At 69.9% G+C, this 55,250-nt stretch carries 54 protein-coding genes, 6 pseudogenes and 1 riboswitch (2 of these 61 running past the window's edge); of the genes and pseudogenes, 33 read left to right on the top strand and 27 right to left on the bottom strand.

The genetic code is table 11. From position 1 onward, the window contains the following. The 3 genes in view from OG747_RS02625 to OG747_RS02615 are tightly spaced (each overlapping or abutting the next) and all read right to left on the bottom strand, a layout consistent with a single transcriptional unit that may run on beyond the window. A protein-coding gene (locus OG747_RS02625) for an FAD binding domain-containing protein (protein WP_405877375.1) crosses the window boundary here: on the bottom strand, window positions 1-270 show its beginning. The gene continues 582 nt to the left of window position 1, outside the view; the window shows 270 of its 852 coding nt (coding positions 1-270); its start codon is at window positions 268-270; its stop codon lies off the left edge, out of view. Continuing rightward, the gene (locus OG747_RS02620; protein ID WP_405877373.1) at window positions 267-2,648 is read right to left on the bottom strand and encodes a xanthine dehydrogenase family protein molybdopterin-binding subunit; all 2,382 of its coding nucleotides are present in this window, start codon (window positions 2,646-2,648) and stop codon (window positions 267-269) included. The genes OG747_RS02625 and OG747_RS02620 overlap by 4 nt, the downstream gene beginning before the upstream one ends. After that, a complete protein-coding gene (locus tag OG747_RS02615) occupies window positions 2,645-3,115 on the bottom strand; it encodes a (2Fe-2S)-binding protein (protein ID WP_405877371.1) in 471 nt (156 codons plus the stop codon). The genes OG747_RS02620 and OG747_RS02615 overlap by 4 nt, the downstream gene beginning before the upstream one ends. A 339-nt stretch (window positions 3,116-3,454) precedes the next feature. On the opposite strand from OG747_RS02615, the gene OG747_RS02610 reads away from it, so the two are divergent. Continuing rightward, window positions 3,455-5,323 carry a cellulase family glycosylhydrolase gene (locus OG747_RS02610; RefSeq protein ID WP_405877369.1) on the top strand — a complete coding sequence of 623 codons (1,869 nt, stop codon included), beginning with the start codon at window positions 3,455-3,457 and terminating at the stop codon, window positions 5,321-5,323. Here OG747_RS02610 and OG747_RS02605 read toward each other — a convergent pair. Beyond that, a complete protein-coding gene (locus OG747_RS02605; protein ID WP_405877367.1) occupies window positions 5,316-6,572 on the bottom strand; it encodes a YncE family protein in 1,257 nt (418 codons plus the stop codon). The two genes, OG747_RS02610 and OG747_RS02605, sit on opposite strands and share 8 nt — an antisense overlap. A gap of 191 nt (window positions 6,573-6,763) precedes the next feature. On the opposite strand from OG747_RS02605, the gene OG747_RS02600 reads away from it, so the two are divergent. From OG747_RS02600 to OG747_RS02570, 7 genes and pseudogenes are all read left to right on the top strand, one after another. Further along, complete coding sequence (locus OG747_RS02600; protein ID WP_405877365.1) at window positions 6,764-7,453, top strand: TetR/AcrR family transcriptional regulator; 690 nt, start codon at window positions 6,764-6,766, stop codon at window positions 7,451-7,453. 61 nt (window positions 7,454-7,514) lie between these two features. After that, complete coding sequence (locus tag OG747_RS02595; RefSeq protein ID WP_405877363.1) at window positions 7,515-8,222, top strand: response regulator transcription factor; 708 nt, start codon at window positions 7,515-7,517, stop codon at window positions 8,220-8,222. Continuing rightward, window positions 8,219-9,766, top strand: coding sequence for a sensor histidine kinase (locus OG747_RS02590; RefSeq protein ID WP_405877361.1), 1,548 nt, complete (start codon window positions 8,219-8,221; stop codon window positions 9,764-9,766). The genes OG747_RS02595 and OG747_RS02590 overlap by 4 nt, the downstream gene beginning before the upstream one ends. A gap of 47 nt (window positions 9,767-9,813) precedes the next feature. Beyond that, window positions 9,814-10,221 carry a hypothetical protein gene (locus OG747_RS02585; protein ID WP_405877359.1) on the top strand — a complete coding sequence of 136 codons (408 nt, stop codon included), beginning with the start codon at window positions 9,814-9,816 and terminating at the stop codon, window positions 10,219-10,221. Next, a complete protein-coding gene (locus OG747_RS02580) occupies window positions 10,221-10,421 on the top strand; it encodes a hypothetical protein (protein ID WP_405877357.1) in 201 nt (66 codons plus the stop codon). The genes OG747_RS02585 and OG747_RS02580 overlap by 1 nt, the downstream gene beginning before the upstream one ends. Before the next feature lie 442 nt (window positions 10,422-10,863). After that, window positions 10,864-10,989 (top strand): annotated as a pseudogene (locus tag OG747_RS02575) (LuxR C-terminal-related transcriptional regulator); the annotation flags it as partial. 100 nt (window positions 10,990-11,089) lie between these two features. Then, window positions 11,090-12,091 (top strand): polyprenyl synthetase family protein, encoded by a 1,002-nt coding sequence (locus OG747_RS02570; RefSeq protein ID WP_405877355.1) that lies wholly within the window; start codon window positions 11,090-11,092, stop codon window positions 12,089-12,091. 134 nt (window positions 12,092-12,225) lie between these two features. Here the strand turns inward: OG747_RS02570 and OG747_RS02565 are convergent. Next, window positions 12,226-12,600: pseudogene (locus OG747_RS02565) on the bottom strand (tetrahydrofolate dehydrogenase/cyclohydrolase catalytic domain-containing protein); the annotation flags it as partial. Between the two features lie 23 nt (window positions 12,601-12,623). Continuing rightward, window positions 12,624-12,710, bottom strand: a riboswitch (ZMP/ZTP riboswitch). 145 nt (window positions 12,711-12,855) lie between these two features. Here OG747_RS02565 and OG747_RS02560 point away from each other — a divergent pair. Further along, a complete protein-coding gene (locus OG747_RS02560; RefSeq protein WP_405877353.1) occupies window positions 12,856-13,422 on the top strand; it encodes a MarR family winged helix-turn-helix transcriptional regulator in 567 nt (188 codons plus the stop codon). 24 nt (window positions 13,423-13,446) lie between these two features. Here OG747_RS02560 and OG747_RS02555 read toward each other — a convergent pair whose 3' ends face one another. Next, complete coding sequence (locus OG747_RS02555; protein ID WP_405877351.1) at window positions 13,447-13,812, bottom strand: nuclear transport factor 2 family protein; 366 nt, start codon at window positions 13,810-13,812, stop codon at window positions 13,447-13,449. A gap of 172 nt (window positions 13,813-13,984) precedes the next feature. On the opposite strand from OG747_RS02555, the gene OG747_RS02550 reads away from it, so the two are divergent. Then, window positions 13,985-14,281 (top strand): hypothetical protein, encoded by a 297-nt coding sequence (locus tag OG747_RS02550; protein WP_405877349.1) that lies wholly within the window; start codon window positions 13,985-13,987, stop codon window positions 14,279-14,281. A gap of 167 nt (window positions 14,282-14,448) precedes the next feature. Here OG747_RS02550 and OG747_RS02545 read toward each other — a convergent pair whose 3' ends face one another. After that, a complete protein-coding gene (locus OG747_RS02545) occupies window positions 14,449-16,203 on the bottom strand; it encodes an ABC transporter ATP-binding protein (protein WP_405877347.1) in 1,755 nt (584 codons plus the stop codon). Between the two features lie 122 nt (window positions 16,204-16,325). On the opposite strand from OG747_RS02545, the gene OG747_RS02540 reads away from it, so the two are divergent. From OG747_RS02540 to OG747_RS02530, 3 genes are read left to right on the top strand one after another with little or no spacing between them, the layout of a single operon-like run. Continuing rightward, window positions 16,326-16,586, top strand: coding sequence for a hypothetical protein (locus OG747_RS02540; RefSeq protein WP_405877345.1), 261 nt, complete (start codon window positions 16,326-16,328; stop codon window positions 16,584-16,586). A gap of 31 nt (window positions 16,587-16,617) precedes the next feature. Next, on the top strand, window positions 16,618-17,703 hold the full coding sequence (locus OG747_RS02535; RefSeq protein WP_405877343.1) for an S-(hydroxymethyl)mycothiol dehydrogenase: 1,086 nt from the start codon (window positions 16,618-16,620) through the stop codon (window positions 17,701-17,703). Continuing rightward, window positions 17,703-18,332 (top strand): MBL fold metallo-hydrolase, encoded by a 630-nt coding sequence (locus OG747_RS02530; RefSeq protein WP_405877341.1) that lies wholly within the window; start codon window positions 17,703-17,705, stop codon window positions 18,330-18,332. The genes OG747_RS02535 and OG747_RS02530 overlap by 1 nt, the downstream gene beginning before the upstream one ends. A 253-nt stretch (window positions 18,333-18,585) precedes the next feature. Here the strand turns inward: OG747_RS02530 and OG747_RS02525 are convergent, their stop codons facing one another. Next, on the bottom strand, window positions 18,586-19,122 hold the full coding sequence (locus tag OG747_RS02525) for a hypothetical protein (protein WP_405877339.1): 537 nt from the start codon (window positions 19,120-19,122) through the stop codon (window positions 18,586-18,588). 18 nt (window positions 19,123-19,140) lie between these two features. Between OG747_RS02525 and OG747_RS02520 the strand changes: the two genes are divergently transcribed. Then, window positions 19,141-19,929 (top strand): SDR family NAD(P)-dependent oxidoreductase, encoded by a 789-nt coding sequence (locus OG747_RS02520; RefSeq protein WP_405877337.1) that lies wholly within the window; start codon window positions 19,141-19,143, stop codon window positions 19,927-19,929. A 156-nt stretch (window positions 19,930-20,085) separates the two neighbouring features. Beyond that, window positions 20,086-20,781: a L,D-transpeptidase family protein gene (locus OG747_RS02515; protein WP_405885425.1), complete on the top strand. Its 696-nt coding sequence runs from the start codon at window positions 20,086-20,088 to the stop codon at window positions 20,779-20,781. A 19-nt stretch (window positions 20,782-20,800) separates the two neighbouring features. Here OG747_RS02515 and OG747_RS02510 read toward each other — a convergent pair whose 3' ends face one another. Beyond that, entirely contained in the window at window positions 20,801-22,003 is a 1,203-nt protein-coding gene (locus OG747_RS02510; protein WP_405877335.1) for a Gfo/Idh/MocA family protein, read from the bottom strand. Between the two features lie 176 nt (window positions 22,004-22,179). On the opposite strand from OG747_RS02510, the gene OG747_RS02505 reads away from it, so the two are divergent. Beyond that, window positions 22,180-22,368, top strand: a complete 189-nt coding sequence (locus tag OG747_RS02505) for a hypothetical protein (RefSeq protein ID WP_405877333.1) — start codon at window positions 22,180-22,182, stop codon at window positions 22,366-22,368. Window positions 22,369-22,380: 12 nt separating this feature from the next. On the opposite strand, the gene OG747_RS02500 is transcribed toward OG747_RS02505, so the two are convergent. Both OG747_RS02500 and OG747_RS02495 read right to left on the bottom strand, forming a co-directional pair. Next, window positions 22,381-23,769 (bottom strand): S1 family peptidase, encoded by a 1,389-nt coding sequence (locus tag OG747_RS02500; protein ID WP_405877331.1) that lies wholly within the window; start codon window positions 23,767-23,769, stop codon window positions 22,381-22,383. 115 nt (window positions 23,770-23,884) lie between these two features. Next, window positions 23,885-24,715: an SAM-dependent methyltransferase gene (locus OG747_RS02495; protein WP_405877329.1), complete on the bottom strand. Its 831-nt coding sequence runs from the start codon at window positions 24,713-24,715 to the stop codon at window positions 23,885-23,887. A gap of 137 nt (window positions 24,716-24,852) precedes the next feature. Between OG747_RS02495 and OG747_RS02490 the strand changes: the two genes are divergently transcribed. Then, window positions 24,853-25,611 (top strand): type 1 glutamine amidotransferase domain-containing protein, encoded by a 759-nt coding sequence (locus tag OG747_RS02490; protein ID WP_405877327.1) that lies wholly within the window; start codon window positions 24,853-24,855, stop codon window positions 25,609-25,611. Here OG747_RS02490 and OG747_RS02485 read toward each other — a convergent pair. Further along, on the bottom strand, window positions 25,608-26,954 hold the full coding sequence (locus tag OG747_RS02485) for an NAD(P)/FAD-dependent oxidoreductase (RefSeq protein ID WP_405877325.1): 1,347 nt from the start codon (window positions 26,952-26,954) through the stop codon (window positions 25,608-25,610). The genes OG747_RS02490 and OG747_RS02485 overlap by 4 nt on opposite strands. Before the next feature lie 254 nt (window positions 26,955-27,208). Here OG747_RS02485 and OG747_RS02480 point away from each other — a divergent pair, with 254 nt between their 5' ends. The 5 genes and pseudogenes from OG747_RS02480 to OG747_RS02460 all read left to right on the top strand — a co-directional run. Further along, window positions 27,209-27,850, top strand: a complete 642-nt coding sequence (locus OG747_RS02480) for an HAD family acid phosphatase (RefSeq protein WP_405877323.1) — start codon at window positions 27,209-27,211, stop codon at window positions 27,848-27,850. A gap of 46 nt (window positions 27,851-27,896) precedes the next feature. Next, window positions 27,897-28,283: a PPOX class F420-dependent oxidoreductase gene (locus tag OG747_RS02475; protein ID WP_405877321.1), complete on the top strand. Its 387-nt coding sequence runs from the start codon at window positions 27,897-27,899 to the stop codon at window positions 28,281-28,283. A gap of 1,179 nt (window positions 28,284-29,462) precedes the next feature. Next, window positions 29,463-29,987, top strand: a complete 525-nt coding sequence (locus OG747_RS02470) for a hypothetical protein (RefSeq protein ID WP_405877319.1) — start codon at window positions 29,463-29,465, stop codon at window positions 29,985-29,987. Between the two features lie 326 nt (window positions 29,988-30,313). After that, window positions 30,314-30,457: pseudogene (locus OG747_RS02465) on the top strand (pectate lyase); the annotation flags it as partial. A 2-nt stretch (window positions 30,458-30,459) separates the two neighbouring features. Continuing rightward, window positions 30,460-30,594: pseudogene (locus OG747_RS02460) on the top strand (RNA-guided endonuclease TnpB family protein); the annotation flags it as partial. Window positions 30,595-30,732: 138 nt separating this feature from the next. Here the strand turns inward: OG747_RS02460 and OG747_RS02455 are convergent. Further along, entirely contained in the window at window positions 30,733-31,188 is a 456-nt protein-coding gene (locus OG747_RS02455) for a Zn-ribbon domain-containing OB-fold protein (protein ID WP_405885424.1), read from the bottom strand. A 123-nt stretch (window positions 31,189-31,311) separates the two neighbouring features. Beyond that, window positions 31,312-31,989, bottom strand: coding sequence for a TetR family transcriptional regulator (locus OG747_RS02450; protein ID WP_405885423.1), 678 nt, complete (start codon window positions 31,987-31,989; stop codon window positions 31,312-31,314). Window positions 31,990-32,595: 606 nt separating this feature from the next. Here OG747_RS02450 and OG747_RS02445 point away from each other — a divergent pair. Next, a complete protein-coding gene (locus tag OG747_RS02445) occupies window positions 32,596-33,522 on the top strand; it encodes an LAETG motif-containing sortase-dependent surface protein (protein WP_405877317.1) in 927 nt (308 codons plus the stop codon). A 589-nt stretch (window positions 33,523-34,111) separates the two neighbouring features. On the opposite strand, the gene OG747_RS02440 is transcribed toward OG747_RS02445, so the two are convergent. After that, on the bottom strand, window positions 34,112-34,492 hold the full coding sequence (locus tag OG747_RS02440; RefSeq protein WP_405877315.1) for a luciferase family protein: 381 nt from the start codon (window positions 34,490-34,492) through the stop codon (window positions 34,112-34,114). A 522-nt stretch (window positions 34,493-35,014) separates the two neighbouring features. Next, window positions 35,015-35,257 (bottom strand): annotated as a pseudogene (locus OG747_RS02435) (GNAT family N-acetyltransferase); the annotation flags it as partial. Between OG747_RS02435 and OG747_RS02430 the strand changes: the two are divergent. Together OG747_RS02430 and OG747_RS02425 are read left to right on the top strand one after the other, a co-directional pair. Next, a complete protein-coding gene (locus tag OG747_RS02430; RefSeq protein ID WP_405877313.1) occupies window positions 35,240-35,776 on the top strand; it encodes an SDR family NAD(P)-dependent oxidoreductase in 537 nt (178 codons plus the stop codon). The pseudogene OG747_RS02435 and the gene OG747_RS02430 sit on opposite strands and share 18 nt — an antisense overlap. 184 nt (window positions 35,777-35,960) lie before the next feature. After that, on the top strand, window positions 35,961-37,463 hold the full coding sequence (locus OG747_RS02425; protein WP_405885422.1) for an amino acid permease: 1,503 nt from the start codon (window positions 35,961-35,963) through the stop codon (window positions 37,461-37,463). A gap of 83 nt (window positions 37,464-37,546) precedes the next feature. Here the strand turns inward: OG747_RS02425 and OG747_RS02420 are convergent, their stop codons facing one another. Next, window positions 37,547-38,227 (bottom strand): DUF6445 family protein, encoded by a 681-nt coding sequence (locus OG747_RS02420; protein ID WP_405877311.1) that lies wholly within the window; start codon window positions 38,225-38,227, stop codon window positions 37,547-37,549. A 195-nt stretch (window positions 38,228-38,422) separates the two neighbouring features. On the opposite strand from OG747_RS02420, the gene rpmF reads away from it, so the two are divergent. The 3 genes from rpmF to OG747_RS02405 all read left to right on the top strand — a co-directional run bounded on the left by rpmF (window position 38,423) and on the right by OG747_RS02405 (window position 40,020). Further along, the gene (gene rpmF / locus OG747_RS02415) at window positions 38,423-38,593 is read left to right on the top strand and encodes a 50S ribosomal protein L32 (protein ID WP_405885421.1); all 171 of its coding nucleotides are present in this window, start codon (window positions 38,423-38,425) and stop codon (window positions 38,591-38,593) included. Window position 38,594: 1 nt separating this feature from the next. Beyond that, the gene (locus tag OG747_RS02410; protein ID WP_405877309.1) at window positions 38,595-39,557 is read left to right on the top strand and encodes an ATP-binding protein; all 963 of its coding nucleotides are present in this window, start codon (window positions 38,595-38,597) and stop codon (window positions 39,555-39,557) included. 70 nt (window positions 39,558-39,627) lie between these two features. After that, window positions 39,628-40,020, top strand: coding sequence for an SCO5389 family protein (locus OG747_RS02405; RefSeq protein WP_405877307.1), 393 nt, complete (start codon window positions 39,628-39,630; stop codon window positions 40,018-40,020). A 24-nt stretch (window positions 40,021-40,044) separates the two neighbouring features. On the opposite strand, the gene OG747_RS02400 is transcribed toward OG747_RS02405, so the two are convergent. Both OG747_RS02400 and OG747_RS02395 read right to left on the bottom strand, forming a co-directional pair. Next, on the bottom strand, window positions 40,045-42,477 hold the full coding sequence (locus tag OG747_RS02400) for a SpoIIE family protein phosphatase (protein ID WP_405885420.1): 2,433 nt from the start codon (window positions 42,475-42,477) through the stop codon (window positions 40,045-40,047). Between the two features lie 77 nt (window positions 42,478-42,554). Then, on the bottom strand, window positions 42,555-43,589 hold the full coding sequence (locus OG747_RS02395) for an aldo/keto reductase (protein ID WP_405885419.1): 1,035 nt from the start codon (window positions 43,587-43,589) through the stop codon (window positions 42,555-42,557). Window positions 43,590-44,042: 453 nt separating this feature from the next. On the opposite strand from OG747_RS02395, the gene OG747_RS02390 reads away from it, so the two are divergent. Further along, on the top strand, window positions 44,043-44,801 hold the full coding sequence (locus tag OG747_RS02390) for a peptidoglycan-binding protein (RefSeq protein ID WP_405877305.1): 759 nt from the start codon (window positions 44,043-44,045) through the stop codon (window positions 44,799-44,801). A gap of 31 nt (window positions 44,802-44,832) precedes the next feature. Here OG747_RS02390 and OG747_RS02385 read toward each other — a convergent pair whose 3' ends face one another. Both OG747_RS02385 and OG747_RS02380 read right to left on the bottom strand, forming a co-directional pair. Beyond that, window positions 44,833-45,684, bottom strand: coding sequence for an alpha/beta fold hydrolase (locus tag OG747_RS02385; protein ID WP_405877304.1), 852 nt, complete (start codon window positions 45,682-45,684; stop codon window positions 44,833-44,835). Between the two features lie 262 nt (window positions 45,685-45,946). Next, complete coding sequence (locus tag OG747_RS02380; RefSeq protein WP_405877302.1) at window positions 45,947-46,141, bottom strand: hypothetical protein; 195 nt, start codon at window positions 46,139-46,141, stop codon at window positions 45,947-45,949. Window positions 46,142-46,218: 77 nt separating this feature from the next. Between OG747_RS02380 and OG747_RS02375 the strand changes: the two genes are divergently transcribed. Continuing rightward, window positions 46,219-46,458, top strand: a complete 240-nt coding sequence (locus OG747_RS02375) for a 2'-5' RNA ligase family protein (RefSeq protein ID WP_405877300.1) — start codon at window positions 46,219-46,221, stop codon at window positions 46,456-46,458. Window positions 46,459-46,581: 123 nt separating this feature from the next. Here OG747_RS02375 and OG747_RS02370 read toward each other — a convergent pair whose 3' ends face one another. Then, a complete protein-coding gene (locus OG747_RS02370; protein ID WP_405877298.1) occupies window positions 46,582-47,049 on the bottom strand; it encodes a MarR family winged helix-turn-helix transcriptional regulator in 468 nt (155 codons plus the stop codon). 290 nt (window positions 47,050-47,339) lie between these two features. Between OG747_RS02370 and OG747_RS02365 the strand changes: the two genes are divergently transcribed. After that, window positions 47,340-48,524 (top strand): MalY/PatB family protein, encoded by a 1,185-nt coding sequence (locus OG747_RS02365; RefSeq protein ID WP_405877296.1) that lies wholly within the window; start codon window positions 47,340-47,342, stop codon window positions 48,522-48,524. Window positions 48,525-48,794: 270 nt separating this feature from the next. Beyond that, a complete protein-coding gene (locus tag OG747_RS02360; RefSeq protein ID WP_405877294.1) occupies window positions 48,795-49,298 on the top strand; it encodes a substrate-binding domain-containing protein in 504 nt (167 codons plus the stop codon). Between the two features lie 24 nt (window positions 49,299-49,322). Here OG747_RS02360 and OG747_RS02355 read toward each other — a convergent pair whose 3' ends face one another. Further along, window positions 49,323-50,609, bottom strand: a complete 1,287-nt coding sequence (locus OG747_RS02355) for a serine hydrolase domain-containing protein (protein WP_405877292.1) — start codon at window positions 50,607-50,609, stop codon at window positions 49,323-49,325. 137 nt (window positions 50,610-50,746) lie between these two features. Continuing rightward, a pseudogene (locus OG747_RS02350) lies at window positions 50,747-50,965 on the bottom strand (ABC transporter ATP-binding protein); the annotation flags it as partial. Between the two features lie 257 nt (window positions 50,966-51,222). Here OG747_RS02350 and OG747_RS02345 point away from each other — a divergent pair. Next, on the top strand, window positions 51,223-51,657 hold the full coding sequence (locus tag OG747_RS02345; RefSeq protein ID WP_405877290.1) for a VOC family protein: 435 nt from the start codon (window positions 51,223-51,225) through the stop codon (window positions 51,655-51,657). Between the two features lie 301 nt (window positions 51,658-51,958). Here the strand turns inward: OG747_RS02345 and OG747_RS02340 are convergent, their stop codons facing one another. The 3 genes from OG747_RS02340 to OG747_RS02330 all read right to left on the bottom strand — a co-directional run. After that, window positions 51,959-52,231, bottom strand: a complete 273-nt coding sequence (locus OG747_RS02340; RefSeq protein ID WP_405877288.1) for a hypothetical protein — start codon at window positions 52,229-52,231, stop codon at window positions 51,959-51,961. Between the two features lie 94 nt (window positions 52,232-52,325). Next, the gene (locus OG747_RS02335) at window positions 52,326-54,278 is read right to left on the bottom strand and encodes a phosphatase PAP2 family protein (protein ID WP_405877286.1); all 1,953 of its coding nucleotides are present in this window, start codon (window positions 54,276-54,278) and stop codon (window positions 52,326-52,328) included. Window positions 54,279-54,549: 271 nt separating this feature from the next. Then, on the bottom strand, window positions 54,550-55,250 hold the 3' portion of the coding sequence (locus tag OG747_RS02330; protein WP_405877284.1) for an N-acetylglucosamine kinase. The gene runs 199 nt beyond the window's last position; 701 of the gene's 900 nt are visible here — the last part of the coding sequence; its start codon lies beyond the right edge, outside the window; the stop codon is at window positions 54,550-54,552.

Here is a 55,250-nt window from a genome sequence, read left to right as displayed (position 1 = left end):
GTGCCGGCGCACCAGCGGGTCGCGGATGACGTCGTGGTGCGAGGTCATCGCGCCGATGACCAGTGTGCCCCGGTCCTCGCGGATGCCGCGCAGTTCCGGGATCCGGCCGACGTCGACGAGCAGTTCGGGGAAGGCGAGCCGCAGCCGGAGCAGCGGCAGCAGGCTCTGCCCGCCGGCCAGCACCTTCGCGTCCTCGCCCGCCTCCGCGAGCGTACGGACGGCTTCGTCGACGCTCGCGGGCCGCGCGTAGTCGAATGCGGGGGGAATCATGCCGACGCCTCCTTCGCCGAGTGGGCGGACCGCAGGGCTTCCCAGACCCGCTGCGGCGTGCAGGGCATCGCCACCTCGGTCACCCCGAGCGGGCGCAGCGCGTCCACGATCGCGTTGACGACGGCGGGCGTGGAGGCGATGGCCCCCGACTCGCCGACCCCCTTGGTACCCAGCGGATTCGAGGTCGCGGGCGTCTCGGTCCGGTCCGTCACGAACTCGGGCAGGTCGGCCGCCGAGGGCACGAGGTAGTCGGCCATGGTGCCGGAGACGAGGTTGCCCTCGTCGTCGTACACGGCCTCCTCGTACAGCGCCTGCGCGATACCCTGCGCGACCCCGCCGTGCACCTGCCCCTCGACGATCATCGGGTTGATGACCCGGCCCACGTCGTCGACGCAGACGTACGAGCGGATGGTGGTCCGGCCGGTCTCGGTGTCGACCTCGACCGCGCACAGGTGGGTGCCGTGCGGGTAGGAGAAGTTGTCCGGGTCGAGGAGGTGCTCGGCGTTGATGGTGGGCTCCATGCCGTCGGGCAGGTCGTGCGAGGAGAACGTCTCGAAGGCGATCTCCTGGATGGTCCTGCGTGCCTCGGGTGAGCCCTTCACGGAGAACACGCCCTGCCTGAACTCCAGGTCGTGCTCGCTCGCTTCGAGCAGATGCGCGGCCACCTTGCGCGCCTTCTCCACCACCTTCTGTGCGGCGTGGTGCACCGCCGCGCCGCCCACGGCGAGCGAGCGCGAGCCGTAGGTGTCCATGCCCTGTGGTGCCGTCCTGGTGTCGCCGTGCAGGACCTCGACGTCTTCGAAGGGCACCCCCAGCACATCGGCGGCGATCTGGCTCCAGCAGGTCACATGCCCCTGCCCGTGCGGGCTGGTGCCGGTGACCACCTCGACCTTGCCGGTGGGCAGCATCCGGATGCTCGCCGCCTCCCAGCCCCCGGCCGCATACCGCAGATCCCGCAGCACCCGGCTGGGCGCGAGCCCGCACATCTCGGTGTACGTGGACACGCCGATGCCGAGGCGTACCGAGTCGCCGCGCTGATTGCGGTCCGCCTGCTCGGCACGGAGTTTGTCGTACCCGAAGAGTGCGAGCGCCTTGTCCGTGGCGGCCTCGTAGTTGCCGCTGTCGTACGTCAGACCGGCAACGGACGTGTAGGGGAACTCCTCGTGCCGGATCCAGTTGCGGCGCCTCAACTCGATGGGATCCAGGCCGAGTTCGACGGCCAGCTCATCCATGATCCGTTCGATGGCGTAGGTGGCCTCGGGGCGCCCGGCGCCGCGATAGGCGTCGGTCGGCGTCCTGGTCGTGAACACACCGGTGCAGGTGAATTCGTACGCGTCCATCTTGTAGATCCCCGGGTACATGAACGCGCCCAGGATCGGGGTGCCCGGGGTGACGAGCATCAGATAGGCGCCCATGTCGGCGAGGAGGTCGACCTTGAGGCCGAGCAGCCTGCCCTCGCTCGTGGCGGCGATCTCGATGTCCTGGATCATGCCGCGGCCGTGGTGGGTCGCGAGATAGCCCTCGGACCGGGACTCGGTCCACTTCACGGGCCGCCCGAGCCGCCGGGCGACGGCGAGGGCGAGGGCCTCCTCGCCGTACACCTGGAGTTTGGAGCCGAAGCCGCCGCCCACGTCGGGGGCGATCACGCGGAGCTTGTGCTCGGGGATCCCGGTGACGACGGCGAGCATGATCCGCAGGATGTGCGGGATCTGGGTGGCCGAGTAGAGCGTGTACTCGCCGGAGGCGGCGAGCGGGGTGACCACGACGGCGCGCGGCTCCATCGCGTTGGCGATCAGCCGTTGCTGGAGGTAGCGGCGCCTGAGGACGACGTCCGCGCGCTCCCGCACGGCCCTGTAGTCCTCGCCGGTGGCCAGCGGCCAGACGTAGCAGCGGTTGGTGCCCTTGTCGGCGTGGACCAGCGGGGCGTCCTCGGCGAGGGCGGCCTCCAGGTCGAGCACCGGGGGCAGCGGTGTGTAGTCGACCTCGATCGCTTCCAGCGCGTCCGCGGCGGCGTACCGGTCGCGGGCCACGACCACGGCCACCGGGTCGCCCGCGTAGCGCACCTCGTCGACCGCGACCGGCGGGTGGTCGGGCAGGACGATGTCCTCGGTGACCGGCCAGGCGCAGGGGAGTGAGCCGAGGCCCTCGGCGAGGTCGCTGCCGCTGAACGCGGCGACCACACCGGGGCGTTCGCGTACGGGGGCGACGTCGATCCGGTCGATCCGGGCGTGCGCCATGGGGCTGCGCAGGATGGCCAGGTGGAGCAGCCCGTTGACGTTGATGTTGTCGGTCCAGTTGGTCTGGCCGGTGACCAGACGGGCGTCCTCCTTGCGGGGCCGGGAGCGGCCGACCTCGCGTTCGGTGATCTGGTCCGTCACGGCGAGACCTCCTGCCCGGAGGCGGAGAGGACCGCGCGCACGATGTTCTGGTAGCCGGTGCACCGGCAGAGGTTGCCCTCCAGGGCCTCCCGCACGTCCTGCGGAGCCGGGGCAGGGTTCTCACGGAGCAGATCCCGGGCCGCCATGATCATCCCGGGGGTGCAGTATCCGCACTGGAGCGCGTGCCGCTCGTGGAACGCCTTCTGGAGTGCGTGCCACTCACCGTCGTGGGCCAGTCCCTGGATGGTGGTCACTTCGCTCCCGTCCGCCTGGACGGCGAGGACCGAGCAGCTCTTGACGGTCTCCCCGTCCAGGTCGACCGTGCAGGCCCCGCAGTTCGACGTGTCGCAGCCGATCGGGGTGCCGGTCAGACCCAGGCGGTCTCGCAGGTAGTGGACCAGGAGGAGGCGGGGTTCGACCTCGTCCTCGTACGTGGTGCCGTCCACCTTCACCGATATGCGGGTCATGTGCCCTCCCAGAGAGCCAGGTGAGGGGTATCAGCCATTTTACGTGATGCGCGTCACTCTAGGGCCGAGTGGGGAGGGCGGCGAGTGCTGCGGCAGGGATTTGTTGAGCGTTAATCCGTTGCTGTCGGGCGGCCGCCTGCTGCACTACGGGGGACGCGTCGGGTACCCAGGTGCACGAGCCGCTGCACCGCTTCCGCCCGGAGACTCGACCCGAAGGAGTACCTGCCGAACGTGACCCGGCGAGGGGGAGGGCAAGGCCGAAGTGGGCGGAAAAAGCTGAAACTTACTCAGGAGTCAGAAGTATTGACGCCTTCTTGCGCAGCCGCGACTGTTGTGAACATGTCGAAGTTGCGTGCGCGTCTGCTCGGCGTCCTCGTACTCCTCACCGGCTTCCTCTCGGCGGCGGGCGTCCAGCCCGCCGCCGCGGACGGACCCCCCGACTCCCTGTGGTTCGACGCGCCGGCGGCGGCCACCCTCACGGTCGCAGGCGGCCGCTTCACCGACGGCCTCGGCCGCGAGGTCGTCCTGCGCGGCTACAACGTCTCCGGCGAGACGAAACTCGAAGAGAACAGCGGCCTGCCCTTCGCCTCGGTCGCCGACGCCAAGAAGTCCGCGACGGCCCTGCGCGCCCTCGGCGGCGGCAACTCCGTACGCTTCCTGCTCTCCTGGGCCCACGCCGAACCCGTACGCGGCCAGGTCGACACCACCTATCTCGCCGCGGTCACCGACCAGATGCAGGCCTTCCTGGACGCCGGAATCCGCGTCTATCCCGACTTCCACCAGGACCTCTACTCCCGGTACCTCTTCAACTCGGGCAGCTGGTACACCGGTGACGGAGCCCCCAAGTGGGCGGTGGACGCCGGGAATTACCCCAGCGAGTCCTGCGGGATCTGCATCTTCTGGGGTCAGAACATCACCCAGAACGGGGCCGTGAAGCAGGCGCAGTACGACTTCTGGCACAACACCTACGGCCTCCAGGACGCCTTCCTCACCACGGCCCAGGCCACCATGGCCTACGTCAAGGCGCACCTCACCGCCGACCGGTTCGCGGGCGTGGTCGGATTCGACCCGTTCAACGAGCCGTTCGCGGGCACCTACGACTCCGGGCAGACCAGCCGCACCTGGGAGCGGGACCTGCTCTGGCCGTTCTATGTGAAGTTCCGGGCCCGGATGGACGCGGCCGGCTGGCAGGACAAGCCCGCCTTCGTCGAAGCGAACCTCTTCTGGAACTCCAACATCGACTCCCAGAAGCAGGAGGGCGGCCTGCTGGACGCGGGCACGCTCGGCCCGCGCTATGTCTTCAACACCCACTTCTACGACCAGAAGGCCATCTCGGGCATCCTCATGTGGGGGAATGCCGGGGACGGTCAGTACGCCACCGACTTCGGGACGGTCCGCGACCGCGCCTCGGCCGCCGGGACGACGGCGATCGTCAGCGAGTTCGGCCATCCGCTGTCGGGAACGGTCTCCGGCAAGGCCCCGACCGTCGACAAGGCGATGTACCAGGCCCTCGACTCCCGCCTGCCGGGCGCGACCTGGTGGACAAAACCGGCGTCCTCCGGCCCGGTCCTCTCCGGCACCCAGTGGCAGTGGGACATCTACAACGGCCGCCATCACGAGCTGATGAACGGCAACGCCGACAAGGTTCTCACCTCCGGCGACGCCTGGAACGACGAGGACCTCTCCGCCGTACGCCTCGACGACTCCGGCACGGCCGTCCTGCGCCAGGACGCCCGCCTCCTCGACCGGATCTACCCGAGCGCGACCTCGGGCAGCACCGTCGCCTTCACCTATGAGGACCGCTCCCGGGACGGTTCCACCACCCTGACCTGGAACCCCATTCCGTCGTCCCTGCCGCACGTCTCCCAGCTGGTGGGAGACGGCCAGTACGGGCTGCTCCTCTGGCGCTCGGGCGGCGGCAGCGCTCCCACGGAACTCCATCTCCCGGCGTCCTTCCCGACGGCGTCCACGACGGTGGTCTCCGACCTCGGGGCGACGATCTCCCCGCCCGCCTACACCACGACCACCCCGATCGCCGTGGCCCCCGAGCCGGGAGGCACCGGCAGTCGCCGACTGCTGCTCACCGCACCGGACTCGGGGACCCTGCACTACGCGCTGGTCACGAACGGGGCGACGGCCCCGTCCGCCGATCTGCTGAGCGCGGCCCGCTCCGAACTGACCTCATGGGCCGCGACGGCGGTCAACTAGCCGAGGGGCCGGTCCAGTTCGCCTCCACATGGCCGAGGCGAACACGCTGGGGGTGGTCGCCGACCGGCACCGACACCGTCTTCTCCCCCGTGGCGAAGTCGATGGCGGTGACCTGGTCGGCGCCGCTCTCGGAGATGATGCAGTCCTTGCCGTCACCGCTGACGGTCGCCCAGTACGGCTTGGAGGCGGTGACGAGCGGGCCTTCCTGGAGAGTGTCCCGGTCGACGACGGTCGCGTAGTCGTCCATCGTTCCTGCGACGCACAGCTTGGTGCCGGACGGGTTCATCGAAATGCCGTGGTGGCGCGAGTCGTTGACCCAGGTGGTGCGGTCCGTACTGGTCGCGGGGTTCATCGGCAGGGTCTTCACCCGGGTGATCCGGTCGGAGGCCACGTCGTACTCCAGGAAGCCGTTGAAGAACGACACCTGGAAGTACAGCTTGGACTCGTCCGGGCTGAAGACGGCGGGCCGGACCGCGTCCGAGAAGTCGGTGAGGCCGATCGCGTCCAGCCGCTGCCGCATGTCGATCACCTTGACCTGCTTGTAGGTGGTCGCGTCGACGACCGTGATGTGCCGGTCGCCCTTCGTCCAGTCCAGCCACGGGTCGTCGAGCGCGGTGTTCACATCGCCGATCGCCATGTTCCAGATGTACTTGCCGTCGCGCGTGAAGATGTTCTCGTGCGGCTTGTCGCCGGTGCCGAACGAGCCCAGCTGCTTGCCGGTGTTGATGTCGAGCACGTGCACGGTGTTCGCGGTCGAGGCGGAGACCGCGACGCGCGTGCCGTCGGGGGAGACGGCCATGTGGTCGGAGCGGTAACCGGACACCGGGAAACGCCAGTTGATCTTGTCGGTGGCGAGGTCGATCGAGACGACGTCGGCGAAGCTGGGGCGCGAGACGACCACCGACTTGCCGTCCGGCGTGGAGTACATGTCGTCGACGAGCTGGTCGTGGCCCTCACCGACGCCGTTGCGGATGGCGAGGAAGTAGATCCACTTGATCGGGTCGGCGTTGATCTCCGCCATCCGCGCGTCCTTGTCCGGGACGACGTTGATCCGGCCGATCTTCGCGAAGTCACCGGTGGACTTGATGACGTCCGCGGTGCCGTCCCAGTTGTTGCCCACGAACATCACCTCGCGCAGATCGGTCGCGGAGACCTGCGCGGAGGCCGCGGTCGCCGAACCGCCGAGGGTGAAGGTGAGGACGAGGGCGGCGGCGAGCGTACAGAGGTGCCTGGGTCTGAGGGCAGACATGGTGGGTCCTTGTCGTAGGCGGGGGGTGCGGGTGCGGGGGAATGGCAAACAAGCGGGAAACTCTGAACACGAGTGCTTTCAGAGTTACTTACTGGAAAGTAAGGAAGGGGTGCCCCTCTCCACAAGGGGCCGTACACGACAAAATCGTCGGAGGGGCGAACGGTTCGTCCGACCGACGAGGGGAGGAAAGCGTGGCGGGCAGGCTCAGACAGCCCACCGGCCGTTACGGAGGCAGGACCGCCGCTGAACGGCAGGCCGAACGACGCTCACGCTTCCTGGCCGCCGCACTCCAGCTCTTCGGCGACAGCCCAGGGTTCAGGTCTACGACCGTCGCCGCCCTGAGTGAGGCCGCTGGCCTGTCGACGCGTCAGTTCTACGAGGAGTTCAGCACCCTGGAAGACGTCCTGGCCGCCCTGCACCTCCAGGTCAACGACTGGGCCGAGGAGTCCGCCCTTGCCGCGCTCGCCGACGCGCAGGGCCTGCCGCTCGCCGAGCGCGCCACCGCGATCTTCCGCGCCTACGCGGCGAACGTGACGGGCGACCCGCGCCGCATCCGCATCACCTTCGTCGAAATCATCGGCGTCAGCCCTCGCCTGGAGGAACAGCGGCTCGCCCGCCGTGCCCGCTGGGTCGACTTCATCTGCGCCGAGGCGAACGCGGCCGCGGCCCGCGGCGAGGCGGCGCCCCGCGACTACCGGATCGCCGCCACCGCCTTCATCGGCAGCGTCAACGGCCTCCTCCACGACTGGCGCGCCGGCTGGGTGGACGCCACCCTCGACGAGGTCGTCGAGGAACTGGTCCGGCAACTGCTCGGCATCCTGCGACCGGCGGAGTGGTGCCCAGAGCCGCGAGGGGGGTCGTCGAGGCAGGGCCGCGCCTGAGGCACCATGGGCGGCGGCGGGCCCGGCGGTGCGGTCCGGTTCACGGTGCGGAGGGACAGTGGTGACGAGCGGGGAGCGGGGCCGGGTCCTGGTCGTGGACGACGACGCGGCGATACGCCGCTCGCTGGAGCGCGGCCTCAGGCTCGGGGGATTCACCGTCGACCTGGCCGACGGGGGCCGCTCCGCCCTGGCGGCGGCCCGCACGAGACCGCCGGATGTGATCGTGCTGGACATCTCGATGCCGGACCTCAGCGGCATCGAGGTGTGCAGGACGCTGCGCGACGAGGACAACGACGTACCCGTGCTGATGCTCTCCGCACTCGACGAGACCGCCGACCGGATCGCGGGCCTGCAGGCCGGTGGCGACGACTACCTCGTCAAGCCGTTCGCCCTGCAGGAGCTGGTCCTGCGCCTGCGGGCACTGCTGCGGCGCAGACCGCCCCGGGACACCGACACCGTACGGGTCGGCGGGCTCGTGATGGATCCCACCGCCCGCCGGGTGAGCCTCGACGAGCGGCCGGTGCAGCTGACCCGGCGCGAGTTCGAGCTCCTCCAGGTCCTCGCCCGCAACGCCGGCCTCGTGCTCAGCCGCGACCAACTCCTCGACCGCGTCTGGGGATACGACTTCGAGGTGCGCACCGACGCGGTGGACACCTTCGTCAGCTATCTGCGCCGCAAACTGGAGGCGTCGGGCCGCTCCCGGATCATCCACACCGTACGAGGCGTGGGTTTCGTGCTGCGCGACGACGACGCGGGGCAGCGGCGGTGAGGCTGTCGACGCGCATCGCGCTCGCCGTCGGGGCCGCCGTGCCCGTACTGGTCCTGGCCACCGGCTGGCTGCTGCTGCGACTGGTGGCGACGGACCTGCACCACCAGCAGGACACCCATCTGCGCGAGCGCGCCGCGGCCGTCGCCAAGGACGCCCGCGGGCTGCTCCGGGCGAGCGCCGCCGACCGGTCGGCAGCGGTGGAACAGGCCCGCGAGCGGCGGCTGTTCATCTCGGCCCTCGATGTCGGTGTCCGGCTGATCGGCCCCGACCAGACCTTCACCGGAGGCCCGCAGCCGGCCCCGGGCGTCTCGCTGCCCGCGAGCGCGCCGGTCCCGGTCACCCTCCGGGCCGACGGCAGGAGCTGGCGGATTCTGTCGACGCGGGTGACCGGGGAGCGCCCCGGAGTGCGCGGCACGCTGTGGCTGTTCGCGTCCGACACCGCCGCCGACACCCAGCTGCGTCTGGTCCGCCGGCGTGCGGTCACCGTCGCCCTGCTGGCCGCACCGCTGTCCGGGTTGCTCGCCTGGGCCGTCGCCACCCGGGCCGGCCGACCGCTGCGCCGCCTGCAGCACCGGGCGAGCGGCCTGGACCCGCGCTTCAGCCCCGCCCGCCTGGACCACACCCCGACGGGGATCGCCGAGGTCGACGACCTCGCGCACACCCTGGGTACCGTCCTGGCCCGCTACGACGAACAGGCCGCCAGGACCGCGGAGGCCCTCGCCACCGCGCGCTCCTTCGCCTCGGCAGCCTCTCATGAACTGCGCACCCCGATGATGAGCATGCAGACCAACCTGGAGATCCTCACCGAGCATCCGCAGCTCGCCGGGCCCGACCGCGACGAAGTGCTCCACGACCTGCGCCGCGAGCACGCCCGGCTGCTCGGACTCCTGGTCATGCTGCGCGACCTCGGCCGAGGGGACCTCGTCGAGGCGGACGCCTTCGGCCCGGTGGACCTGGCCGACCTCGTCGAGGCCGGCATGGCGGAACAGCGGCGTCGCCATCCGCACGCACGAATGACCGGCCACTGTGCGCCGGGCCTGCGCGTGCACGGCTGGGAGCCGGGCCTGCGGAGCGTGGTGGACAACCTCCTCGTCAACGCCCTGGTGCACGGCCACGCCGACGGACTGCCCGCGCAGGTGGACGTGACCTTGCGCGCGAGCGGCGCCGACGCTCTCCTCGTCGTCGACGACCGTGGCCCGGGCATCCCTCCCGCACTGCGCACCGAGGTCTTCGAACGCTTCAGGCGCCGCCCGGACAGCCCCGGCTCCGGTCTCGGACTCACCCTGGTCGCCCAGCAGATCGCCCTGCACCGGGGCCGGATCCGGGTACTGGACCGACCGGCGGGGCCGGGCACCCGTATCGAGGTCACCCTGCCGCTGAGCAGTGGCACGGCGGACGAAGGGGCCACGCTGCCGCTCCAGCGCAACTGGGTGATCACGACCGCCGACCTGCCTGATCCGCCTGATCGGCCCGCCGGGTTCGACCGGTCCGGTGGGCCCGACCAGCCGGGTGGGCCACAAGGTTTCCACAAAGATGGCTCCTAGCTTCCCGGGCGTGAGGGCAACCGCCCGTGAACACGGAGGAGTTCGTCATGCCAAGCACCAGGAAGACCGTGGTCTCGGTCGTCTCGCTGATCGCCGTCGGTTCGCTGCTCGGCGCCGCAGGCGCCGCCACGGCCGACGCGGCGAGTCCCGCACCGTCGGGCACGCCCACCGGCGACGGCGCGGCGGCGCTCTGCCGACGCGCACCGAAGATCGACCGGCGGATCGACCGGATACTCGAGCGGCTGCGCGCGGACGCGTCACACCGTGGCTCCCTCGCCCACCTCGAACAGCGGGTGGCGAACGCCAAGTCGGCGGGGCACACACAGATCGAGACGTACCTGAACGACCGGCTCGCCTTCCGGCGTTCCCTCGTCCCCACCCTGGAGGCACGGCAGAAGGACCTGGCCGACGTCGAGAAGTGGTGCCGGACCCACGACAACGGAACGGAGAACTGATGGATGCCCGCGCCCGCCACACCGTGCCGGCCGTTCTGGCGGCTCTGACCGTCGCATCGCTCCTGGCCGGATGCGGCCACGCCGGGAACGCGCACCATCCGGCGCCCGCCTCCTCCACGGACCTCGGCCATCTCCAGAAACTCGTCGGCGACGCCGACTCGGCGGCCGGGACGGCGGAGTCGGACATGGCACGGGAGTGACGGCCGGTCCGGGGGTCCTGGAACCCGGCGGCGAATCCAGGAGATTCGCCGCCGGGTCCGGGACCGTGCGCCGTTCCCCGTCCCCACGGGTTCGGCGCGGTGGGGCCGCCTCCGCTCGAAGGCGGCCCCTGCCGACAGCCCACGGCCGGGGGAAGCCGTGGGCCTGCACGGCCCAGCGGCCCAGCGGCGAAGCCGTGAGCACGGGGCTCTCCGGGCACCTCCCATCCTGTCCGGCAGGGCCTGCCGCGTCGTCCTGCGCGTGCCGGACATCTCGGCTACTCGGAATGCATGACATGGGCTCGGACATGTCCTCCGCTGGTAGGACAGTCCTGGTGGTGCCCACGGTCGGCAGGGCGGGATTCACGGCCGGGGTCCCACGGGCCGGCCGGCCGAGGCGGTGTCGAGGAATCCGGTGACGGCCTCGCGGTAGAGCCGCGGCTGCCTGCACGTCGGCGAAGCCACCGTGAAGATCCATGTGAGCCGCGTCCTCGACAAGCTGGGCCTGCGCGACCGCGTCCACGCGGTGGTGTTCGCCTTCGGCCATGGACTGGTGCAGCCAGGAGGCTAGGGGGCATGGAACCGGCCACGGCTGAAAGATGCTCTGGCTGCCTTCCGTCCGCAGTGATCGAATCGGTGATCGATTCAATCGTGGTGATGGGGGGCGGCACATGCATGCCATGTCGTACGTGGATCTTCATCGGCGGTTCTCGGCCGATATCGACGCGGAGATGGACGCCGCGCTGGACAGGCTCGCGCCGGACGCCGACGCGGTGCGGGCCGCGGTCGCGGAACTCGTACGGAGCAGGGAGTTCAAGTACCCGCTGTCGGTGCTGCCGCTGATCGTGCACGCCATGGAGACGGGTGCGCCCGAACCCGCTGTTCCGCTCGCTGTCGTGCATGAGCTGTGGTGGACCTCGGCGTGCTACCTCGACGACCTGGCCGATGGGCAGTGCGCTTTCATCGCCGGCGGCCTCAGTGAGAGGGAGGCGCTGCTGGCCGCGGTCGTCAGTGGGAGTCCACTGCCTCTTCTCATGGTGCAGTCGGGGGCCGTCCCGGAATCGGTACGCGGCGCCCTGTCGGCCGAGATCGTGAAGTGCTGGATCGTCGCGACCGAAGGCCAGCTGAGCGACCTGCGCGCGGACGTGGGCGCCGCCTCGCGCGACGCGGTGGTCAGGGCCTACCGAGGAAAATCCGGCGCCCCTTTCAGCATGGTCACCGTGATGGCCGCGGAATTGGCGGGTGCCGCGAAGGAGAGAGTGGAGCTCTGGCGCGAGTTCGGGAATGTCTTCGGCATCCTGTGGCAGATGTTCAACGACCAGGAAGACATCCTGTCCGGCCGCAACGAGGACCTCCTGAACGGCACGGTGACGTATCTCCTGGCCTGCGCGCTTGAGGAGTCGGCCGCCCCGTCCAGGGAGCTTCTCCCGGGCCTGCACGCCGCCGCCAGGGATTCTCGTGGCGCCCGGGCGGAACTCGTCGACGTACTTCTCGCGCCCGCCGTTCTTGGCCGGTACGACGACGACATCGACAGGTTCCGTGAGGAGGCCCTCCGTATTCTGGATGAACTGGGCGGCAGTGAACCCTACTTGTCGGTGATGCGGAATCTGGTGGACGAGTCGTCCAGGATGCTCTTGCATGCCGGCCTCGCCCCGAAGGTCAAGGCCGGCTGATCGAAAGGAGCGTCGTCAGGGCGAGAGCGGCATTGAGGAGGAGGAACCCGCCGCCTGAGTTGACGCTCGGCCCCGGTCACCGTCTGCTCCAGCCGGACCGCGATGGTCATCGGGTCGACGCCACCCGGCATCAGCGTCACCCCGTCGACGTCCTTCTGGGGCGCGATGGCCTCGAACGCCGCACGCTCGTCGATGTGCGGCCCGACGGGGTGCTGCAGCAGGATGCCGTGCACGGTCGGGTCGCCCGACAGCGCCTTGAGTGTGTCGACCAGTTCGGCCGTCGTGGTGCCGGCGGGCAGGGCGACGTGCCGCGACTCGATACCGGCCTTGCGGCTGCGGTTCTGCTTCATCCGGACGTACGTGACGGAGGCGGGATCCTCGCCGACCAGTACCGTCGCGAGACACGGCGCCATCCCCGTGCGCGCGGTGAGATCGGCCGCGCGCTTGGCGGTCTCCTCGACGAGGCGGCGCGCGAGACCCGCACCGTCCATGAGCTGGGCCCTGGACATGAGCTACTCCTGGGCGTCGCTGACACAATCGCCCAGGCGCGCGGCAAAGACCCGTTCGTCAGGCCGCTCCCCGGTGGTACTCCACCCCAGCGCCAGTCACGGCCCGCCGACCAGGGTGGCTCCTCAACTCCCTTGACGTGGCGATGAGTTCGTCGAGCGGTACGACCGTACGGAGGGTGCTTGCGATGTTCGTCATGGCAAGGAAAGCAGTAATCGGAAAAACCATCCAAGAGAAAACTATTTCCGGAGGTGTACATGAAGGAGCAGTCGTCGGCAGGGGACTCCGTCGACCGGCACGTCGCGGTCTGGTCGACGGAGCTCGACTGGATGGACCCGGTCAAGGAGGAGATCTTCGTCCGGCTCGCGATCCTGGCCCGGCTCGCGACCCAGGCCCGCCGGGACACCCTCGACTGCGGCGGGCTCCAGCACTGGCAGTTCAAGGTGCTGCTGATGCTGCGCAGACTGGGCCCGCCGTACGCGGCGAGTCCCTCGCAACTCGCCGACATGCTCGGCCTGACCCGCGGCGCCCTGTCGGCACGGCTCGGTCCGCTGGAGGAGGCGGGGCTGATCACCCGTACGCACGACTCGGCCGACCGCCGACGCGTGGAGGTACGGCTCACCGAGGCCGGATATGCCGCCTTCGAACAGCACGCGGTGTCGGAGGACAAGGGTGAGAACGCGCTGCTCGCAGTACTGAGCGCAGCAGAGAAGCGGACGCTCGCAGACCTGCTGCGGAAACTGGTCGTGGCCGCCGAGGCCGGTTCGGGCGCGAGCGCCCCATCCCGGCCTTCGCCGAGAAGGTCCAGGTCAGGCGAGAGGTGATCTGGACCTTCGGCCAGTTCCTTCCTACTCGTCCCATGCCTGCAGCAGCGTGTGCTCGACGATCTTGCCGTCGCGCAGTGAGATCATCGAGCTGGCGAGTACCCGCACGCCGTCCGGGTACTGGCAGGACTCGGTGAACGCGACGTGGTCGCCCTGGACGACGCACTCTTCCAGCTTGTGGGTCATGTCCCGGCTGTAGACGTCGTTGAGCATTTCGGCGATCTCGCGGCGACCGTGTTTGATCATCGGATGACTCGGCTGTGTGTTGCGGTCGACGATGGTCATTTCCGCGTCGTCCGCGTAGAGCGACAGAAGATCCGCCGCATTGTGTCCTTCTATGCCCCGGCGCAGCGCTTCGGTGTCGAAGGCGGGGCCTGCCATGGTGCCCATGTCGACCTCCTCGGAAGGCCGCGGTCCGGTAAGGAGCGGACCGCGAAGGGCTTCCTCTCCGAGACTCCTCCGCAGCACGGCCCACGGCAAGCCCAGCCGGTCCGCTGCGCCTCTCGGGTGAGGAGTGGGGGACGGCCGTGACCGCGCGCGGTCCGGGGCCGTTGCTGAAAGCATGATCTCAACACGACGTATGGTCGCCGCCGTTGGTCTCGCCGTCGGCGTCACGGGCCTCGCCGCGCCGATGGCCTCGGCGGCCGCCGCCGAGGCCCCGGACGCGGGGAAGCTGAACCCGATCAGCCAGCTCGACGCGCTCGCCGTGAGCGACATTCCCGCGGAGCACCAGGCCGACATCCCGCGGATCTCCAGCCAGCTGAGCGGGCTCAACCGCCTCAACGACCTCAACCAGTTGCACCAGGTCACCGACCTGGTCGCCCCCGTCACCGGGCTCCTCCCGGGCCTCCAGGCCTAGCCGACGGCTGGTCCGCCCCGCCCCCCGCCCCCGCTCCTGCCTCCGGCGCCCCGTGCCGGGCGCAGGAGCGTGCCTTTGGGAGTCGGGCACCCCCGGAGGCCGGGTACTCATGGGCGCCGGGGTGCAGGAAACTTCACACGGGGAACGCGTGCGGTGGTGCGGTTTCCTCAGCCCGCCGTCGCGAGGAACTGCGTCGCTGCCAGTTCCGCGTACAGCGGGTCCCCGGCCACCAGTTCCCGGTGGGTGCCCACGGCACGCACCAGGCCCGCGTCCATGACGACGATGCGGTCGGCCATCGTGACGGTGGACAGCCGATGCGCGACCACGAGGACCGTGGTCGTACGGGCGACATCCGCGACCGTATCGCGCAGCGCCGCCTCGTTCACCGCGTCGAGCTGCGAGGTCGCCTCGTCGAGGAGCAGCAGGCGGGGGCGGCGCAGCAGGGCGCGGGCGATCGCGACGCGCTGACGTTCGCCGCCGGACAGCTTGGTGCCGCGGTGTCCGACGAGCGTGTCGAGGCCGCGCGGCAGGCGGCCGACCAGCCCGTCGAGCCGCGTCGTCTTCAGGACACGTGTGACGTCGGCGTCGTCGGCCTCCGGGTTCCCCAGCAGCAGGTTGTCGCGCAGGGAGCCGGAGAGGACCGGGGCGTCCTGCTCCACATAGCCGATCGCGGACCGCAGCTGAGGCAGATCCCACTCCTCCAGCGGACGGCCGTCGACCGTGATGACGCCCGCCTCGGGGTCGTAGAACCGCTCGATCAGCGAGAACACGGTGGTCTTGCCCGCGCCGGAGGGGCCGACGAACGCGGTCATGCCGCGGGCCGGGACGGTGAAGGTCACCCCGTGGTGGACGTACGGCAGGTCGTCGTCGTACCGGAAGCGGACGTCGTCGAAGGCGAGTGCGGCCGGTGCGGAGCCGGGGGTCGGCAGCGGCGCGGGCAGGGCGGCAGGTTCGGCGGGCAGCCGCATCGCCTCCTGGATGCGGGCGAGCGCCGCGGCGCCGGTCTGGTACTGGGTGATCGCGCCGACGACCTGCTGGATCGGCGACATCAGATAGAAGACATAGAGGAGGAAGGCGACCAGCGTGCCCACGTTGATGGCACCGGTCGCGACCCGCGCGCCGCCCACCGCGAGGACCGTGATGAAGGCGATCTGCATCGCGAGGCCGGCTGTGTTGCCCGCGGCCGCCGACCACTTGGCGGCTCGTACGCTCTGCCGCCAGGACTCCTCGGCCGCCGCGTGGATGGTCTCCTCCTCGCGGTGCTCGGCACCGGACGCCTTGACCGTGCGCAGCGCGCCGAGGATCCGCTCCAGCGAGGCGCCCATCACGCCGACCGCGTCCTGTGCCTGCTTGCTCGCCCGGTTGATACGCGGCACGATCACGCCTAGCACCGTCCCCGCGCACAGGATCACTCCCAGGGTGACACCGAGCAGCACCACGTCGACCAGGCCCATCATCACCACCGTCGCCACCAGGGTGAGGCCGCCGGTGCCGAGGCCCACCAGCGAATCGGTGGTGACCTCGCGCAACAGCGTCGTGTCGGAGGTGATGCGGGCCATCAGGTCGCCAGGCTCGCTGCGGTCCACAGCCGGTATGCGCAGCCGCAGCAGATACGACGACAGGGCGCGCCGCGCGCCGAGTACCACCGACTCGGCGGTGCGCCGCAGTACGTACGAACCCAGCCCTCCGACCGCCGCGTTGGTGACCACCAGCGCCGCCATGCCGAGCAGCGCCCGCCCGATGGGACGGTCGTGCGACAGGTCGTCGATGAGTCCCCGCGCCACCAGCGGCAGCACCAGGCCGGTGGCACCGGTGGTCAGCGCCAGCAGCGCGCCCGCCAGCAGCGCCCATCGATGCGGTCGTACGTACCCGAGAAGCAGCCGCCAGGTGGGCTGGACGGCGGGCGGCTCTGCGATGCTCACGGCGCTCCTAGCGGGAGTTCGGTGCGGAGCGTTCAGGCTACGTCGGCGCGGGCACGCGACGGGAACCGGTCACCCGCCGCACGGCACCCGCGTCCGGCGTCCGCGGCTTCGGGCTCGCCGCGATGCAGGCGCTCGCGGCGGGCGTCCCGCTGATGGTGCGTGATCTGTCCGTCCTGCGCGAGGTCTTCGGGTCCGCCGCCCGTTTCGCGGACACGCCGGAGGCCTTGGCCGCCGCGCTCGGCCACGCGCTCACCTCGGACGATCCGATACGCGCCACGGTTGGCCGGAAGCCGGCCGCCCGGCACACCTGGACCGAGGCGGCCGGGCGCCACCTGGCCTTCTACCGGTCGGTTACCGGCGGGTCACACCGTAGGGTCGGTTGACGAACGTCGATCTACGGAAGGGTTCACCACCATGGCGCAGGAAGTACGTGGCGTGATCGCCCCGGGCAAGAACGAACCGGTGCGCGTCGAGACCGTCGTCGTGCCGGATCCGGGGCCGGGAGAGGCCGTGGTGAAGATCCAGGCGTGCGGGGTCTGCCACACCGACCTGCACTACAAGCAGGGCGGCATCAACGACGACTTCCCGTTCCTGCTCGGCCATGAGGCGGCCGGAATCGTGGAGTCGGTCGGCGAGGGCGTCACGGCGGTCGCACCCGGCGACTTCGTGATCCTCAACTGGCGTGCGGTGTGCGGGCAGTGCCGGGCGTGTCTGCGCGGGCGCCCCTGGTACTGCTTCAACACGCACAACGCGAAGCAGAAGATGACGCTCAAGGACGGCACCGAGCTGTCCCCGGCCCTGGGTATCGGCGCCTTCGCGGAGAAGACCCTGGTCGCCGCCGGACAGTGCACCAAGGTCGACCCGGCCGTCTCCCCGGCGGTCGCCGGACTGCTCGGCTGCGGTGTGATGGCGGGCATCGGCGCCGCCATCAACACCGGGAACGTCGGCCGCGGCGACTCCGTCGCCGTCATCGGCTGCGGCGGAGTCGGCAACGCGGCGATCGCCGGGGCCCGGCTGGCCGGCGCCGCGAAGATCATCGCCGTCGACATCGACGACCGGAAGCTCACCACCGCGTCGAAGATCGGCGCGACCCACACCGTCAACTCCGCCTCGACCGACCCCGTCGCGGCGATCCAGGAGCTGACCGGCGGTTTCGGCGCCGACGTCGTCATCGAGGCGGTCGGCCGCCCGGAGACGTACAAGCAGGCCTTCTACGCCCGCGACCTGGCGGGCACCGTCGTCCTGGTCGGCGTACCGACCCCGGAGATGAAGCTCGAACTGCCGCTCCTCGACGTCTTCGGACGCGGCGGCGCCCTCAAGTCGTCCTGGTACGGCGACTGCCTGCCGTCCCGGGACTTCCCGATGCTGATCGACCTGCATCTCCAGGGGCGACTGGACCTGGACGCCTTCGTGACGGAGACGATCTCCCTGGACGAGATCGAGCCCGCCTTCGAGCGGATGCACCACGGCGACGTGCTGCGTTCGGTGGTGGTGCTGTGATGAGCGCGCGGATCGACCATCTCGTCACCTCGGGCACGTTCTCGCTCGACGGCGGCACCTGGGACGTCGAGAACAACGTGTGGATCGTCGGTGACGACCACGAGGCGATCGTCATCGACGCCGCGCACGACGCCGACGCCATCGCCGAGGCGGTCGGCGACCGGCGGCTGCTGGCCATCGTGTGCACCCACGCCCACAACGACCACATCGACGCCGCGCCCGCCCTGGCGGCGCGCACCGGTGCCAAGATCTGGCTCCACCCCGACGACCTGCCGCTGTGGAAGATGACCCACCCGGACCGGCTCCCCGACACCTGGCTGCAGGACGGGCAGGTGATCGAGGCGGCCGGTGTCGACCTGACCGTCCTGCACACGCCCGGCCATGCCCCGGGCGCGGTCTGCCTCTACGACCCGGGCCTGGGCACCGTCTTCACCGGCGACACGCTCTTCCAGGGCGGTCCGGGAGCCACCGGCCGCTCCTACTCGCACTTCCCGACGATCGTCGAGTCGATCCGCGAGCGCCTGCTCACCCTTCCGGCCGACACGGTCGTCCGTACGGGACACGGCGACTCGACCACGATCGGTGCCGAGGCCCCGCACCTCGAGGAGTGGATCAAGCGCGGCCACTGAGCCGACGCGCCGCGAAACGACGACACGGATCAGCGATACCTGACAGAAGATGTCCGACTTCCGGGGCACGCTCGGAGGAACGCCGACGCGGAGGCAGCGCCGGACCCGCCTGTACCGGTACGGAGGTCGGACATGTCAGGGCCGCCGGCAGGCACGCCGCTGAAAGACGAGGTCGCACTCGTCGCCGGAGCGACGCGCGGAGATGCCCTTCTACGTCGGCCGTGCCGTGGCAGCGACGGGCTGTCGCCGAGGATCAGGAGGGGACGTGCAACGGGCTCTGCCAGCGGGCCGAATGACCGGGAGGGAGCGCCAGGTCACTGCGGACCGCCGTGTAGTACGCCTCGCGACAGGCGCGCTGCTGTTCGAGCATGGACTGCCACAACTCCGGTGCGTGGGTCCGCTCGCGCAGGAAGCGCTGCATTTCCACGGTGACGACGGCCCAGGCGCGGGCCTTCTCCACCACTTCCGGGGCGCCGAGGAGCAGCAACGCCTCCCAGGCCGGATCCCGGGCGTCGAGCGCCTCCGCCAGCTGAGGCGCCGCCTCCTCGGGCGAGAGCGGGTGCGGATGAGGGTCGTTGCCGAGATGGGCCGCGATCCGGTAGGTCAGTATGACCGTTTTCTTCAGACAGCGCGCATAGTCGGAGTACGCCGTGAGTCGCCGCTCCTCCCAGCGGGCCGCCCGCTCCCGACGGAAGCGGGCCTGATCGCCCCGCACGATCGCCAGATACGAGCCCAGGGCACCGATGACCACGCCGATCAGTGCCGGGAGTTGTTGTATGAACGCGGACATAGGCGCACGGTATCTGCCATGAGACGCTTCGAGGGACACGGAGTTCTGATCACGGGCGCGGCCCGCGGCATCGGCGCGGCCACCGCCCGCCGACTGGCCGAGGAGGGCGCCCGGGTGCTCGTCACCGATGTGGACCCGGCCGAGGCGGAGAAGACGGCCGCCTCGATCCGCGAACGCGGAGCGCGGGCGGAGGCGTTCGGCTGCGACGTGGGGGACCGGGCGATGGTGGAGGCGGCCGTCGCCCGCGCCGTGGACGCCTTCGGCTCGCTGGACGTCCTGGTCAACAACGCGTACGGGTGCACCCCCGACGCCCCGCTCTTCGAGGACGAGGCGGACGAGGTGTGGGCCCGCGACCTCGACCTCACCCTGACCGGGGCGTATCGCTGCTGCCGTGCGGCCCTTCCGTACCTGGTGGCCTCGGGCCGCGGCGCCATCGTCAGCATCGGCTCGGTGAACGGCATCCAGGACTTCGGCAACCACGCCTACAGCGCGGCCAAGGCGGGTCTCATGTCCCTCACCCGCACCCTCGCGGGGCACGCCGCCACCCGTGGTGTGCGCGTCAACCTGGTCGCGCCCGGCACGGTCCGCACCACGGGATGGGAGGGCCGCGAGGGGGATCTCGCGTCGGCGTCGGAGGTGTACCCGCTGGGACGGGTCGGCGAGCCGGACGACATCGCGGCCGCCGTCGCCTTCCTCGCCTCCCGGGACGCCGCGTGGATCACCGGGACCACGCTGTGCGTGGACGGGGGCCTCACGGCGGTCAACACCGGTTTCCGGAACGCGGTCCGACGCAGTGGGGGAGCTTGACGGTCGCTGTAGAACTCCAAGCAGCGCAGGACTGGCCGGCCGGTGAAGTCCTTTGTCACCGTTTCGTCGCGGCTCGAACAGCCGTACAACGCATACCCCCCTACGCGGGTCTACCAGGCAGACAACGACGACAGCACGCACACGGAAGGGCCCGCCATGGGGGACATACGCAGACGGGGAGCCGTCGCACTGGGGATCACCGGACTCGTCGCACCGCTGACGCTCGCGCTGGGCACGGCGCCCGCGCAGGCCGCGAGCTGCACGACACAGACCGGCCCGTACCAGAAGCAGGTGGAGAAGTTCCTCGGCCGGCCGGTCGACGGCAGGCAGTCCACCGCCGACTGCAAGGCGATCCAGGCCTTCCAGACCAAGCACGGCATCACCCCGAACGCGGGCTACGCCGGATCCGTCACCTGGGGCGTGATGGACCTCATGAACAAGCAGAAAGCCGTCGGCACCAACCCCGACAAGGACGGCAAGTGCCCGGTCAACAAGGGCCGCATCGCCTGCGTCAACCTGACCCTCCAGCTCAGCTGGATCCAGGACGGCGGCAGGCTCGTCTACGGGCCGGTGCCGGTGCGCACCGGACGCGACGGCTACGAGACCCGCACCGGTCTGAAGAAGATCTACTGGCGCGACATCGACCATGTCTCGACCGTCTACAACGTGCCGATGCCCTACAGCCAGTTCTTCGACGGCGGCCAGGCCTTCCACTCGGTCGGCGTGAGCATGTGGAACCCGCCCGGCTCGCACGGCTGCGTCAACATGACCACGGCCACCGCCAAGAAGTACTGGTCGTTGCTGAAGACCGGCGACGACGTCTTCGTGTACGGCCGCAAGCCGGGCACCTGATCCCCTCGCGGGCCGGACGTCACGCCTCGGGGGAGTCCCCGAAGTCCGGGATCGCCAGCCTGACCCCACCCTGCCGCGCGGACGCGTCCGCGACGATGCCCGGCAGGGTGTAGCGGGCAGCGACCCACGCGTTCACCGACGGAAGCGTCCGCGTGTTGACCGCGGTCACGAAGTCGTCCACCAGGAAGTGGTGGCTGCCCTCGTGGCCGTTGTGCAGGTGATCGAACTCCCGCGGCAGCCGCGCCCGGTCGTGCACGGGCGCCGACCCGGAGGTGAAGGCGGCCCGCAGCGCGGGCGCGATGTGCTGGAGCGACGGATCGTCAGGAGGGAGCGTCGGCTTGGGCTCCAGCAGCTCCGTGATGTCCTTCACCCCCTTCTTGTCCTGCCAGAAGCTCACCGTGGCGAGCTGCTCCATGCTGGCCTCGGTCCCGAAGAACCGGAAACGCGACTCCCGGATGTGCGAGGGATAGCCGACCCGCCGGAACTCGTTCGTACGGAACGAGCCGCCGCCCGCCACCTCGAACAGCGCCGTGGCGTTGGAGAAGTCGTTGTCGAACTGGCTGACCTCCTTGTCGAACACCCCGTCCCCGCGCTCGTCGCGCACCCCGATCGCCGACACGCTCACCGCATGCGTCCGCCAGGCCCCGAGCACCCCGCCCACCGAATGCGTCGGGTAGAGGAGCGGGGGATAGCTGGCGGTCGCCTTCCAGTTCTCGCCGCCGCTGTACCGGTACGCCTCGTAGAACCCGAGATCCATGTCGTGGACGTAGTCGCCCTCGGCGTAGAACAGCCGCCCGAACGCGCCCTCGTCGATCTGGTTGCGGGCATGGACCGTCGCGGGGTTGTACTGACTGGTCTCACCCATCATGTACGTCAGCCCGGTCGCCCGGACCGCGTCGATGATCGCCGAGATCTCCTCCGTGCTGATCGCCATGGGCACCGCCGAGTAGACGTGTTTGTCGGCCTTCAGCCCCTTCAACACCAGGGGGCCGTGCGTCCAGCGCTGGGTGAAGATCGCGACCGCGTCCACGTCCTTCGACTCCAGCATCGCCTCGTACGACGGGAAGATGCCCGACAGTCCCTCCGAGGCTGCCAGTCGCTCGGCCCGCTCGGGCAGGAGATCGGTGACGTGGACCTCGCCGACGCCCGGGTGAGCGAGGAACAGCTTGGCGAACTGCCCGGAGAACTGCCCGGCGCCGACGATGCCGAGGGAGAACGTCATGGATGCGTGTCCTTCACTGGTCGGGGCTTGTCCTGAGATCCTTTACTTTTGATGTGAAATGACCCCGACGTCAACACATGTGCTCGTCCATGGACCGCACCAGGAGTGATCAGCTTCACGGTCCGTAATGTCGTATGGCGTACCTTTACTCACATCGCCTTCACGGCAAGCCCCGTATGCTTCACGCCATGTCCACCACTCCTGAAACTGACTCCGCGCGCTCCGCCGCCGAGGTCAACGAGGAGATCCGGGCCCTGTGGTTCCGGGCCGGCGGGACGCTGAGCATGGAGGAGCGGCGGGAGTACCAGCGGCTTGTCCTGGAGTGGTCGGCGGCCGCCCCGCAGTCGCCCACGCAGGCGGCGTAACCCTCCGCCACCTCAGCCCCAGCTCTGCGAGTACTGCCTCCGGTAGCGGTTGCGATCCTGTTCCGTACGGATGTAGCGCGTGGCGACCAGGGCGATGATGCTTCCGGCGATGACCAGCAGACCCGGGCCGATGTTCTTGGGGTCCGTGAGGCGGGCGACGATCGACTCGGATGCGCCCGACGCGACCGTCTGGACCGCGCCCGGCGCGGCAGAGCCCGGCGCGATGGCCGAGCCCTGCGAGGCCACGGGCGCGGGGGAGGCGGCCTGGGCGGTGGCGGAGCCGGCCGCGCCCGCGGACTGCGCACCCGGTCCGGTCAGTTTCACGCCGAGCGCCGTGAGCGCCTTGGTGATCGGCTGGAAGAACGTCGTACCGCCGGCGGTGCAGTCTCCGTTGCCCCCCGACGTCACACCGAGCGCGATGCCCTCCGAGAACAGCGGTCCACCGCTGTCGCCCGGTTCGGCGCACACGTTGGTCTCGATCAGACCGGTCACGGTGCCCTCGGGATAGTTGACCGTCGCGTTGAGCCCCTTCACCTGACCGTCGTGGAGTCCACTGGTGCTGCCGCTGCGGAAGACCCGCTGGCCGACGGTCGGATCGGCGACCCCGATGATCTGGACTCCCTTGCCGCCCCCGATGGAGACGACGTTGTTCCCGGTGTCGTTCTCGCCGTTGTTGTACTGGATGAGGGAGAAGTCGTTGCCCGGGAACGCCGTGGTGACCGTCTGCCCCAGCTGCTTGGTGCCCTGGTTGTCGCCGAACCAGACGGAGCCGGCCGGCCCGCAGTGCCCGGCCGTCAGGATGAACTCGTTGCGCCCGTTGGTCACATTGAAGCCCGCCGAACAGCGCCCGCCGGTCGAGAACATCGGCAGGGCGGCGTTCAGCCGTGTGGTGAAGGTGCCCTGGGTCCGCTCCATGCGGACCGAACTGCCCATGCTCGCGGCGAGCTTCTTCATCCGGGACCAGTCGGAGGCGGAGACGGTGCTGTCGGCCTGCACCACCACCTCGTTGTTGACGTAGTCCATGGCCCAGGCGGTGCCCGCCACCCGTGGCGCCGACTTCAGTGCCTTCGTCACGGACTTGAGCTCCTGCATGCTGTGGCCCACGACCTTGGGTCGGGCGCCCGCCTTCTTCACCTCGGCCGCCGCGGCCGAGTCGGTCACCGCGACGACGGGGCGGCCGTCTGCGGCGATCCAACTGCCCGCCGTACGCGAGGTACCGAGGGTCGACACCAGGCCGGCCGCCTTGTAGGCGGCGGCCTGGGTTGCGCTTTCCGGGGCACGCGACGCGGCCGACGGCTCGCTCGCCATGGCGTGCGTGACCATCAACCCTCCGCAGAGGACCCCGCCGACGGCCGCGAGTCGCGCCCCTCGTCGGACGATCCGTCGTCGTGCGTGCCTCATGCATGGGCTCCCGAAGCCGTATGGTGCGGCGTCACCGCCGCCGGGCCCCGGTCGTGAGCCCTCCTTCCATACGTGCGCCCGTGCTCCCATGTTCACCGTCGGGCCGTTCTCCGGTTCAGGATTTGCGTCCCACCCCGCCGAGCATGGCCACTTCGGGCGGTTCGGCCTCGTTCGCGGGCTCGGGGCGCCAGCGCGAACACGACACGACACCCGGCTCCAGGAGTTCGAGGCCGTCGAAGAAACGGAGGACTGCCTCGGGGCTGCGCTGGGTGAGCCGTGGAGTGCCGTGCTGGTTCCAGTAGGCGACAGCGGCGTCCACGTCCGGCATCGCCGGGCTGGTGATCGTGTGCGAGAGCACCAGATGACTCCCGGCGGGCAGCGCGTCCAGCAGCCGGCGCACGATGTCGTACGCCTCCTCGTCGTCGCCGATGAAGATGACGACGCCCAGCAGCATCAGCCCGACCGGACAGCTCAGGTCCAGCGTCCGTGAGGCATGTTCGAGAATGGCGTCCACATTGCGGAGATCCTCGTCGAGGTGGTCGGTCCGGCCCTCAGGGGTGCTGGTGAGCAGGGCGCGGGCGTGCGCGAGGACCAGCGGGTCGTTGTCGACGTACACGATCCGGGCGTCCGGGGCGAGCCGCTGCGCCACCTCGTGCGTGTTGTCCGCGGTCGGCAGACCGGTCCCGATGTCGAGGAACTGGCGGATTCCGCACTCGGTGACCAGATGGCGCACGGCGCGTCCCAGGAACAGCCGGTCCGCCCGCGCGTAGTCGCCGATGCCCGGGTGCAGTTGGCGGATCCGGTCCCCGGCCGCACGGTCGACCTCGTAGTGGTCGGCGCCGCCGAGCCAGTAGTTCCAGATCCGGGCCGTGTGCGGACGCGTCGTGACGATGCGGCTGAGCACCTCCTCGGCAGGGAGTTCCGAGGCGGCCGGGTACTCGGGCACGGAATCAGCTCCTGAGCGTTTCCTGTGATGACGCGGCAATGGGCAATGTAGATCCCAACAGGCCGTCAGAAAAGGGAAGTTGTCACTCTTTTACGGGCCGCATCAACAGCACCACCGTCACCTGCCATCATGGGCGCATGCGCGTGCTGATGCCGGTCCCCGACCGCGACTTCGACGTCACCGAAGTGGCCGTGCCCTGGCGGATCCTCACCGACGCGGGGCACGAGGTCGTGCTCGCCACCGAGCGGGCGGGCACCCGGCCGGCGGCGGACCCGCGGCTGCTGACGGGCGTGCTCTTCGGACAGCTGGGCGCCGAGGAGGAACCCCGGCGCTGCTACCGGCAGCTCACCGAGTCACCGGAGTTCACCGCCACCGTGTCCTGGGCGGACATGAGCGTCGAGGCGTACGACGGCCTGCTGCTGCCCGGCGGACACGCACCCGGTATGCGGCAGTACCTCGGATCGGCCACCCTCCAACGGCAGATCGCCCGCTTCTGGGCCCTGGAACGGCCCGTCGGCGCGATCTGCCACGGCGTCCTCGTGCTCGCCCGCGCCCGCGACCTCACCAGCGGCCGCAGCGTCCTGGCCGGCCGGCGCACCACCTGCCTGCCCAAGTACATGGAACGCACGGCCTACCTCACCACCGCCTGGCGCCTCGGCCGCTACTACCGCACCTATCCGGCGTACGTCGAGGACGAGGTCAGGGCGGCCCTCGCCGACCCGGACACGCAGTTCGCGCGCGGCCCCCGCACCCTCACCCGGCGCGGCACCGCCACCGACGACACCCACGCGTTCGTCGTCGAGGACGGCCGCTACCTCTCCGCCCGCTGGCCGGGCGACGCCTACCTCTTCGGCCGCCGCTACCTCGCCCTCCTGGGCAGCACCGCCGAGAGCTAACCGCGCGTGCGGGCGGCGACTTCCTCCGGGGACAGGTACGCCTCGGTGTGCTCGAATTCCCGCAGGGTCCCCTTGCGGCCGGCGAGGAAGCCGGTGCGCACGAAGTCGTCGCCCGCCACCGCGTTCAGGAACCAGTTGGCGCTCGTACGGAACCGGGCGGCACCCGTGCGCAGCGCGTACAGGTGGTACCCACGGGCCGCGACCTGTGCGGGCACCCCCTTGAGCCCGATGCCGAGCGGCTTGGACACCGCGTCATGGCCGCCGAGGTCGACGACCAGGCCGAGGTCCTTGTGCTTGTACGGCGTCATGGGCTGCCCGCGCAGCAGCGCCGCCAGGTTCTTCGCCGCGTGCCGGCCCTGCCGGGCGGCGTGCTGGGCGGTCGGCATACAGTACGAACCGTCGGCCTTGGCCAGGTTGGGCACGGCGGCCGCGTCGCCCAGCGCGAACACCCCGTCCAGGCCCGGCACCTTGAAGTCCGTCTCGGTGAGGATCCGGCCGCGTACGGTCTCCGCGCCCAGTGAATCGACCAGCGGGCTCGCCGCGACACCGGCCGTCCACACCAGCGTCCGGGAGGGCAGCACCCGGCCGTCCGTGAGGGTGACCTTGTCCTCCGTGACCGAGGCGACGGACGTCTCGAGGGAGATATACACCCCGCGCCGGCTCAGCAGCCGCAGCGCGCTCGCCCCCAACTTGTCGCCGAGCTCCGGGAGCAGCTTGGGGGCCACGTCCACCAGGTGCCACTTGATGAGATGGGGATCGAGGCGCGGGTGGTAGCGCTTCGACGCGGCGGAGGTGAGGCGCTGCAGACAGGCCGCCGTCTCGGTGCCCGCGTAACCGCCGCCGACCACCACGAACTGCAGCCGGGCCGCCCGCTCGTCCTCGTCCGACGTGGCCGCCGCCAGGTCGAGTTGGGCGATCACATGGTCACGCAGATACACGGCCTGGGCGAGCGTCTTCATCCCGCGCGCCTCGTCGAGCAGGCCGGGGATGTCGAAGGTGCGGGTCACGCTGCCCGGGGTGAGGACCAAGTAGTCGTAGGACAGGTCGACGAGTTCGCCGGTGATCTTCCGTACGACGCACATCTTGGACGCGGGATCCACGCCGACCACTCCGCCCGGCACCAGCGTGGTGCGGCGCAGGATCCGGCGCAGCGAGGGTGCCACGGACTGCGGGGTGACGACACCGGCGGCGACGTGCGGCAGCAGCGGCAGATAGAGCTGGTAGTCGGTGGGGCTGACCAGGGTGATCCTGGCGTCGCCCGGCTGGAGTGCGCGTTCGAGCCCGCGCGCGCACTCGACGCCGGCGAAACCGCCGCCGACGATCACGATGTTCGGTGCATCCATCCCAGGTGCCTCTCTCCGTGTGCCGACATCGCGGCCCGCCCGCCCGCGTGCCCAGGCTCACATGGGACGCCCCGGTCTGCCACCGCGCCTCAGAGACGAGGACGAAGCCCAGGGGGATCCTCTACCGATCAGTAACTTCATCTTCCCCTTTCGTACATCCGTACCCGCGAGTATCCGTACCGCGGCGATGGTCGAGGCACTCTCGCCGCTCTGGCATGAAAAAACATAAAAAACATCAAAAAAAGGGGACGGACATGACAGGACGTGGTGTGGGGCGCCGGATCGGCGCGGTCTCGGCGGTCGTGGCGCTGGGCTTCGGAGGGACGGTCACTGTCGCGGGGTCCGCCGTCGCGGCTCCGGCCCAGGCGACGGTGAGCGCGACGACGGCGGCGACGGCCGCCGTCGACTACGCCACTTGGCAGAGTGACGTCCAGGCCGTCATCGACCAGGCACGGCCGTATGTCGAGCAGCGCACCGCGAACGCCGCGGGGCAGAAGCTGGCTCTCGTCTTCGACATCGACAACACCACGCTGGAGACGGACTTCCACCCCTGGTACGAGCTGCCCACCCCGGCGGTCAAGCCCTCGCTCGACCTCGCCCGCTACGCGCACTCCCGCGGTGTCGACATCTTCTTCATCAGCGCACGCCCGGGCATCCTCTCCGCCGAGACGAAGTGGAACCTGACGACCGTGGGCTACCCGGTCTCCGGCCTCTACACGCGGGATCTGCCCGACCTGTTCGACCAGGTCAGCGCGTACAAGACCAGCAAGCGCGCGGAGATCGAGTCGCTCGGCTACACGATCATCGCCAACGTCGGCAACAACGACTCCGACCTCGTCGGCGGCCACGCCGAGCGCACCTTCAAGCTGCCGGACTACGACGGTCAGCTGTCCTGAAAACAGCCGGCCTGAACTCCCGGCGCCGACTGTCTAGACTCCCGGCATGGACGAGACCAAGCTGGACGCGCTCGGTGCGGGCAAGTACCTGCTCATCACGAGCTACCGCAAGAACGGCACGGGCGTCGCGACGCCCGTGTGGGTGGTCCGGGACGGCGAGGCGCTCGGCGCCTGGACCAGCGCGGACTCCTGGAAGGTGAAGCGGATCCGCAACCGGGCCGACGTCCTGGTGGGCCCGTGCGACGCGCGCGGCAAACCGACCGGTGACCAGGTCCCCGCTACGGCGGAGGTCCTCGACCCGGCCGCGACCGCGCACTACCGTGAGCTGATCGCCCGCAAGTACGGCATCCTCGGCCGCCTCACCCTCTTCGGCAGCCGCCTGCGGCGCGGCGAGGCCGGCACGGTCGGGATTCGCATCTCCCTGACTGGGTGAGGAAGGGGTGAGGGTCCGGCATCGGCCGGCCCCTCACCCCTTCCCGTGCGTCTCACCCGTAGAACGGACCCGGAGTGCTCCAGGTCGTCGTCCCGAAGACATTGGGGTCGTCGATGCCGATGTTGATGTCGGAGACCTTGAGGCCGAACTGGGTCGGGGTCATGCCCTCGGGGCAACTCACCTGTACGGGCGGGAAGTTCATATAGAACTTCGGGCCCTCGTCCGAGTCGTGGTTCCGGTGCCAGTACAGGATGTAGTTGCTGTCCGGATAGAAGTAGTTGTCCAGGAGCCGCTGTTGCGTGGTGCGGACGACGAAACTCGTACTGTGGCCGAAGGTTCCGTCCGCCCGCAGACAGCCGAACGTGCGCGCGGTGTCGGCGTACGCGGCGAACCGGCCGCCCGAGCTGCCGAGTCCGGCCAGATAGCCGAACGGCCCCCGCGAGTAAGGCGAGGGTCAGGCGGCCCAGCACTCCGGGCACATGTGTCTTCTCCATGAGAGATTCCCCCTCGTGCACGTGGTGCGCACGCACATGAACAGTGCCAGGCGCACGCTAACGCCCCTCACGTCGCTCATCCGGTAAACGCCCCAACGCTCACAAGCGGAACGTGCGACGCGATAACCGGGCGGTCCCAAGGGGACGTCGTACGACACCTGGTGGCCCGGCGAGCTCTCCGGCCCGGGGGTGACAGGGTCCGGGGATGCGGCTGGGACGAGCCCGACGGCGACAGCGACAGCAACAGCGACGACGGCGAGCGGTCGCGGGCCGAGCGCGCAGGACGGTTCCTCGGACCGCGAGTTGACCCAGTCCGGAGCGACGGGACCCGTGGCCATCACGGCGACCAAGGGAGTGCCGGCCCTCGCCGGTGGCATCCTCGCGCTGCGAAAGCGCGGTCGCGGCACCCGCTGAGCCGAACCGGAGTGGGGTCGGCCGGTCGCAGGAGCGGGCGGCCCAACACCGCCGCGGACCCCGGGCGCAACCGTCGTCGACGTCCGGCCGCACCGAGGCGAACAACCAAGCCCAGGCCATGACTTCACATGAAGCTGTCAGGTCATGGACAAACCTTCAACCAAACGTCTCCCGGTCCGGTCAAAGGGTCTACCCGCATAGAAACTCCGGTGCTGTCATGCGCACGACCGCCCGGAATTCCTGCCGGGCACAACACCGGGAGACCCCCACGATGTCCCGCATATCCCGCCCCCTCATCACCTCCCTCTCCGCTCTCGCCCTCGCCGCCGCCGGTATCACCGTCGCCACCGGCAGTGCCCACGCCGCGACCTGCAGCCAGGCCTACCTCCCCCTGCCCGACCCCAGCTGCCAGCCGGGCGCCCTCAACTCGGACGTCACCCAGTCCACCATCGACTCCACGATCTGCGTCTCCGGCTGGACCGCGACCGTACGGCCCTCCAGCTCGTACACCACCGCCCTGAAGAAGACGCAGATCGTCGAGTACGGCTACACCGACACCAGCACCTCGGACTACGAGGAAGACCACTTCGTGCCCCTGGAGCTCGGCGGTTCCCCGAAGAGCGCGCTCAACCTCTGGCCCGAGCCCGAGTACGGCACCAAGACCGCGGCCAACAAGGACACCGTCGAGAACAAGCTCAAGAAGGCCGTCTGCGCGGGCACCGTCTCGCTCTCTGACGCGCAGGACGCCATCATCAACGACTGGACCACCGCCCTCTCCGACCTCGGCCTCAGCTGACGCGCCACCCGTCGCGACGCGGCGAAGCCACCTCGCCGGGCCCGTTCCCTCCGTGGATCGGGCCCGGCGTCTTTGTGTCCACCGGCCGGGCGCGGCAGGGGAGTTGACGGGATGTGTTCTGCGCGAAGCGTTGACTAGAAAGTGCTTGCCCCTTACGTTCCCGTTCAGCGGCGTGACCCGTGTGTGGCATCTCATATACGAGACATCAGATCTCCGAAGATCTCCGAGCCACACCACCTGGGATGTTCGCACTCTCTGGAGCTGACGATTCACGTGTGAATGTCATGTACGCCTCATGTTGTTCGTCATGGTGTACGTCGTTCGCGCTGCGCGGCAATGACCTGGGCGGAGCCGCCACCGAGGTCTCGCAGGTGGGCACCTTCACCACCCCGCCCTACAACTACACCGCCGAGCCCGCCTCGACCGTCGTCGCCTCGGTGACGTCCGCTGCGGGCGCCGGAAAGCTCTGACCACCTGCACCGCGTGCGGAGCCGTCTCCCCGAGAGACAAGAACTCCGCCCACGTGATGCTCGTCCGGGCAGGTCTGAACCCGGCTGGTGTTGAGGGCGTAAGACCACCGGGAGCGCTGCTCCCAGAGGCAGCCTGAGCCAGGAATCCCCGCTCAGCCCTGAAGGGGAGGAATCCCCTCCCCTTCAGGGAGGGGAGCAGTCAAGTACAGCTGAGGGTTCACGCCAGGTGACTGGATGAACTGGCCGCACACGCCGGTTCGTTCAGTCGCCTCATGTCAACTCCAGCCTCGATAGGGGCCGTCGACGAGCTGGAACACCGGCTGGCGGCGGACCGGGTCCTGGGCGGTGGTGAGCTGGACCCGGTCGCCGCTGTGGACGTCGGAGGGCTGGCCCATGACCCGGCCGCGGACGGTGAATCCCTCCGCCATCTCGACGAGGGAGACGTTCCGCGCCGCCGGGGTGTTGCGGTGGATGACGGTGGAGTGGCGCACGACGCCGGTCCCGGCACTCGCCTCCGTCCGCAGGTCGCTGCCCGCACAGACCGGGCAGAGGAGACGGTGGTACATCGCGGTGCCGCACCAGCGGCACCGCTGGAAGAGGAGGGCGTCCGTGGCCGACGTACCGTTCGGCGCGGAGTCGGTACCGCGTACGCTCGGCGTGGAGTCGGTACCGAGCGCGTCCGTCGTGGTGCCGATGCCCGGATGAAGGGCGATTCCTGGGTGGTACACGATGTCATCTCCCTGCGCTCGGCCGGAGTCTGATGTGCCCGGAACGCCGCGCACGAGCCACAGGGTATGGCACTGAGTGCCACTCGTAAAGGCACTCGGTACCCTAAAGATGAGGAATCCCGGGGCTCAGTTCCGTCCGAGCGTGGACTCGATCTCCCGGACGACGCGCCACATCGGCGCCCCGCGCCGGGAGATGACGACGACCACGTCCTCCTGCTCCTCGGCCGGCTCGGCGCGTGAGCCACCGGGGGAGCGGCCGAACGAGGCCTGTACGTAGCCGAGCGCGTGGTCCACGGCGATGTCCGCGTCGCCCTGGCCGTCCGAGCGCAGCCAGGAACGCAGGGCGTTGTTGTGCGCGGCGACCACGGCCGCGGCGATGACGTCGGCCTGCAGGGTGCCGTCGGGCCGGCCGGTGAAACGCCCGCGCAGATACTCCGCGAGGGCACGCTCGTAGCGCCAGACGACCGACAACTCGTACGCGCGCAGGCCGGGGACCTTCTTCGTGAGACGGTAGCGCTGCACGGAGAAGGTCGGGTTCTCGGCGTACAGGCGCAGCACGAGCCGGGCGGCGTCGCAGACCCGCTGCACCGGTTCGTCCTCGTCGCTGCCGGCGCCCAGGAACGCCGTCATGTCGGTCAGGCAGCGCTCGTGGTCGGGGAAGACCACATCCTCCTTGGACGGGAAGTAGCGGAAGAACGACCGTCGGCCGACCCCGGCGAGTGTCACGATGTCATCGACCGTAGTCTGTTCGTACCCGCGCTCCAGAAAGAGCTGAAAGGCCGCCGCGACCAGCGCGTCGCGCATCGGCGGCTTGGCCGGCGTCGTGTCGGCGGTGTCGGTGTCGCTGCGCCGGGGTCCCTCGCTCATGAACGGGAACCTAGCATCGCGCGGGAATGATGGCACTCAGTGCACGCGATCGAGGGAACTGAGTCCCCCCGGTGAGAATGTTGGTCGATCGCGCGTCCCCGCCGGCTGTCCTGCGCCCCGCCGGACGCCTTCCTTGTGCCATGAAGGATCCGGCCGCGCTCCGGACCTTCCACATGATGACCGGCTATGAGGGTGACGAGCAGCCCCCTTCCGCGGTCGAGGCACTCGCCGGAGACCACGACGCCGCCGAGCAGGTGGGCGCTCCGTCCGCCGCGGGCGGCTGCCGCCCGCGGCCCGCCGAAAGCCGCTGCGGAATGATTGATTCCCCCTGTGTCGGAAATGTGATCGCGCGTGAAGTCATTGTGTGCTCAACGAGGTTGACAGCCTCCGTACGGTGATCGACTATGTGGTCGAGCTGTGGCCCATGTGACCAATGGGGCCAGTGTTTCTTCGACCACTCACCCCGGTGCGGCCTCCGGCTGCTCAGCTCGGCGCTGCCCTGCCGCCGACGACCGGAACATGGATCATCAAGATGGGAACTGCATGTCCATAGCGAGACGTGTCACCCTTCGCTGTCTGCTGGGGACGGGCGCGGCGGCGCTCGCCCTCTCGGCGGCCACGACCAGCGCCTGGGCCACGGGTACGCCCGGCGGTGACGGCTGGGACAGCAACAACGGTGCCTACAAGCCCGGTCAGGGTGCCGGTACGGTGACCGCGGCGGATCACTGCGAGTTCTCCCTGGACGGGACGAACTTCTACGACTCGGTCCGCGTCGACGACCAGAACCTGAAGCCCACCGACGACGGCAAGGTGCACATCAAGGTTCGCGCGGCGAGCGACGCCGGCTCCTGCACCGCCTCGCTCGCGGCATACCGCACCCACGGTGCCACCTTCAAGACCTCCGGCGAGCAGATCTTCCACGACTTCGACAGCGTCAAGGTCAAGCCGGGCGAGACCGACTCCCTCGACATCGCGGTGCCCGACGCCGGCTGCTACGCGCAGATCGACCTCTACCGTGGCGCCGTGAAGTTCGACGGCAAGTTCGATGCCAACGACGGCTTCGAGCACGGCGACCTGCCCAAGGGGCCGGACCACGCGGTCATCAAGGACAAGCTGATCATGGCGTGGAACGGCGGTAAGAAGGACTGCACGGCGCAGCCGCCGAGCACGCCCGAGACGACGCCTCCGGTCTCGACGCCGCCCGCCGAGACCCCGGGCAGCCCGACCCCGACGACGCCCGACGAGCCGTCGACCCCGGAGACGACGCCGGCCACCCCGTCGGCCTCCGACTCGACCACGCCGCCGGCTCCCACGCCCAACGGAGGCCAGTCGACCCCGCCCGGCGGCCTCGCGGAGACGGGTGGCGGCAACACCCTGCCGATCGCCGCCGGCGCCGCGGCCCTCCTCGTGGCCGGCGGAGCGATCACCGTCGTCACCCGCCGCCGACGCTCGACGCGCACCAGCTCCTGACCCCCGGCGTCATCGGGTCTCGATGACCGTTGACCCTTCGACAGGCCCCGGCACTCACCGAGTACGTGAGCGCCGGGGCCCGTTGCGTTGATTCAGCTTTGTGACGTGAGCTCATGGATACGAACAGAGTGGGCCGACGGCGGGGACCGTCGACGGTGTACGGGCGCCCCTGCTCGGCCCTGTGCCGGTGCGCATCGTCGGGCCGGCACGACCGATCGACCCCGACCTGGAGGCGGTCCGCACATGAACTCGACCGACAGTCGCATCCGCCGGTTCGTCGTCACGCCGATCGCCATCAGCGACCCGCCGCTCCCCAACTCCAGCGGTGTGCACGAGTTCCTCGCCCTGCGCTGTGTCCTGCAACTCGTCCTAAGGGCTTGCCGGGATTCAACGTGTTGCTTCCCGTTCTGCGGCTCGTTGGTGTGATATGCGCATCCCCGACGAGATTCGTGCCCGACTCGCCGTTGCCATTTCCAACCGGGCGTGCACACCCCGCCCGCTCACGTCGGAGACCGGGAACCCACCTCGCCGGACGTGCTGATTCGGCGACGGACACAGGGCGTCGCTCCCGGGGGCGTGGTGCCGCGGTTCAGCCCGCTGGAAGCACCGTGCTGCGGCGGTCGTTGCAGTACGCCGACGGCGAGTCATCCGGAACCGGCCATGTCTGGTGGGCCAGCAGAGCGAGGCTCACCAGCGTCAGGAGGAGGTCGATGTCGGTGTGGACCTCGAGGCGTATGGTCACCCAGCGCGAGCCGGGCACCATCCGGACCGCGGTCGCGCCCCTGAGGTGGTCCTGGAAACGGTGAATGGCACGGGCCGTGAGGTGCAGGTCGACGTCGTGATCCGAATGGAAATGCACGATCTCGCTCTGAGCCGAGCACAGCGCCCGCCCCGTGCCGCAGCTCGGCCGGGCCTCCGAGAGGTCCGGCCAGCTCGCCAGTTGCGTCATAGCACGCAAGGCCAACGTCATGCCCCCATCATGACCAGCTCACCGCCCGGCCACCAGGACTTGAGGGAGCCGTAACTGAGCCGTAGCGCGCGCATGTCCGGAAATAGACGTGTAAGGCCCAGGTGTTTTCTTCCGCTCGCCGGCTATTGACCAGCCGCACCTCTCTCCCTATTTAGTTTGGAGTCGAATGACATGATGGAGCGGCTCGCCCCGTTCCGAGCGACTTGTCTTCTCCGAGTCATCCGCCTTCACCATGTGCTGCGGTGCGGTGCGGGCATCGGGCAGGCCCGAGCGTGGTGCTCGGACCCCGGGCAGCCCGCCGAGGTGAGGGCGAGCGCCGCGCCGGCGTGGCTGTACCTGGTCGACGGCCCGGTCCCCGATGATCTGCGGGCGGTCTTGGACACCACCGTCACCGACGATCTCGTCCGCCTCATGGCACCCGTTCCCTGGATACGCACCATCGACCACGTGATTCGCCGCTCGGTGAATGAGTTGCTGGGCCAGACCGATACCGCGGTCCGCCCGCGAAACCCCGCGGCCGATTCACACGGTCGCGGTCGGCCGCCGACGAGCCTCTCGAACCATGGAGATGTCAATGGGGTCTTGGACCTCCACGGTGATTCCGTGACGGTCGTACAGCCGCCGGGCGGCACTGCCCGGCAGGACATTCAGGCGGACGAGCACGCCGTCGGCATCAGTGCGGTGCAGCAGTGTTCGCAGGACAGCCGAACCGAGACCCCGGCCCTGGAGAGCCGGGGCGAGACAGAAATGCTCCAGCCATCGGGCAGGCCCGGTCCAGGGCCGGTGAACAACGCGGGCGTCAATCTGCCGGGGCTGCTGCACGAGGTCCCCGACGACATCATCGACAAGACCCTCGATGTGAACGTCAAGGGCCAGCTCTACGGCCGCCGCGCGGTCATCCCGTACATGCTCACCGCGGGCAGCGGCTCGATCGTGAACATTTCCAGCGTCAATGGGCTGGTCAGCGAGCCCTTCCTCACTGTTTACTCTGCCTCCAAGGGTGCCGGCGTGATGCTCACGAAGGGTGTGGCACTGGACTACGTCAAGCAGGGCATCCGCCGCAATGTGATCTGCCCGGGATGGGTCGACACGCCGATCAATCACGCGCACGCCAAGCTCCTCGGCGGGCTCGAGCACGTCTACAACATCGATTTCTTCCAGCCCATCGGGCGTCCGGGGCAGCCCCGCGAGATTGCGAACGTGGCCCTCTTCCTCGCCTCCGACGAGGCGAGCTTCCTGACCGGAAGCGTCGTCGCGGTCGACGGCGGCATGACGTCGCAGTAGCCGTCCCACACTCTCCACCACGCCGCTCGCGCCGCCGCGCGCCGCGCGCCGTCCGCGCCGTACACCGTCCCAACCGGCCCAGCAGACAAGGGGATCACCCGTGGCTTCGGACAACACACTGGACAAGACCGGATCACCGGGGCCGACCGGATCATCCGGTCCGACCGACACCGCAGCGTCCAAGATGACCGACGACGAGGCCAGGCTGCACGAGCTCGGCTATGCGCAGGAACTCGAGCGCAGTATGTCGCCGTTCTCGAACTTCGCCGTCTCGTTCACGATCATCTGCATTCTCTCCGGCTGTATGACGCTCTACGGCTTCGGCATGAACACCGGCGGCCCCGCCGTCATGGTGTGGGGCTGGCCGATCGTCGGTGTCCTCACCCTCACCGTCGGCCTGGGCATGGCCGAGGTGTGCTCCAGCTATCCGACCGCGGGCGGCCTCTACTACTGGGCGGCCAAGCTCGCCAAGAGCAAGGGCCCCGCCTGGGCCTGGTTCACCGGCTGGTTCAACTTCCTCGGCCAGGTCGCCGTCACCGCGGGCATCGACTTCGGTCTGGCGCAGTTCCTCAACGCCTTCCTGGACCTCCAGTTCGGCTTCTCCGCCACCCCCGGCCACACGGTGCTCCTCTTCGGCATCACCCTGCTCGTCCACGCACTCCTCAACGTCCGCGGCGTCAAGCTCGTCGCCCTGCTCAACAACATCAGCGTGTGGTGGCAGGTCATCGGCGTGGCGGTCGTCGTCCTCGCGCTGGTCGTCTTCCCCTCCCACCACCAGTCGGCGGGCTTCGTCTTCGGCCACTTCGTCAACAACACCGGCTGGGGATCCGGCCTGTACGTCTCCCTGCTGGGCCTGCTGCTCGCCCAGTACACCCTGACCGGCTTCGACGCCTCCGCCCACATGACCGAGGAGACCCACGACGCGGCCCGCTCCGGCCCGCGCGGCATCGTCAACTCCATCCTCGTCTCGCTCGTCGCGGGATGGATCCTGCTGATCGGCGTCACCTTCGCGATCCAGAGCTACGACGGCGCGCTCGGCAGCTCCACCGGAGTGCCCCCGGTGCAGATCTTCCTCGACGCCCTCGGGGACACCGGCGGCAAGCTGTTGCTCCTCATCGTCATCGGCGCCCAGTTCTTCTGCGGCATGTCCTCGGTGACCGCCAACTCCCGTATGATCTACGCCTTCTCGCGGGACGGCGCGCTGCCCGGCTCGGCGTTCTGGCACCGGATCAGCGACCGCACCCGCACCCCGGCCAACGCGGTGTGGCTCGCCTCGGGCGGCGCCTTCCTCCTCGGTCTGCCCTACCTGATCAACCCCACCGCGTACGCAGCCGTCACCTCGATCGCGGTCATCGGCCTCTTCATCGCCTATGTCATCCCGATCTACCTGCGGCTGCGCCAGGGTGACGACTTCGTGGCCGGGCCCTGGACCCTCGGTCGCTGGAGCAAGCCCATCGCGGTCGTCGCCGTCGGCTGGGTGGCCTGTGTGACCGTCCTGTTCATGCTCCCGCAGGTCAGCCCGGTCACCGCCAAGTCCTTCAACTACGCGCCGATCGCGGTCGCCGTCGTCCTCGGCTTCGCCGGCGCCTGGTGGCTCCTGTCGGCCCGCAAGTGGTTCAGCGGCCCCAAGGTCCAGGGCAGCGCGGATGAGCTGGCCTCCATCGAGCGTGAGCTCATGGGCAACTGAGCATCGGACGATCGGTCACCGACGCAACGCCGAGCGGCCCCGGACTCCAAGGTCCGGGGCCGCTCGGCGGGTGACGCGGACGCTCACGCCATCCAGAAGAAGACCGCGGTCATCCGCTTGTCCTCCATGGTGCTGCCCCAGTAACCGGTAGCGCTGTGCATCAGATTGGCGTTGTAGAGGAGCAGCCGGTTGTAGCGGTGGGGGACCTCGAGGTCCTCGACGAAGGAGTCCGGCGGCACGAACCGCGTGCCCAGCGCATCGACCAGGTTGTTGTGCGGCGCCGCCACCACGTTCCCGCCGAGCCGGCCGCCGGGGAGGTTCTGCCGGTAGAAGCTGGTCCCGCAGCTCTTGGGCACGACCGGGTTGAGATAGAGCACCGCGGCGTACCGGCACAGCGCCCGCGAGTCGGTGTGCGGGCGCGGCTCGCACTCGTCCTTGCCGACCACCTGGATGCAGTTGTGGTTGAGCGTGCCCCCGGAGGGCGTGCTCTGCACCCACAGCTCCTTCGCGCCGGTGGCCTTCTTCACCAGCCGCTCCACGCGCGCCAGTTCGCCCGGTTCGAGCCCCGGCATCGTCCTCAGGCCGGGCCAGCTCTCCGAGGTATACGGGTAGCCCTTGACCCAGTCGTCCTTGGCGAGACACCGGGCCCGGACGGCATCCACGTCGGGCAGCACATCGTCGAAGACCCAGTAGTCCCGGTCGCGGGTCGGTTTGCGATAAGGGAGGACCGGGAGGGCCGGAGTCCGTGGGGGGTGTGAGGACATGCGGCCGACCCTAGCCGCGGCGTCGGTCACCACTCGCCAAGGAACTGGTCAACAGTCTGTCAACTTCACTTGGTCACAAGGCTGTCGGTGCGCCCTGTGTCCTCCGCGCGCATTCCGCGCGCCGCGCTTGGAAATGAGATCCATTTTCAGATAGCGTGAGTCATGTCCACCTACCAAGGAGACGAGGAGACCGACGTGGCCGTTTCCCAACGCAAGATGTCCCGCAGCAACACCCGCCACCGCCAAGTCCGGTGGAAGGCCACCACCGCGCAACTCGCCCCGATCACGGTCGACGGCACCTCGTACCGCGTACCGCGGCGACTGGCCCAGGCCTGCGAGCGCGGCCTGCTGCGCCCGGAGGGCTGACATGCGCGCGGCCTTCGTCGGCAAGGGCGGCAGCGGCAAGACCACCCTGTCGGCCCTCTTCTCCCGTCACCTGGCGCACTCCGGGGCGCCCGTCGTCGCCATCGACGGCGACATCAACCAGCACCTGGCCCGCGCCCTCGGCCTCGGCGACGACGAGACCTTCGCCGCCCCGCCGCTCAGCGCACGCCTCGGCGAGATCAAGGACCACCTGCGCGGCAGTAACCCGCGCATCGCCTCCCGCGAGGCCATGATCAAGACCACCCCGCCGGGCCGCGGCTCGCGTCTGCTGCGCCTCCTCGGCGACGACCCGGTGCACACCCCGCACCTCCAACAGGTCGGCGGCGTACCGCTGATGGTCACGGGCGAGTTCGACGAGAGCGATCTCGGTGTGGCCTGCTACCACTCGAAGCTCTCAGCGGTGGAGCTGTATCTCAACCATCTCGTCGACGGCCCCGGCGAATACGTCGTCGTCGACATGACCGCGGGCGCCGACGCCTTCGCCTCCGGGCTGTTCACCCGGTTCGACATGACCTTCCTGGTCGCCGAGCCCACCCGCAAGGGCGTCTTTGTCTACCGCCAGTACCGCGACCACGCCGAGGAGTTCGGCATCCCGATCGCGGTGATCGGCAACAAGGTCACCGGCGAGGACGACCTGCTCTTCCTCAAGGAACACGTCGGCGACGACCTCCTGACGTACCTCCAGCACTCCTCCTGGGTACGCGCACAGGAACAGGGCCGCCCACCAGGCGACCTCGAGCCGCACAACATCCACGCGCTGCGCCGTATGCGGGCGGCCCTGGACGCTCGTACCAAGGACTGGACGGTCTTCCAGGAACACGCCGTCACCTTCCACCTCCGCAACGCCGCGGCCTGGGCCGACCGGGCCACCGGCACCGACCTCTCCGCACAGATCGACCCCGACTTCCGGCACGGCCCGACGGCTCTGGAGTCACCCGCCGGCTGAACATCCCTCCGGACGACCCGCGTACGACCCACGCACCACCGAACCAGCTAGCGACAGGACTGCCTCTCTCATGTCACTCGACGTCTCCCCGAAGCTGCTCGCCGAAGCCGAACGCGGTCCGGTCCGCGAGGAGGACTTCGTGGACACCGTCCGTACGTCCCTGCCGTACGCGTACGACCTCATCGCCCGCCTGGCCGACCAACTGCACGACGGGACGGGGGAGTTCGCAGACAACCACACCCCGCCGCCCTCCGAGGGGGAACGCGGTCAGCTGCTGCGGGCGCTCGCCGGCGACGCGATCCGCGGCAGTCTGGAGCGGCACTTCGGTGTCACCCTCGCCTTCATGAACTGCCACCGCGTCGCCGTCTTCCGCCCCGAGGACCGGGGTGGCGCGACCCACGCCCGGTTCACGTCGCTGCGCTCGCAGATCCTCAACCAGTCACCCGAGTTCCGCGACTGCTGAACCCCGCGGGTATACGTCCGTACGTCACATCGCGGGCTGAGTGAGGGACTGCTCGGCCCAGATGACCTTCCCCTCGGGGGTGTAGCGGGTGCCCCAGCGCTGGGTGAACTGGGAGATCAGGAACAGCCCGCGCCCGCCCTCGTCCGTCGTCTTCGGGTGCCGCAGATGCGGGGCGGTGGCGCCGCCGTCGGAGACCTCGCAGATCAGGGCGTGCTCGGTGATCAGCCGCAGCCGGATCGGCCCCGTGGCGTGCCGGATGGCATTGGTGACGAGCTCGCTCACGACCAGTTCGGTGGTGAAGGCGAGCTCGTTCAGGCCCCAGGCGCCCAGCCGCCGCGTGGTCGCCTTGCGGGCCTCCGCGACCACGGCCGGATCGGTCGGCAGGTCCCAGGTCGCGACCCGCTCGGCGCCCAGCCGGCGGGTGCGGGCCATCAGCAGGGCCACGTCGTCGTACGGCCGCGTCGGCACGAGATCGTCCACGATCGTGCGGCACATGCCGTCCAGCGGCTGCTGGTTGTTCTCCAGCGCGCGCCGCAGCCGCTCCCGGCCCGCTTCCGGGTCCCGTCCCGTACGGGGCGTGGCGATCAGGCCGTCGGTGTGCAGGGCGAGCACACTGCCTTCCGCCAGGGTGAACGCGACCGACTCGAAGGGCAGTCCGCTCACGCCCAGGGCGGGACCGCGGGGCAGCTGCGCGAAGGTGACGGTGCCGTCGGGGGTGACGATCGCGGGTGTGGGATGACCCGCGCTCGCCATCGCGCACCCCCCGCTCACCGGGTCGTACACCACGTACAGACAGCTGGCGCCTACGGCCTGCATACCGCTGGTGCGGGTGTCCGCGCCGCTGCCCTCCTCCCGGGCGGCCCGGCTGACCAGGTCGTCCAGGTGCGCGAGCACCTCCTCGGGCGGCAGGTCCAGATCCGCGAGGGTCTGTACGGCTGCCCGCAGCCGCCCCATGGCGGCGGCGCCGTCGATACCGTGACCGGTCACCTCGCCCACGACCAGTGCCACCCGGGCCCCGGACAGCGGAATGACGTCGAACCAGTCCCCGGCAAGGCCCGTCAGCTCGTCCGCGGGCCGGTAACAGGCGGAGACCTCCACCGCGTCCTGCTCGGGGAAGCGATGCGGGAGCAGATTGCGTTGCAGGACGAGCGCCGCGTCGCGCTCGCGGCTGTACCGGCGGGCGTTGTCGACGCACAGGGCCGCCCGGTCGACGAACTCCTCCGCCAGAGCCAGATCGTCCTCGTCGAAGGGGTCCTCGCGGTCGCGCCGGAAGAACGTGGTGATCCCCAGGGTGACGCCGCGCGCCCGGAGGGGGACGATCATCACGCTGTGCAGCCCGAGGTCGAGGAAGGAGGCGGCCTGTTCCCCGGCGACACCCGTGGCCCACTCCTTGGCCAGCGGGTCCAGCCGCTCCTCGTGCCACGACCGGCCCTCGGCCAGACACCGGACGGGGGGAGAGCCCGCCTGGTACGTCGCCGCGTCACCGATCTCGACGACCGTCTCGGGGACCCCGGCCCGGACCGACTGGTGTCCGGCGCGCCGCAGCGGCACCGCGGTGGTGTCCCGCAGCGGACCGGGCGTCGGCTCGGCCCCCTTGAGCACGGATTCCAGCAGGTCCACGGTGACGAAGTCCGCCAGCCCCGGAACGGCGACGTCGGCCAGCTCCTGCGCGGTCTGCATGACATCCAGGCTGCGGCCGATGTGCTCGCCGGCCCGGTCCAGCAGCGCGAGCCGCCGCCGGGCACGGTAGGGCTCGGTGACATCGACGACGGTGTAGTACACACCGATCGGCTGGCCCTGGTCGTCCTCCAGCCGGATGAACGACATGGAGTGCGCGGTCTCGCGATGCGGCTCGGACCGTACGTGGCCCACGTGCTCGTAGCCGACGATCGGCCGGCCGGTCTCCAGCACCCGGCGCATCTGCGCCTCGAGCGTCTCCGCGTCCAGGCCCGGCTGCACATCGGCGAGTCTCCGCCCGAGCCGCTGCTGCGGCGGACCGCCGCCGAACTGCTCCAGCGCGGCGTTCGACCACACGTACCGCAGGTCCATGTCCACGATGGCGATGCCCACCGGCGAGCGGGCGTTCATCCGCTCCAGCACGGCCCGGCTCATGTCCCAGCCGGGACCACCGGCCACCTCGGCGAGCAGCACCACCCAGCGTGTCGGCCCGCCGTTCTCCCGTGTCGGCGCGCGCTCCCGTATCGGAACGACCCGGACCATCAACCGGACCGCGTGCCCGTTTCGGTGCAGCGCGCAGAGCAGTCCGGCCCAGCCGCCACCGTCGTGGCACCGTGTGGCCAGCTCGGGGATGCGCGCCGCGTCCTCCGGGAGCAGCAGGTCGGCGGCGCGGCGGCCCAGCACCTCGGCCGGCCGGTACCCCAGCAGCCGCTCGGCGTCCGCGGTCCAGCTGGTCACCGTCATTCGGGCGTCGAGCAGCAGCGGCGCGGCGTCAGCCATGTCGAAGCGCTGGCGGGCCAGCACGTCTCGTTCCTCGCTCGCAGTCACTGCGACCCTCTCCGCTCCCCGAAGGTGGTCTACCCCTTTTTCTCCCATTCTTCACGCTGTACGACCGGAGCGTGGGCCGTGGCGGCGGGCCCCGGGGCCCGCGGGTCGAGGAGGCCCGCGCCGCGCAGATCGGCCCAGAGGCCGGACGGTACGTCGGCTTCGTACGACTCGATGTCGGCCCGTACCTCGTCGGCCGAGCGCATGCCGACCACGATCCCGGCGACCACGGGGTGCAGCAGCGGGAACGCCATCGCCGCCTGCGGCAACGTCACACCGTGGGCCTCGCAGACATCGGCGATGCGGTGCACCCGGCGCAGCAGCTCGGGGGAGGCCGGCGCGTAGTCGTAAGGGGCGCCGGCGGCGGGGCGGGGCGTGGCGAGCAGTCCGGAGTTGAAGATCGACGCCGCGAGCACGGAGACGCCGCGCTCGGCGCACGCGGGCAGCAGGTCGTCGAGGGCGCTGTGGTCCAGGAGCGTGTAGCGGCCGGACAGCATCACCACGTCGACGTCGGCATCCCGTACGAGCCGGGTGAGCTTCGCCGGGTCGTACATTCCAGCGCCGATGGCGCCCACCAGGCCCTCCGCGCGGAGCTCGGCGAGCGCGGGGTATCCGTCGCGCAGCGCGGTCTCGAAGTGCTGCTCCGCGTCGTGCAGGAACAGCACGTCGATGCGGTCGACACCCATGCGCGCCAGCGAATCCTCCACGCTGCGCCGTACGCCGTCGCAGGAGAAGTCCCAGACGCGGCGGTGCGTCGCGGGCACCTCGAAGCTCTCGTCCACACGTCCGGCCGGATCCTGCGGCACGAGCAGCCGGCCGACCTTGGTCGACAGCGTGAACGCCGCACGGGTCTTCGTCCGCAGGAGTTCCCCGATACGGCGCTCGGAGTGGCCGATGCCGTAGTGGGGTGACGTGTCGAAGTAGCGGATCCCCGCGTTCCAGGCCGTCGCCAGTGCCTCGGCCGCGGTGTCGTCGTCCAGCGGCGCGAACAGCCCGCCGAGGGGGCCACCGCCGAAGCCGAGCCGCGTGACCTCGACCGTGCTGCGTCCGAGCCTGCTGGTCCTCATCGTCGTCTTCATCGGATGCCATGGTGTCGTGGCCACGACACCATGGCATCCGATTTTCCGGCCGCTTCGCCGCGCGCCGTCGCACGCCGGTCAGTCTCGGCCGAGGAGATCCCGGATCGCCTCAAGCCGCTGCTCACCCCGCGGCACCGAGTGCGCCGGCTGGGCACACCGGTGACCTCGCCGCAGAGGGTGCGGTCCTCGTGCAGGCCGGCCTTCCATACCGACTTCACGTGGTGCTCGACGAGTGGCTGCCGAACGGGATCCGGCCACTTCGCGAAGAGGGGCGCTCGTGACGGCTGTTTCCAGCGAGATACCAGCCAAACGCCCCATAAGGCGTGCCGAGTTGATCATATCGATCGTCTCTGCGAGGGGGCTTCGCTGAACTCTCCGGGCTGCGCCCACGTATCACTCCACAGGGATGGCGTGAGACCGCGCGCACGGAAGGAGAGCAGTGTGTCGACACCGCCCGAACCAGGGCAGCCCGTGAGGCGACGGGCGATCGAACCCACCCATGTTCAGCGGCGCCGCCGGACGGAGGCACTCGCGCAACTCCTGAAGGAGGTGCGGGAGGAGCAGGACGGGGTCGACCCGGACGAGGGTTATGAGGTGGTCGCCGTCCCGGCCACCACGGTCGACGTCATGCCGCCGGTGGCCGAGGACGAGACCGAGGAACTGCCCCCAGTCCTGGTGGGCGAGGACTACACCCGGGGCGGGAGATCGGAGGGGGTGCGGAAGCCCGCGCCTGCCCCCGGTGCCCACCACGGGCGCAGGCTCGCAGGAGAGCCGAAGCCCGGGCGTGGCACGGGGCAGCGCCGCGCCGCGATCGCCATCGGGGTCACGGGGGCGGCGCTCGTCGGCTTCGCCCTCGCGCTCCTGCTGCCCGGTGGTGACCAGGACGCCGGAGCACAGGCCGGGCGGGCCCCCACCGGCGCGCCCACGACGGCCGCCGCCCAGGCATCGTCCGGGAGCGCGGACCCGGACGGCGCGGGCACCCTCCGCGAGGGGGACAGCGGCCCCGCGGTCAAGGAACTGCAGCAACGGCTGCTCCGGATCCCGAACGTGTACGACCACGGTTCCACGAACGGCACCTACGACGCCACGCTCACGGCCGCGGTCGCGCGCTTCCAGCTCTGGTACGGCGTCCGGGGCGACGAGACGGGTGTCTACGGCAACGACACCCGCACCGACCTCGAATCCCGTACGACGCTGTAGCCCCGTACGGCTGCCGAGCACTCCGGGACCGTCAGGTCGATCGGGACGTCCGGGTGAACTCCCGGATGGTCCGGGCGAGTTCCGCCGGGCGGTCCAGGGGGACGAGGGTGTAGCTGTCGTCGATCTCGGCCAGCCGTCCCTGGGGGAGGAGGGCGGCGAGGCGCCGGCCGTGCTCGGGCGGCATCACGCGGTCGCCGCTCGCCCAGACGACGAGTGCGGGGCGGTCGAAGGCCGGGAGGTGCTCGGCCGCGGCGAGCAGCAGACCGGTGTCCGCCGCCGCCGCGCGCAGCACGCGCACGGTGTCGCGGCGGATCTCCGGTTGCTCGAGAACCGGCCTGATCCAGCGTGCGGTGGCGGCGTCTCCCCGGCGGGTCAGCCACCCGAAGGCGACCGGCAGTCGCCGCAGCGGGCGCAGCCGCATCTGCTGCATGAACAGTCCGAACAACCGGGGCGGGAGCTTGCCGCTGAGCACGAGCGTGCGGCCCGTCAGCCCGGGCGGGAAGTTGTCGAAGGCGTCGCACGAGACGAGTACGACCCCTGCCGGCCGTGCCGCGCCCTCGGCCATCAACAGCTGGACGAGCGCTCCGCCGGTGTCGTTGCCGACGAGTACGACGTCCCGCAGGCCGAGGTGGTCGAGGAACTCCGCGACCAGCCGGGCCACTCCGGGCAGGGACAGGTCGGCGTCGGCCCGCATGCCGTGCCGATGCGCCCCGAGTGGCAGCGTCGGCGCCACGCACCGGTGGTCGGCGGAGAGTTCCGCGACCGTCGCGTCCCATAGCGTGGCGTCCATCATCAGCCCGTGCAACAGCACCAGTACCGGGCCGTCGCCACCTGTGTCCCGGTACGCGATCGTCCCGGCGGACAGCTCGATCTCCTTCGTCATCGCCGCTCCTGGGACGAGGCCGAGGAGGCTGAGGGGGCCGACGAGGAATCGAGCACATGCCGGTGCAGGAACGACAACTGGGTGTCGACGGTCACGTCCATGTGGGCCTCCTACGAACGTTTTCTGTTTGTCTGCCGAGCCGTCCGCCATCCAAGAGGGTCCACGAGGGCCCGAGTGTGACATCGCGACGCCGCGCGGGCTCGGCGGGCCGGCGCGGGTCCGGGCTGCGGCCGGAGGCCGGCCGCAGCCCGGTGAACCGGAGCTACCGGACCGTGATGCTTCCGGTGGGTTCGATGTGGGCGGCGGAGCGGCCTATGTAGAGGGGGACCCTGCCGGCGGGGGTGATCCAGCGGTTCTTGGACTCGTCCCAGTAATCTGCGTCGTCGCCGAGGTCCTCGCTGAGCACCGGATCGACGGCACCGTCCGCGCTGCGGTGAGTGAGGTGCTGGGACGGCATGGGTCCTTCGCGGTCCGGTTCGAGCGCTGCGGCGCTTTCCCGGGGTGCTGTATCTCGCTCCTGAGCAGGACGCGCCATTGCGGAGGCTCACCGAGGCGATGGCCGACCGGTGGCCGGAGGCGCCGCCCTACGGTGGACAGTTCGCCGACGTCGTTCCCCATCTGACCGTCGCTCAGGCGCAGGACGACGCAGTCCTGGAGAGGGTCGAGGCCGACCTCCGCGGCTCCCTCCCGGTCACGGCCCGCGTGGCGTCGGTCGCACTCATGGTTCACAACGGCTCGCGGTGGCAGCAGCAGGCGTCCTTCGCACTGCGGTAACGCCCCGCGGGGCCGACGACGGCCACGACGACGGTGTCATGCGGACCGCCGTGCGAGATCCTCCGGCGTCGAGTGGACACGCAGGGTGATCCGACCACGCCGTCGGCCGCGCCCGCCGGTCGATCAGTAGGGCTCCTTCTCCAACCGGTCGAGGACCCGCTGGGAGATGAGGGTGACCGCGCTGAGCTCGTCGGGGGTGAGGGCGTCGATGAACAGGCGGCGGACGTTTTCGACGTGTTTGGGGGCGGCGGCCGCGATCGCGTCCCGGCCTGCCTGGGTGACGACGATGAACGCTCCGCGCCCGTCCTCGGGGCACTCCTCGCGGACCACGAGTCCCCGCTTCGCCATCCGGGTGACGTGGTGGGACATACGGCTCTTCTCCCACTCCACCGCCTTCGTCAGGTCCAGGAACCGCATCCGGCCGTCGGGTGCGTCGGTGAGATTGACCAGCACGGTGTAGTCGGAGGCGGAGAGGTTGGAGTCGCTCTGCACGCGACGGGACAGCCGGCCGGTGAGCTTCTCCTGCATCCGGATGAAGCCCGTCCAGGCGGCCTGCTCCTCCGGGTTGAGCCAGTGCGGTGTCGCGTTCATGGCGGTAAGTGTACCGAGAATGTTGATGAGTCATCTGCCCTTGTTGAGCGGCGCACCTCTCCGACGACGCGCCCGGCGGGCTTCGCATGTGCTCTACCTGCGGTCGTCGTCCTTCCCCGCGGACTGGACCGTCGAGGCTCAACGGGCGGCCGCCCGGTGCGGTGAGGGCCACCCCACCCTTTCGCGGCGTGCGGGGGGACGGGCAGGTCGGCGGTAACCCTTTGCGGTCGCTCGAAGCCAGGCGGGAAAGAGGCGAACAGTTTCTGCGCCGTTTCGCCTACTTTTGGGCCATGAACCCTACGCCTGGCGACCTTTCGGCCCCCGACGACACCAATCCGCTGCGTCGGCTCTCCTTGGAGCAGCTCCGACGGCGTACGAGCATGAAATGGCGTACCTACCCGGAGGACGTGCTGCCCCTGTGGGTGGCGGAGATGGACGTCCCGCTGGCCGAGCCGGTCGCACGGGCCGTCCTCGACGCGGTGGCGCTCGGGGACACGGGCTACCCGGCCGGGACGGCGTACGCCGAGGCGCTCGCCGAGTTCGCCCGCAAGCGGTGGGGCTGGGACGGTGTGGCCGTGGAACGTACGTCGATCGTGCCCGACGTGATGCTGGGGATCGTCGAGATGCTGAAGCTGGTCTCCGGGCCGACCGACCCGGTCGTCTTCAACTGCCCGGTGTACCCGCCCTTCTATCAGTTCGTCGAGAACCTGGGCCGGCCGGTCGTCGAGGCGGCGTTGAGCCCGGACGGACGGATCGACTTCGCCGTGCTGGAGGACTCGTTCGGGCGTGCCGTCCGGGGCGGGAGGCGGCCGGTGTATCTGTTGTGCAGCCCGCACAACCCGACCGGCACCGTGCACACGGCCGCCGAGCTGGCGGACGTCGCGCGGCTGGCCCGGACGTACGGGGTGCGTGTCGTGGTGGACGAGATCCACGCCCCGATCGTCGCCGCGGGCGTCGTCTTCGTGCCGTACCTGAGCGTGCCCGGCGCGCAGAACGGCCTTTCGTTGATGTCGGCGTCCAAGGCATGGAACCTGGCCGGCCTCAAGGCCGCCCTGGCCATCGCGGGACCCGAAGCGGCCGACGACCTGGCTCGACTCCCGGAAGAGGTCAGCCACGGGCCGAGCCACGTCGGCGTCATCGCCCACACCGCCGCGCTGCGGGACGGCGCCGACTGGCTCGACGCCCTGCTGCCCGGCCTCGACGACAACCGTCGTCTGCTGGCGGCCCTGCTCGCCGAGCATCTGCCCGCGGTGCGCTATGACCCCGCGCAGGCCACCTATCTGGCCTGGCTGGACTGCCGCGCCCTGGACCTGCCCGACGATCCGGCCACCGTCTTCCTGGAACGTGGCCGCGTCGCTCTGAACTCCGGGGCGCGCTTCGGTACCGGCGGTGCCGGCTTCGTACGGCTGAACCTGGCAACCTCGCCGGAACTGATCACCGAGGCGGTCCGGCGGATGGCGGCCGCCGTCGCCTGACCGGAATCCCATTTCGAAGAAGTGAGTATTGTATTCTCAAAGACAAGAACGATATTCTTCCGGGCGACCGGCATGCCGGGTGTACCGCAACGGCAGGGCCAGGATCAACGGCAGATGAGAGCTGTACGGGCGGCGGACGGCGCGATCCCGAGTGACCTGGTCACCCATCGCCATCGGCGCAAGGCCCCACCTCGCCGAGTCGGCAGCGCGAAGCAACGCCAGTGGCCCGATCAGAACGCTCCAGTACGTACTTACGTCCACGAGGCGTCGATGACCGAACTGCTGGACCACCTGCGCGACTCCGGTGCCCGGCGGCCGGCGTTCCTCGCCTCCGACGCGACCTCCGGCTGGTCCCTCACCCTCCAACGGACGCACGCCCGCTGGTGTGCCGACCACGGCATACCGCACGTCCTGCGCAAGACACCCGTCGGCGCCACCCCCGAGGCACTGCGGAGCGTCGCGCGGGACCTGCTCGCCCAGGACCCTGGAACCGACGCCGTTGTGTGCGCCCCCGACGGCGCCGCGGCGGCCGTGCTCCCCGAACTGCGCGCGGCAGGCCGCACCGTGGGCGGAGACCTGCTGCTGGCGTCCTGTGTGGACTGCTCGGCGATGCGGACGGCGGAGCCGCCGATCACGGCGATCGACCTGCGCCCGCGCTCGATGGGGGCCGAATGCGCCCGCCCGCTCCGCGAAATCCTGTCCGGCGAGGCGCCTTTGGGAACGGTGCGTGCACTGCCCGTGGAACTGAAGGTACGGGCATCCACCGGCGCGTAGCACCGCGGTCTCTTCCTTGCGGGGCTACTTCCGGGTCGGTGTGACCGCGGCGAGGAGAAGGCGGTTGGATATCGGGTTCGCGCGTCCGTCGTTGGCTGTCGTGGTGGAGATGGAGTAGACGCCGCGCAGGGAGAGGTCCCGGGTGGCGAACATACCGTTGGCGTAGCCGTAGTCGTGTCCCGTCTTGCCCCAGAGCATGGTGCCGTCCGGGAGGGGGACGGACATCAGACCGAGGCCGAAGCAGGCAGGGCCCTGCTTTCCGTCTGCCGTCAGGCAGTTGGAGGCGTCGGCATACGGCACCACCTTGCCGTCTTCGCTCTTGGGGAGGGTGAACATCTCCTCGAGCAGGGCGGACGGCAGCAGTCGGCCCCGGAAGAGCGCGGTGATGAACCGGTCCAGGTCGGCAGGGGTGGAGATCATGCCGGACGGGTTGCCGTTCTGCTCGCTGACGTCGACCGGCTCGCCCGCGCTGTTGGTGAGGTAGCCGTGCAGGTAGGGCCGGGGCATCCGGGGGTTGTCCTCCGGCACCGACGTCTGGTCGAGGTGCAGCGGTCGCAGGATGCGGGCGGTGACCTCGGTCTTGAAGCTGTGCCCGGTGACTTGCTCGATCAGCTTCCCCGCGATCCGGAAGCCGAGGGAGTTGTACTCCTGCTTCGTACCGGGCGCGAACCTCGGTCCCGGCCACGGCCGGTCGGCAGGCCGCAGGGTGTCCTGGATGATCTGGTCGAACGACTGGTAGTCGTACCGGTGGGCGATCTGCTCGTCGGTGCTCACTGGGGGAGCTCCTTCGAGCACGTCCGGCAGGCCGCTGGTGAGGTCGAGCAACTGGCGGACGGTGATCGGCTGGAAGGTGTCGGGCAGCAGGCCCGGCAGGTAGTGCTGTATCGGCCGGTCCAGGTCGACCCGTCCCTCTGCCGCCAACTGCAGCACCACCGTCGACTCGAAGGTCTTGGAAATGCTGCCGATGTGGAAGTGCGCGTTGTCGGGAATGCGTTTCCCGGTGACGGTGTCGCCGGACGAACCGCGCCACACCTGACCGGGTTCGGCGACCAGCGCGATCGCACCGGCCGCCTGGTCGTCCGGTCTCACCCGCAACGCCGCCTGCAGCGCGGCCGGATCCAAGGGCGGCCGGGGCGACGCCGAGGCGGGGGCCGTTGCTGCCGTGGCAGCGGCGAGGGCCGCGCCGCTGCCACCAGTACCAGTACCAGTACCGGTGCCAGTACCAATGTCCGTGCCAGTACCAGTGACAGCGGTCGCCACCGCGGCGCCGACCAGGCTCAGCACGGCGATCCGACGCACAAGGGGGTTCACGCGGGTCCTTCCGGTCAACAGCGGCTCACACGGCAACTGGATGTTGATGTCACCACTCTCGCCCGACCCGAGCCCTCGGACCATCAGGGGTGCCCCTGACCCGACCCTGAGAACTCCTGAGGTTCCCTCAGGGACGGTCAGCGGTCCTGGGAGAGGGCGAGTGGTTCGGCGAACAGGCTTCCGGCGTCGGCGAGTTCGTCGTACGTGCCGTGTTCGGTGATCCGGCCGTGTTCCATCACGATGATCCGGTCCGCGATCTTCGTGTTGGCCGGCTGGTGGGCGACCACGACGGTGATGCGGTCGGCGGCGATGGCCTTGATCTGTTCGAGGATGGCGTGCTCGCCGCGGGCATCGAGGGTTATCTATAGCTGTCAAGTATCTGTCCGCGTCGGATGGCACGGCTGCTCTCAGGTATGTGAGGCACGATCCCGGTGCCCAGGTGGGAAATTGGTTGAGCCTCAGGTGACCATGTGGCAGGCTCGCCCGCCGTGACCGAGATCACCAAGTTGCACGACGACGAGGTGGACATCGATGCGTCCCTGTTGGCGCGTCTGCTCTCCACGCGGCGATGACATCCGGGGTCTCGGTGAACAGCACGCGTTATGGAGGACCGATGTCATCGATCAAGCAGTTCCAAGTCACCTTCGACTGCGCAGAACCTGAGCGGGTCGCTCGGTTCTGGTGTGAGGTGTTGGGGTACGTCGTACCGCCGCCACCGGAGGGGTTTGCCACTTGGGACGATTTCAAGCGCTCGCAGCCACCTGAGCAGCGGGATTCATGGTTCGCCTGCAGTGATCCCTCAGGTGTGGGCCCGCGACTGTACTTCCAGCGCGTCCCCGAAGGGAAGGTCGTCAAGAATCGGCTGCATCTTGATGTGCGGGTCGGCACCGGACTCGTGGGTGAAGAGCGCCTCGCCACACTCCAGGCCGAGTGCGCACGACTGGTCGCGCTCGGCGCGGTACACGTGCAAACACTGCTTGCCGATGGCACCAACGAGTCGTGCATCCCGATGCAGGACATCGAGGGCAACGAGTTCTGTCTCGACTGAGGGGCCGCGAATGTGTCCTCCTTCTGTTCCCTTTGGCCAGGACGAAGAACCGCCCCCGACCTGTCAGGGCGCTGCAGCGCCTCCCGCACCGTCCGGCGATGGATTCCGTACCTTCGGGCGAGCGCCCGGACACCCGTGCCCTCAAGCCGAGTGACCCGCCGGATCACGGCGAACATCTCCACCTTGGTCATCCGCGCCATCTGCGCTCCTTGAACTCGGAGCGCAACCAGCGTCCCACCGCAGCCCCCCGGTGGAACCGACACAGGTGCGTAGAACCAGTTACGTGCCCGCCGACGCTCAGCTACTGCTGTGGGTTCTCGCTTCGGATCATCCTCCTGAGGCTCGCTCGGGCGGCGACGAGGTCGTCGCTGGTATCGGCGAGTCTCCGTTCGAGCTCCTGCTTCTCATGGCGGAGCTGAGCGAGCTGGCTGTTCAGCTCTTGGTTCTGTGCGGTCAGTTCACCGATCCGTTCCGTGAGGTCGGTCGACTGCATTTGATCCAGTTGTCGGCCGAGCTGGCGCTGCAGGGCTTCTTTGAGGTCGCTGACCTGGCCGCGCAGAGGCTTCCGGCACACGGCGCTCCTCGGGACCTCTCCCTGGCGCAGAGGACCCGCGGACCGTTCACGCACGGTCCGCGGGTCCCCGCCCGGCTACTCGCCCAGCCAGAGGTCAGTGTCGTACGAGTCGTACGGACAGCCCGTCCGCCGAGTACACGGGCACGGCCCGGTATCCGTCGGCCAGGACCGTGACGCTGCCGAACTGGCCCCGCAGCGACGACGTCCGGAGCACCGGGATCGTGGTGCCCGGAGCGGGCGGGCAGTGGGCGTCCAGCCGGAGCGTCAGCGCGCTGTCCCGGCTCAGTACCACCCGGCGCTCCACCGTCAGCGCGGGCACGTGGCCCGCACGCAGGGTCGCGTCCAGGCTCGCGCCGGACGCCTGCGTGTAGCTGCCGTGCACGCGCACGGAGGACGCCGTGCTCACCCGCAGCGTCCCGCCGTTCACCCGCACGTCGCCGCACCCCAGCGCACCCGACGAACCGGCCGTCAGCACGCCCTCCTCCAGCACGGTGCCGCCCGTATGGGCATTGTCGCCCGTCAGGGTCAGCGCACCGGTGCCGCGCTTGACCAGCCGGCCGCACCCGGAGACGTCGTTGCGCCAGGTGTCGGCCGCACTGAAGCCCCCGTCGGCGGCGTTCATGGTGACGGTCACGTCGGAGTCGAAGGCGCCGTACCCGTCGGCGGCGGCGAAGAGGTTGAGCCGGCCCCACTGCTCGAGACCGTCGAGCAGCACGTACCCGGAGGGCAGGGCGGTCGTCCGGAGCACCTCGCGGCGCTGCCCGGCGTCCAGGTAGGGAAGCCGCGTCTCCAGCAGGACCTCGGCGCCCTTGGGCACGGTCATACCCTCGGAGCAGCCGTGGCGCGTGAGGACGTACGTCAGTCGCGGCGTGAGCGCGCGGGCGTTCGCGGCCCGGTCGGCGTACGGGTCGGTGGCGACGTCCGCCGAGTGCGCGTAGGTGTACAGGGTGTCCGCCGTCGTACCGGTCTGCTGCTGGAAGTACGCGGCGGCCTGGGCGCGCGCCGTGGCCTTGAGGGCGGCGTTGGCCGGGTCGGCCAGCGTGGCGGCGGCCAGCGCGGTGGCCATGATCCGGCCGCCGATGACGTCGACGGTCGAGTGCATGCCCGACATGATCCGGGTGTGGCTGAGCTCGAAGGCGCGCGCCACCAGCTCCTGGAAACGCTCGGGCACCGCGTACGCGTACGCCAGACCCGCCAGGTGGAAGGCGTTGGTGTGCCCGCTGGGAAAGCCGCCGTCGTCCGTCGGCGCCGTGCCGCGCTGCCACAGCAGCTGCGGGGCGACGATCACGTCGGAGTCGTAGACCGGGAAGCCGAGCGCGTCGACCTTGCCGGTGTCGACGACCTCGCTGTCCTCGTTCATGCGCCACGGACGCGGGTACTGGAAGGCGTACTTGGCGGGGTTGCCGGAGGCGTACGGGCCGCGCACGGTGTCGACCAGCTCGGCCACCTTGCCGAGAGCCGAGTCGTGCGCACCGGCACCCAGCGCGGAGCCGGCCGGCGCGTCGGCGGGCACGGCGTCGTTGATCTTGCCGGAGGGGGTGGAGTCGGGGGCGCTGGTGATCGACGTGACCGCCTTGGCGCCCGACTTGTAGAGCTCGGCGAGCGGGCCCAGACCGGCGATCATCGCGTAACTCTGGTGCTGCCGGTCGTAGAGGAACGCCTCCTTCGCCTGTGCGTCGGTGCGGGCGTGGGTGATGCGCGCGCAGTAGCGCATGTTGGCGCGCAGCACCTCGGGCAGCAGCGGCGTGCCGGTGTTCCAGGCGCCGCCGGTCTTCCACACCTTGCCCATGCCACCGAGGATCCGGACCACCGCGTTGGTCTCGGGCGTCAGATTGGCCAGGACGTTGGTGGTGTAGTCGTCGACGAAGGCGGCCGGGGCCGTGGCAGCCTTCGCGTCCGCGGCCGCGAGCCATGTGACCGCGGTCGGAGCGGCCAGCAGGCTCGCCGACGCGCCGAGTGAGTTCCGCAGGAACACCCGCCGGTTCAGGGCGCGCTCACGAACGGGGGCCGACGGGAGGACGGACTGCTGCCCGGCTGGTGACGGCATGAGATTGCCTCTCCTGAGTGAATGGGGGTCCTCCGCAGCCGGGTGAAGTCGGAGAAGCGACCGAGCCCTGTGGTGAGGACGAGTCATACGAGCGAAGATCTACGGCTGATTCATGTCACGCTTGCGAAGTACGGGCGGCGGCAAGGTGTCGTACGAGCGAATGCGCCGCCGCTGTGCGCCCGCTGTGCGGGGGAACGCGCCGCCGTCACACGCCCTTTCAAGCCTTGCCTCCCCTTCAGGGGCCAGGGGCTTCGGGCGAGTTCATACGGCTTCAGAGGAGTGAACGCGCCAACGCCACGGCCCCCTCGACCGGTGGCACCCGTAGTGGCCTGGGCCGTGCCCCGGGTACGGATTCGGCGAGTGACGCCGTGAAGGCGGTGAACAAGGCGGGCTGGGCGAGCACGGTGCTCCCGGCGACCACCACGTCGTCGACGGCGACTCCGCGCCCGGCGAGCCGCACGACGAGTGCGGCAAGGGACCGGCCCCCGTCGGCGATCACGTCCTGGGCGATCCGGGAACCCCGTTCGGCGGCGGCGAACACGACGGGCGCGTGCCGGCCCCACTCGGCCGACACATCCGTCGCACTCTCCAACGCGGCACCCAGGGCCGGGACTTCACTCACCCCGAACGCGTCGATGAGCCCCAGCGCCAGTGCGTCCGGGGCTTCACCACGGTCGTGCGCCGCCCACACGGCGCGCGCCGCTTCCCGTACGAGACCGGCGGAGCCGCCCTCGTCGCCGAGCACCGCCCCCCAACCGCCGACCTGAACGGGGCTGTCGTCGGCCAGCCGTCCCACCGCCACCGAGCCGGTACCGGCGACGAGACCGACCCCCTTGTCCAGCCCCGCGGCGGGGACGAGCAGTTCGGCGTCGCCCACGACGCGGCAGGGCACCTGGAGGAGCGCCTCCAGCGCCGAGCGGATCTCCGCGCACTGCCGGGGCGTCTCGCAGGCGTGCCCGCCCACGGCCACGG

Origin of the sequence: Streptomyces sp. NBC_01384, assembly GCF_045040035.1 — a bacterium.
In the GTDB taxonomy this organism is placed as follows: Bacteria; Actinomycetota; Actinomycetes; order Streptomycetales; family Streptomycetaceae; genus Streptomyces.
The sequence above is the reverse complement of the archived record's forward strand: the minus strand, read 5'-3'. Positions and strand labels throughout refer to the sequence as shown.

Excerpts from the sequence above, each read along its gene's own strand:
- OG747_RS02500 (WP_405877331.1), bottom strand. The coding sequence starts at position 23,769 with ATGAGGCACGCACGACGACGGATCGTCCGACGAGGGGCGCGACTCGCG.
- OG747_RS02610 (WP_405877369.1), top strand. The coding sequence starts at position 3,455 with ATGTCGAAGTTGCGTGCGCGTCTGCTCGGCGTCCTCGTACTCCTCACC.
- OG747_RS02480 (WP_405877323.1), top strand. The coding sequence starts at position 27,209 with ATGACAGGACGTGGTGTGGGGCGCCGGATCGGCGCGGTCTCGGCGGTC.
- OG747_RS02420 (WP_405877311.1), bottom strand. The coding sequence starts at position 38,227 with ATGTCCTCACACCCCCCACGGACTCCGGCCCTCCCGGTCCTCCCTTAT.
- OG747_RS02605 (WP_405877367.1), bottom strand. The coding sequence starts at position 6,572 with ATGTCTGCCCTCAGACCCAGGCACCTCTGTACGCTCGCCGCCGCCCTC.
- OG747_RS02370 (WP_405877298.1), bottom strand. The coding sequence starts at position 47,049 with ATGAACGCGACACCGCACTGGCTCAACCCGGAGGAGCAGGCCGCCTGG.
- OG747_RS02440 (WP_405877315.1), bottom strand. The coding sequence starts at position 34,492 with ATGACGTTGGCCTTGCGTGCTATGACGCAACTGGCGAGCTGGCCGGAC.
- OG747_RS02560 (WP_405877353.1), top strand. The coding sequence starts at position 12,856 with ATGAAGGAGCAGTCGTCGGCAGGGGACTCCGTCGACCGGCACGTCGCG.
- OG747_RS02535 (WP_405877343.1), top strand. The coding sequence starts at position 16,618 with ATGGCGCAGGAAGTACGTGGCGTGATCGCCCCGGGCAAGAACGAACCG.
- OG747_RS02470 (WP_405877319.1), top strand. The coding sequence starts at position 29,463 with ATGTCCCGCATATCCCGCCCCCTCATCACCTCCCTCTCCGCTCTCGCC.
- OG747_RS02615 (WP_405877371.1), bottom strand. The coding sequence starts at position 3,115 with ATGACCCGCATATCGGTGAAGGTGGACGGCACCACGTACGAGGACGAG.
- OG747_RS02365 (WP_405877296.1), top strand. The coding sequence starts at position 47,340 with ATGAACCCTACGCCTGGCGACCTTTCGGCCCCCGACGACACCAATCCG.
- OG747_RS02395 (WP_405885419.1), bottom strand. The coding sequence starts at position 43,589 with ATGAGGACCAGCAGGCTCGGACGCAGCACGGTCGAGGTCACGCGGCTC.
- OG747_RS02505 (WP_405877333.1), top strand. The coding sequence starts at position 22,180 with ATGCTTCACGCCATGTCCACCACTCCTGAAACTGACTCCGCGCGCTCC.
- OG747_RS02405 (WP_405877307.1), top strand. The coding sequence starts at position 39,628 with ATGTCACTCGACGTCTCCCCGAAGCTGCTCGCCGAAGCCGAACGCGGT.
- OG747_RS02510 (WP_405877335.1), bottom strand. The coding sequence starts at position 22,003 with ATGACGTTCTCCCTCGGCATCGTCGGCGCCGGGCAGTTCTCCGGGCAG.
- OG747_RS02550 (WP_405877349.1), top strand. The coding sequence starts at position 13,985 with ATGATCTCAACACGACGTATGGTCGCCGCCGTTGGTCTCGCCGTCGGC.
- OG747_RS02515 (WP_405885425.1), top strand. The coding sequence starts at position 20,086 with ATGGGGGACATACGCAGACGGGGAGCCGTCGCACTGGGGATCACCGGA.
- OG747_RS02380 (WP_405877302.1), bottom strand. The coding sequence starts at position 46,141 with ATGCCGTCCCAGCACCTCACTCACCGCAGCGCGGACGGTGCCGTCGAT.
- OG747_RS02345 (WP_405877290.1), top strand. The coding sequence starts at position 51,223 with ATGTCATCGATCAAGCAGTTCCAAGTCACCTTCGACTGCGCAGAACCT.
- OG747_RS02530 (WP_405877341.1), top strand. The coding sequence starts at position 17,703 with ATGAGCGCGCGGATCGACCATCTCGTCACCTCGGGCACGTTCTCGCTC.
- OG747_RS02450 (WP_405885423.1), bottom strand. The coding sequence starts at position 31,989 with ATGCGCGACGCGCTGGTCGCGGCGGCCTTTCAGCTCTTTCTGGAGCGC.
- OG747_RS02410 (WP_405877309.1), top strand. The coding sequence starts at position 38,595 with ATGCGCGCGGCCTTCGTCGGCAAGGGCGGCAGCGGCAAGACCACCCTG.
- OG747_RS02585 (WP_405877359.1), top strand. The coding sequence starts at position 9,814 with ATGCCAAGCACCAGGAAGACCGTGGTCTCGGTCGTCTCGCTGATCGCC.
- OG747_RS02425 (WP_405885422.1), top strand. The coding sequence starts at position 35,961 with ATGACCGACGACGAGGCCAGGCTGCACGAGCTCGGCTATGCGCAGGAA.
- OG747_RS02580 (WP_405877357.1), top strand. The coding sequence starts at position 10,221 with ATGGATGCCCGCGCCCGCCACACCGTGCCGGCCGTTCTGGCGGCTCTG.
- OG747_RS02525 (WP_405877339.1), bottom strand. The coding sequence starts at position 19,122 with ATGTCCGCGTTCATACAACAACTCCCGGCACTGATCGGCGTGGTCATC.
- OG747_RS02400 (WP_405885420.1), bottom strand. The coding sequence starts at position 42,477 with ATGGCTGACGCCGCGCCGCTGCTGCTCGACGCCCGAATGACGGTGACC.
- OG747_RS02430 (WP_405877313.1), top strand. The coding sequence starts at position 35,240 with ATGCTCCAGCCATCGGGCAGGCCCGGTCCAGGGCCGGTGAACAACGCG.
- OG747_RS02475 (WP_405877321.1), top strand. The coding sequence starts at position 27,897 with ATGGACGAGACCAAGCTGGACGCGCTCGGTGCGGGCAAGTACCTGCTC.
- OG747_RS02335 (WP_405877286.1), bottom strand. The coding sequence starts at position 54,278 with ATGCCGTCACCAGCCGGGCAGCAGTCCGTCCTCCCGTCGGCCCCCGTT.
- OG747_RS02520 (WP_405877337.1), top strand. The coding sequence starts at position 19,141 with ATGAGACGCTTCGAGGGACACGGAGTTCTGATCACGGGCGCGGCCCGC.
- OG747_RS02555 (WP_405877351.1), bottom strand. The coding sequence starts at position 13,812 with ATGGGCACCATGGCAGGCCCCGCCTTCGACACCGAAGCGCTGCGCCGG.
- OG747_RS02385 (WP_405877304.1), bottom strand. The coding sequence starts at position 45,684 with ATGACGAAGGAGATCGAGCTGTCCGCCGGGACGATCGCGTACCGGGAC.
- OG747_RS02360 (WP_405877294.1), top strand. The coding sequence starts at position 48,795 with ATGACCGAACTGCTGGACCACCTGCGCGACTCCGGTGCCCGGCGGCCG.
- OG747_RS02490 (WP_405877327.1), top strand. The coding sequence starts at position 24,853 with ATGCGCGTGCTGATGCCGGTCCCCGACCGCGACTTCGACGTCACCGAA.
- OG747_RS02445 (WP_405877317.1), top strand. The coding sequence starts at position 32,596 with ATGTCCATAGCGAGACGTGTCACCCTTCGCTGTCTGCTGGGGACGGGC.
- OG747_RS02485 (WP_405877325.1), bottom strand. The coding sequence starts at position 26,954 with ATGGATGCACCGAACATCGTGATCGTCGGCGGCGGTTTCGCCGGCGTC.
- OG747_RS02570 (WP_405877355.1), top strand. The coding sequence starts at position 11,090 with ATGCATGCCATGTCGTACGTGGATCTTCATCGGCGGTTCTCGGCCGAT.
- OG747_RS02540 (WP_405877345.1), top strand. The coding sequence starts at position 16,326 with ATGCAGGCGCTCGCGGCGGGCGTCCCGCTGATGGTGCGTGATCTGTCC.